This is a genomic window from Amycolatopsis sp. cmx-11-12 (assembly GCF_046269425.1).
Classification (GTDB): domain Bacteria; phylum Actinomycetota; class Actinomycetes; order Mycobacteriales; family Pseudonocardiaceae; genus Amycolatopsis.
The window spans coordinates 1-54798 of the sequence record NZ_JADNQM010000035.1 but is presented as its reverse complement, the minus strand read 5'-3'; the positions used below and the strand labels follow the sequence as shown (position 1 = coordinate 54798).

Below are 54798 nucleotides of genomic sequence, written 5' to 3'. Positions count from 1 at the left end.
TGATCCGCGCCGCCACCCTTGCGAGCCGCGAGATGAGGTGCGAGAAACTCCGGAATCGTCACCCAGTCGGGTACAGAGAAGGTCGGCTCGCGCTTATCCGGGACCAGCGTTCCGTCCGGCTTGCGTACCGCGAGGACACGTTTTCCGTCGAGTTCGACCCATTGCTCGGCGAATCCGCCGTAGCGGACGTAGAGCGGCCCGGCACCGTACCGGAGATCACTCAGAATGTACGCACCGGCTTCCCCGTCGAGCTTCGCGGACAACTCGGCGAGAACGCGCTCGAGCTCGTTGTTGTCAGCTGGATAAAGAGTCAGTAACTTGCCGCTTCCGTCACGCGGAGCGTATTTGGAATTTCGCGCCAGCAGCGTGCTCCGTGAGCGCAGGTGCTTGTAGGACAGATTGTGCTCGATACAATGCTCATGCACCTTCACGAGCACCCGCTCGGCGTTGCCCAAACCTGCCGACACGTGGATTTTCCAGCCCTGTAAAGGAAGGTTTCGAGCAAGAGGGTGCAGCATCCGCCACACTCCGCGCACCCCGGTTCGCCAGCCGGCCTCGGGAGCGGGCAGCAGGGAGGCGAAATCGTCGGCGGCGTCCCCGGTTTCCCGCTGCTCATCGAAGAACAGTGGATCAGCGAAGCAATACGCTTCGTACCGGACATCCATCGAACGACCCCTCCTTCGCACCAATCGGATGAGCCAACTGCACCATCGCGATGAGGAATATTCCACCCGCCGGACAGCGAACGGCCAATCCGCCATACCGGGGGTTCGGATGGGCTGTTCAGGGACGTGAATTCGAAACCTACCGAATGGTAGGGGTACCCAGCGTGAGATCAACTCGGATTTCAACCACCCGGTCGGTGTGTAACGGGACCGTGTTTGCCCCGTAATCCCTGGTCGAGGCGCCGAACACAATAAGGGACGGTCGAATTGACCGAGCGCCAACCAATAGCGCTTCGTGATCTATTCACCCGAGGTCTGGACCACTCGCCGCCCTCCGTGGCCCCCGCCACGCCCCTGCTGGTCGCCCGTCGGCGACGATGCGCCCGGAGGTACGTTGATCGCCGTCGGAGTAGGTAAGGAGGCGTGCGTGATCACAGGTTTCGCGGTGACCGTCGCGATCTGCGCGACCCTGGTCGCGGTGTGGAGTTTCGTGCAGTCCGCACGCAGGAAGTTGCCGGACAACCCACTGCTCGCCGGCCTCGCCGTGGTCGAACTCCTCCTGGTGGCCCAGCTCGTGATCGGCGTCGTCCTGCTGATCGACGGCGGCCGCCCCGGCAGCATGGCCACCTACCTCGCCTATCTGATCGGCAGCCTGGTCGTACTCCCGCTCGGGACGTTCTGGGCGCTGGCCGAGCGCACCCGGTCGAGCACCGCGATCCTCGGGATCGCCTGCCTCGCCATCCCGGTGATGGTGCTCCGGCTGCACGAGGTGTGGGCGGGCGCCAGTGCCTGAAGAAACCGAGGAGAACACGGTGGACACCGCTACCGACACCCACCCGGACAAGACCTCCGGCCCGGGACGGATCCTGGTCGCCGTATACGCGATCTTCGCTCTGGCCGCGACGTCACGCGCCGCCGTGCAGATCAGCACCAAGTTCCACGAGGCCCCGCTGGCCTACGTGCTCTCCGCGTTCGCGGCCGTCGTCTATCTCTTGGCCACCGTCGCCCTGGCCCGCCGCGGCGCGGGATGGTGGCGGATCGCGTTGGTCGCCTGCGGGATCGAACTGCTCGGCGTACTGACCGTCGGCACGTTCAGCCTCTTCGACCGCGAGGCCTTCCCCCACGCGACCGTGTGGTCGGTGTACGGGCAGGGGTACCTCTTCATTCCGCTGGTGCTGCCGGTGATCGGGTTGTTCTGGTTGCGTCGGACGAAGCCGTGGTGAAGGACTCTTTCCCTACTTTCAGGGCAGGGTCCCGGCAAAGTCGCAGAGCTGCTGGTCAGCGCTGGTCTTGGTAATCCGGATTTGACATCGCTGATGCCCGCAAGGCCCGAGTGGGGAGGATTCCGGACGTTCAACGTCCGGAATCCTCCCCACTTGTGCGTGTGCCGGGTTCTGAGGGCATGCCCCTGATCCTCTGTTGATCAAGCTCCATGAAGGAATGCGCCACCTGACCTGCAAGACCTCGACTTTGCCGGGGCCCTACTTTCAGGGTAGGCAAGGAGGCCTTCACGGCCAGGTGAACGCGTGCAGGGGCCTGGCCCCCGCCTCACTTCTCGAAGCAGCCCTTGTCGTTGACCGGCCCGAACGAGGGCAGGACCAGCCCGCACAGGTAGCCGTCGATCCAGCGCCCGTTGCCCGCGACGTTGGTGAGCAGGCGGATCGCCGGGGCGAACGCGGCGATGCCTTTGGCCAGCGAGTCCTGGTTGCGTTGGAGCATCGACGTCAGCCGGTCGAGTTGTTCGAGCACCGGCCCGAGCTGTCCGTCGTTGTCGGCGATGATGCCGTCGAGGGCGGTCGCGAGCCGTTTCGAGCCGTCGAGCAGGTCCTTGATCGCCTGCTGCCGGGTGGAGATCGCGCGCAGCAGCGCGTTGCCGTCCTGGATCAGCCGCTGGACCTCGGCGTCGCGGTCGACGAGGGTCTGCGAGACCTGCCGCGTGTTCGCCACCAGTGTCCGGAGTTGCCGGTCGCGGGAGGCGATGGTGCCGGAGAGCTTCGAAATCCCGTCGAGCGCGGCGCGGACGTCGGCGGGCGTATCGGCGAAGGTCGTAGAAATCGCGTCGAAGCTCTTGGCGAGCTGGTCGACGTCGATGGCGTCGACGGTTTTCGACAAATCCCGAAACGCTTCCAGGACGTCGTAAGGCGCGGTGGTCCGTTGCAGCGGAATCGCGTCGCCCGGATCGAGGACGGCTTCACCGCGCGGGTCGAGCGCCAAGTACTTCTGTCCCAGGACGTTCTTGATCTGGATGGACGCGCTCGTGGCGTCGCCGATCCAGGCGTCCTTCACCCGGAAGGAGACGACCACCCGGTCGCCTTCGAGGTCGATCTCCGACACCTCGCCGACCTTCACCCCGGCGACCCGGACGTCGTTGTCCGCGCGCAGCCCGCCCGCGTCGGAGAATTCCGCGGAATAGGTGGTGCCGCCGCCGATCACCGGCAGGGCGTCCGCGTTGAGCGCCGCCGTCACTCCGAGGGCCATCGTGGTGAGCCCGGCGAGCGCCATCTTGACCGGGTCCACCGCGCCGAAGGACCTCATCGTCTCACCTCGCAGGTCACGAGGGAGAGAGCCTAGGGGCAGCTCCGTCCGGTGGCCAGGCGAAACGTTGCACCGATCGGGTGGCAGTGTCTGTCCACTGTGGACTATGGCTGAGTGTCGAGCCTGACTTCGTAGTGAAGCGTCTTGTACTTCTTCAGCCGGTGCGCGAGCGGGACGAGGAAGCCGTGCAAGAGCCGGTGCTTCCTGGCCAGGAGAGCGGCCGCGTGCCGGGCCTCGGCACCGTCGAGCAGGCGGACCCGCCCGTGCACGGGCTCGCCGGTCGGGGTGCCGCGGAACGTCGAAGGGGCGATTTCGATCCGCGGATCGTTCCGCAGTCGCTTGGCCTTCCACGCCGCGTCATACGTACGGATGTACGCGTGATCCCCTTCGACGGCGATGTTGACCGGCGTCCCGATGGGCGTCCCGTCCCGTTTGAAGGTCTTCAGCAGGATCGTCTTCTGGTCGGTGAACCTGGTGAGCTGCTGCCTTGTCATACCTCTGGGACGAAGCCGCCGCACGAAACGTGACGACTAGCGCCAGAGGGCGTCCGCCGTCCCTCGTGCGACATGCTTCTCGTAGACCTCGACCTTCCGGTCGATCAGCGCCAGGCAATCGGTCAGCTCGGCGATCCGCTCGTGGACGCTGTCCTGATGCTCTCGCAGCAGATCCAGTCGCTTTTCCTCGTTCCCCGGCCCCTGCCGGACGAGTTCGGCGAATTCGCGGATGGTGGCGAGCGGCATCCCGGACGCCCGGAACTTCGTACAGTTCAAGAGCCATTCGACGTCCTGCTCGGTGTACACGCGACGGCCGTTCGCGTCCCGTTTCACCGGCGCCACGAGCAGTCCTTCCTTCTCGTAGAAGCGAAGCGCGTGCACGCTGAGGCCCGTTCTGTCGGTGACCTGGCCGATCGCGAGTTCCGTCACGCCGCCGACGATAGCGGTTGACCTAGAGAGCCCTCTAGCTCCTAGCGTTCGCCGCATGACCACCTCACAGCACAAGATCGGGTCCGGCTTCGACGCGCGCAGCACCGCCGCGGAAGTCCTGCGCGGGATCGACCTCCCGGGGAAACTCGCCCTCGTCACCGGCGGATATTCGGGGCTGGGCCTGGAAACCACGCGTGCTCTGGCGAACGCCGGCGCGCACGTGGTCGTCCCCGCCCGCCGTCCAGCCGAGGCTGAGACCGCCCTCGCCGGGATCCCCGGCACCGAGGTCGGCGAGCTGGACCTCGCCGATCTGGCGAGCGTCGAGACCTTCGCCCGCGGATTCCTCGGCACCGGACGCCCGATCGACCTGCTGATCGCGAACGCCGGGATCATGGCCGGACCGGAACGGCGGGTGGGCCCCGGCTGGGAGTCGCACTTCGCGATCAACCACCTCGGCCACTTCGCGCTGGTGAACCATCTCTGGCCCGCGTTGGCTGCGTCCGGTGATGCCCGTGTCGTCACGGTGTCCTCCGCCGGTCACCACTCGTCGCCGATGCGCTGGGACGACGTCCAGTTCGAGCGCGGCTACGACAAGTGGCTCGCCTACGGCCAGGCCAAGACGGCGAACGTGCTGTTCACGGTGCACCTGGACGCGCTCGGCGCCGAACACGGGATCCGCGCGTTCAGCCTGCATCCGGGCGCGATCCTCACCCCGTTGCAGCGGCATCTCCGGCAGGAGGAGATGGTCGGTTTCGGCTGGATCGACGAGCACGGCGCCCAGGCCGATCCGGATTTCAAGTCGCCGGAGCAGGGCGCGGCCACCCAGGTCTGGGCCGCGACGTCACCCCAACTGGAAGGCATGGGCGGGCTCTACTGCGAGGACTGCGACGTCGCCGAAATCGCGCTCGAAGAGGGCGAGTGGGTCGGCGTGCGGCCCTACGCGATCGACGCTGGTGAGGCCGCGCGGCTCTGGCAGGTCTCCGCCGGCCTCACCGGGGTCAGTTCCAGAACTTGATCTCGGGGTTGCCCGCCACCGGCCCGTCCAGCACCGGCTGACTCCCGCCGCGCAGGTGCTTGTCGAAGAACGCGGCGACGTAAGCCCTGGTCAGCGCCATTCCACGCTCGCCTCCGAGGGTGCCGGGCGGGGTGATGCCGAGCTGCTCGCCGAGCACGCCGACGTCGGTGAAGGACGCATGTCCTGCCGCCGCGACGCTGATCCAGCGCTTCCAGCCGGTGAGGTTCGGCCAGTTGGCCGCCCAGGTCGTGTCCGGGCCGGTCGGCGTGTACTCGCTTTCGCGGCCGAGCAGCAGGAACGGCCGGTCGATCCCGGACTCGGGGATCGGCGACCACAACCTGCCGTCCATGTCGGCGCCGGCACGGATCCGCTGGTCGGCGACCATCGCCGTCGGCGTGCTGTAGCCCCCGATGGAATGCCCGGCCATGCCGATCTTCGTCCGGTCGATCAGCCAGGACCACTTCGACGAAGGCCTGGTCAGCGTGTCGAGGACGAACGAGACGTCCAGTGCGCGGATCGGCGGGAGCAAGGTGGAGTCGGAACCGCACGCGGCGCATTCGGTGACGCGCCCGTCGGGGAAGGCCGTGCCGTGGGATTCGTAGTTGTGGCCGATCAGCGCGACGACGAAACCCTTGCTCGCCAATTCCTCCGCGAGTCCGGTGAGCGTGGTGCGGGGTTTGCCGAACCCTGGTGACAGGACGACCAGCGCGCGCTTTCCTGGCAGCGGCGGGGCGTCGACCCTGGCACTGGTCCGGATCTCCGCGAGCCGCGCGGGGTCGATGTCCGGGACGCCGGATTCGGTCAGGAACGCCTTGGCCTCGGCCAAGGTGAGGTACGGCCGTTTCGGGCCGACGGGCAGCAGGGCCGGGTAGAACATCGACACCATCAGCTCCCGCGGCCCGGTGGGCACCCAGGGGTCCTGGCGCGACCGGTCGGTTAGGTGCAGGTCGGTGGAGCCGACGGGATGCGAGCCTGTCGGCGGTGGCAACGTCAGTCGCGGGGCCGCCGAAGCCGGACTCGCCAGGGACACCATGGCGGCGAGGGCGACCGCTGTGACGAGAAGCCTTCTCATGAGGGTTCCGTTTCTGTCGAGGATCTTCCTCCACCCAGCCTGAGACCCGGCGCCGTATTCGCGCATCTATCGAAGGATGTATTCCGATGTCTGCCTCGCGGTAGATCCGCGCAGGCTGCTCCGGGGTTACGCTCGGCCGGTGTTGGCCCAACTCAGAAGTCACCCGAAGGCCGTGGACATCGGGCTGACCGTACTCATCGGACTGTCCACTGTGGTCACTGCCGACGACCCGGAAGGATTCGAGTGGTGGCTGACCTCCTTGGTATCCTTGACTTCCTTGCTGATCCGGCATCGCAACCCCAAGATCACGTTCGCGGCCGGGGCCACGGTCTCCCTCCTGCATCTGGTCATGGGCAACGATCTCCACCCGGTCGACGTCGTGGCGTTGATCGGCCTGTTCTCCGTCGCGGCCTGGGGGTCACGACGGCTTTCCTTCGCGTTGCTGGCGGCGGGACTGCTCGTCACCGGCGCGTGGTCGTTCTATGCCTCCGAAGCGAACACGCGGACGCCGGTCCCGATGCCGCCGCGGATCATCGTCATCGATCCGCTGGCACCGCCCACCGACCGCGACGACGACCAGGTCCAGGACTGGGGCGGCTTCCCTGCCATGGGGTTGTCGCTCGCGGTGGCGTGGCTGGCCGGGCTGAACACCCGGCAGCGGCGGATCCGGCTGTCGGTGCTGGAACAGCGAGCCGCCGATCTCGAACGCGAGCGGGACACCCAGGCCGCGCTGGCCGTCGCCGCCGAACGCGGGCGGATCAGCCGCGAACTGCACGACGTCGTCGCACACGCGCTTTCGGTGGTGGTGCTGCAAGCCCAAGGCGCCCAGGCGGAACTGGACCGGCGGCCGGAGCGGGCGCGCGAGGCGCTGGACGCCATCGTCGGCACCGGGCGGACCGCGTTGAGCGAGATCCGGCGACTGCTCGGCGCGCTCGGCCAGGACACGCCGGATTGGGAACCCCAGCCGGGCGCGGAACGCCTGCCGCGGCTGGCCGCCGACATCCGTTCCGCGGGCACGCCCGTCGAGTTCGTGGTCGAAGGGGAACCCCGGCCACTTTCGTCCACAGTGGACTTGGCGGTCTACCGGATCGTGCAGGAAGCACTGACGAACGTGCTGAAACACGCCGGCCCGGACGCGTCGGTGACTATCGTGATGCGGTACGAGCCCGACGAGCTGGAGATCGAGGTGACCGACGATGGCATCACGGCGGCCACCCCGCCCGGCACCGGGCACGGCCTCGAAGGGATGCGGGAACGGGTGAACGTCCTGGGTGGCACCTTCGACGCGGGACCGCGCCCCGAACGCGGCTTCGCCGTCCGCGCGACCCTGCCGTCATGACGATCCGGGTGGTCATCGCCGACGACCAGGCGCTCGTGCGCACCGGCCTGCGGATGATCCTGGACAACGCGGAAGACATCGACGTCGTCGGCGAGGCAGGCGACGGCGCGGAGGCCGTCGCACTGGTGGCGGACCTCGATCCCGACGTCGTGCTCATGGACATCCGGATGCCCAGGATGGACGGCGTCGAGGCCACCGCCGCGATCGCCGCCGCCCACCGCGCCCGCGTCCTGGTGCTGACCACCTTCGACCTGGACGAATACGTCTACGCGGCGCTTCAGGCGGGGGCCAGCGGTTTCCTGCTCAAGGACGCGCTCGCGCCGGACCTGCTCGCCGGGGTCCGCGTCGTGGCCTCCGGCGAAGCCACCCTCGCGCCCACCGTCACCCGGCGACTGCTCGACCGCGTCGTCACCGGCCTGCCCACGCCGTCGCCGGACGGCAGGCTCGCCCTGCTCACCGACCGCGAACACGAGGTACTGGAGCACCTGGCCCGCGGGCTGTCCAACGCCGAGATCGCCGGAGTGCTGTTCCTGTCGCCGGGGACGGTGAAGACCCACGTCGGCCGCATCCTCACGAAACTCGGGCTCCGCGACCGCGTCCAGGCCGTCGTCTTCGCCTACGAGTCCGGGATGATCAGCCGCTGACCGCGGCGGGCGCCCGCCAGTGCTTGCCGCGGCGAGGCCGCCGGTGCTGACCGCGCCTGCCGAGGTCGCCGAGGTCGTCCGGGCGGCGGGCGGCGAACTCCTCCGCGGTGATGCCCATCCGCACCAGGTACTTGATCTCGCCGCGTACCACTTCGGTGTCGCGCAGCCTGCTCTCTTCGCGAAAGCCGAGGCCGCCGTGCAGCGAAAGCGACGCCAGGTTGCCGCCGTACACGCTGACCTCGCATTTGCGGAAGCCGCGCTGGTCGAACATATGCGCCAGGAGGACGGTGATCGCGTCCGTGGCGTACCCGCAGCGCTGGTGACGCGGGGCGATCCCGATGCCGTAGCCGAACAGGCCGGTCACCGGGTCGGCGCCGATGGTGCAGACCGAACCGACCAGCATCCGGCCCCGGACCGTCTCGATGCCGAAGTGGATGTCGTCGCCCGCGGAACCCGAACGGTGCGAGGCCCAATGCCGGTGCCCGCCGCCGATCAGCGGCGTCGCCTCGCGGGCCATGTCGCGGTCGAAGCCCATCAGGACCCGGCGGTCCCGGAGGCCGACCTCACGCAACCGCACCTTCCGTCCGACCTGCTCGGGCTCCAGGGCGGAGCGGCTCACCGCGTCCGGCCGCACGGGCGCTCACGAACGATCACAAGCATCCCTAGACGATATCGGTAGCCGGGACGGGGCCTCTACAGCCCATCGTCGGGCCCGCGGATGAGCCTGGCCACACTGATCTAGAACTGGCCGCAGTTCCCCGTCGCGGGCTTTCCGGCGAAGCGTTCGCTCAGCCAGTTCGCCGCGTCACCCTGGGCGGAGGAAATCCCCAGGACGTGGGAAAAGACCGGGCTGAACGACGGAATGTCCTGATAGCGCACGTTCGCCCCCTTGGCGCACCAGTCCTTGCCGAGCTGTTTGCCGATGCTCGACGGGATGACGTCGTCGTTGGGCGTATGCGCGACCAGCACCGGCGCGGCGGGTTCGAGGGTGCCGATCCGGTTCGCCGCGACGATGCCGCGGAACGGCTCCTGCTCCAGGTAGGCCGAGACGGGGCGGCCGTCCTTGGTCAGCTGAGCGGTGTTGCGGTACATGTATTTGAAGACCGCGTCCAGTGTGCAGGTCTTCCGCGCTTCTTCGAAAAGCTGCTTACCGGCGTCGTTGGCGAGATCCAGGATCTTGGCGTCCGGATAGGCCGCGTTGAGCCCGACCAGCGAATACCCGAGGAAACCGACGTACATCCCACCGTCCAGGCTCTTCGCGAGCACTGCCTTGTCAGCGGGCGCCGCTCCCACGTAGGCGCCTTTCAGATCGAGTTCGGGCGCGTACGCCGGCGCCAACTCGGCCGCCGACGCGGAGGCGCCTCCGCCTTCCGAATAGCCCGCAATGCCGACGGGTGACGCGGGCGAGAGTCCGGTTCCTGGCAGACGTTGCGCCGCCCTCAGCACGTCGAGCACCGCGTGTGCTTCCGATTCGCGCACCACGTAGGTGTGCTCCCCCGGTATCCCGAGACCTTCGTAGTCGGTCTGGGCGACCGCGAAACCCTTGTCCAGCAGGGCACTCACGAAGGAGTTCTGGAACGCGGACACGAAGTCGCCGCCTTCGCCCGCCATGGACTTCGACGGCGCGCACTGGTCGCCCATGCCTGCCGTGAACGGCGCGTACGCCACGACCGGACGCTGCCCCGGCCCGCTCCACGCCTTGTCCGGCACCAGAACCGTGCCGGTGATCGGTATGGCGCGGTTCGCGGCGTCCCGGCTCAGGTACATGATCCGGGTCGACTTCGCCCCGCTGAAGGTCGACGGCAGCGTCTTGATCACGTCACCGTTGCCACCGTGCGGAAGCGGTGACGGTGGCTCGTAGAAGCCAGGGTCGGCCTCGGCGGGTACTGCCCCGAAAGCCAGCAAAGCCGCCGTCACCACTCCGGAAAACAGCGCACGCCGCCGAGAGGAACGGAAGAATTTGTGCATGCTGAACCCCGTCCACCGAGTTCGAAGTCGCTCGCGGATCCGCGAGCGAAGCCCACAGTGGCGCCCCTCTTCGGCAGCGTCAACCGGCCCCGGCTCGCATTGTGAACCGAAGGGGAAAGCATGAACGGGTTCTTGTCATGCGCCGCCGAGCAGCTCGTCCCATTCCGGCACCGCCACGAAATGGACGTCGTACCGTTCGTGGATCCGGTCGACCTCGTCCTTCGGCAGCTTCCCGCTCAAGATGTCGGGCAGCGCACGGAAGTAGTCGAAGCGCTCGACGGCCGGAGCCAGCGTGATGAGGACGTCGGCGGCGGTGTCCGGCGACGCGGCGAACGCGTGCCGCACACCGGGCGGGACCACGACGTAACCGCCCCGTTCGAGGGTGATCGGCTCGGTGTCCACCATCATGCGCAGCGCTCCGTCGAGCACGTAGAACGCCTCCGCGGATTTCTCGTGGTAGTGCGGCTTCGTGCCCGGCTCTCCGGCCCGCAGGTACAGCCGGTTCGCGCCGAGTAGCCCGCCCGTGTGCTTGCTGTCGGCCAGCAACCACAACGCGGGCTTCTCGATGGTCTCCGCGTCTCCTGCCCGCACCACCCAAGCGTCGTTCGCCATCGCTCTCCCCATCTGGTTGAAGTCTTCAACCAAAACTAGCCCGAAGTAGTTGAAAGCGTCAACTGCTACCTTGGCGGCGTGACCAACTGGCTCGAAGCGGATCAGCAGCGCGACTGGCGGGCGTTCATCGAAGGATCGGTCCGGTTCGTCGATCTGCTCGACCGGAGGCTGCGGGAGCAGCACGGGCTGTCGCTCGCGGAATACGAACTGCTGGTGAGGCTGTCCGAAGCGGACGGGCACTCGATGCGGATGGCCGACCTCGCCAAGTCGGCGTACTACTCACGCAGCCGGCTGTCCCACCGCGTCAGCGGGCTGGAGACCCGCGGCCTGGTCCGGCGGGAGTCGGCCGCGGAGGACGGGCGGGGGGTCAGCGCCCTGCTCACCGAAGCGGGACACGAGACTTTGCGGCGCGCGGCGCCGGACAACCTGCGCACCGTCCGGGAGCACTTCGTGGACGTGATCGAGCCGGAAGACCTCCGGGCCGTCGGCCGGGCGATGACGGCGGTCACCCGGCGGCTCGATCACTGACCCGCCCCTCAAACGCCCGAAGGCCCCCACCCGGATCGGGCAGGGGCCTTCGGTGTGAAAAAACGTCAGATGGCGACGACGCGCTGGGCCTGGGGGCCCTTCTGGCCTTGGCCGATCTCGAACTCCACGCGCTGCCCTTCGTCCAGGGACTTGAAACCGCTGCCCTGGATTTCCGAGTAGTGCACGAACACGTCCGGTCCGCCGTCGTCCTGAGCGATGAAGCCGAAGCCCTTTTCGCCGTTGAACCACTTAACGCTGCCCTGAGCCATACTTTTACCTGCTCTTCATAGCGAGTCTGAGCCCATTCGATGCCCCGATCTCGGGAACCATTCTGACAGGTGCCGCCGGGCAGCACACGCTGTGGCCCAAAAAAGTACGAGATCCGGGCGGCGGAAATGAAGATTCCGCAGGTCAGCGCGGTGTCAAGGAGTCGAAAATCTCACCCCTGGCGAGTCGGCCGGATGGTCAGATCCCCGATCTCGACGTCCTCGGGCTGGTCGATCGCGAAGGCGATGGCCCTCGCCACCGCCGCCGGGTCGATCCCGAGCTCGGCCATGGTCCCCCTGACCTGCTCACGGACGGCCGGATCGTCGATGGCGTCGTCGACAAGCTCGGTGCGGACGTAGCCGGGGGGAGATCGACGTCGTCCGCGGGACGCCGTCGGCGCTCTCCTGCCGCAGGCAGGGCCGCGGCGATCCCGTGCAGGATCCCCTCGACGTCCAGGTCGGCGACGGGGCCGATCCTGCTGACCCCGGCGTTGCCCACCAGGACGTCCAAACGGCCGAAACGCTCGACTGCGACGTCGACCAGCGCCTTGAGATCACCCGATTCCGTGACGTCCACGCGGAGGGCGGCCGCCTTGCCGCCGTCGGCTTCGATCTCGGCGACCAGCCGGTCCAAACGGTCGGTGCGGCGGGCGCCGAGGACGACGGGCGCGCCGAGCGAGGCGAGGTGGCGAGCTGTCGCTTCACCGATCCCGCTACTGGCGCCGGTGATGGCGACGACCTTGCCGTGCACGGTCATGAACATCCTCCGCCTAGCGGACACGTGTCCGCTTCTGTCGAGAGCGGCGGCTCGCGGCGTGCGGACGCCCAGCGCAACCGCGAACGGATCCTCCAAGCGGCGCGTGTTCTCGTGAGCGAGCCGGGAGAGCTGAAGCTCAACGCGGTCGCGAAGGCCTGCGGCATCGGGCATGGCGCGCTGTACCGGCACTTCCCGACCCGTGAGGACCTCCTCGCCGAGGTCTACCGCCGTGATGTCGAAGAGCTGATCGCCGCGGCCCCGCGGCTGCTGGCGACGCACAAGCCGCTGGACGCGCTGGCGGCGTGGTTCGACCGGGTGGCCGCGTACGCCAGGGTCAAACGCGACGTGTTCGCCGCCGTCGAGGCGGGGACGTGGCGGGACCTCGCCGCCCACAGCCTCGGCCCGATCGGTGAGGCGGTGGAACTGCTGCTGGCCGCCGGCCGCTCGGACGGCAGTGTCCGAGCCGACGCCGAACTCGACGCGCGGGGCCCTCGGTTGCTGTCGATCCTGGGCAACGGGCTCCGCGCCTGAAAGCTTGACCTTGACCCTGCGTCAGGGTTGGAGTCTTGGCGCATGACGAACGACAGCACCTTCGCCCCGCCCGTCGGCGGGTTCCAGGAGATCGACGGCCGCCGCGTTTTCACGCACCGGTCGGGCAGCGGCGGACCGGCCGTCGTGTTCCTGCCCGGCGCGAGCGCGGTCGGTCTGGACTACTTCGGAGTCCAGCAGGAGATTTCGCGGTTCACCACCGCCGTGGCGTACGACCGCGGCGGCACGGGCTACAGCGATCCCCTCCCCCTGCCGCGCACCGCGACCGCGGTCGCGACGGAACTGCGCGATCTGCTGCTCGCCCAGCACATCGCGGGCCCCTACGTGCTGGCGGCGCACTCCCTCGGCGGTCTCTACGCGCATCGGTTCGCCCAGCTGTACCCGCAGGACGTCGCTGGGCTGGTCTTGCTGGACGCCCTCAATCCCGGCTGGGACGACTTCATGCCCGCTGCCGCGAGCCTGGCCGAAGCCGAACGGACGGCACCCGATCCGGACCGGCTCGAAGAGATGCGCCCGGCTCTTCGCGAGATGTACGCCGAGTTGCGCGCGGGCTATCCGGAAGACGTCGGACAGGCCCTTGTCGAGGCCAAAGTGAGCGACGAATGGCTTCGCGTCGGCATCGCCGAACGCGGCGGGCTGGTCGCGCTCGCCGCCGAGGTGAAGGCCGGGCCGGACCTCCCCGACGTCCCGGTGATCGCGCTCACCGTCGTGGGCACCGACCCCACCCACCCGGCACAGGAGATCAACGCCGCCAAAACGAAGATGGACGCGGCCCTGGTGAGCAAATTCACCCACGGGGAGCAGCGCGTCCTCACCGACACCCTTCACCACCGGCTCTGCTTCGACCGCCCCGACGCCGTGGTGCAGGCGATCCGCGACGTCGTCAGCCGCTCCTAGACTCACCCGGTGCTCACAATCGGCCAGCTCGCGGCGACCGCCGGTGTGACCGTGCGCGCGGTCCGCCACTACCACCACGTCGGCCTCCTGCCCGAGCCCGAACGCGATGCCTCCGGCTACCGCCGGTACAGCGCGCAGGCGGCGGTGGATCTCATCCGGATCAGGACCCTCGCCGACGCCGGGGTGCCCTTGGCCAGGATCGACGCGCTGCTGCACGCCCAGCCGGCCGAATTCGCCGCCGCCATCAGCGACATCGACGCCGAACTGCGGCGCAAGATCGACCAGCTCACCGAAAACCGCCTCCGGATCGCGGAACTGGCCGGCGGCGAACGGCTCGTCCTGCCTCCCGACGTGGTCGCCATCCTGGATCGGATGCGCGGCCTCGGCGTCAGCGAACGGCGGATACGGCTCGAGCGCGACGCGTGGATCCTGATGCGGGCGCTGGATCCGCGCGCCATGCCGGAGCGGCTGCGGGACAAGAACGCCGCCTTCGACGACCCCGAGACCCTGCGCGTCTACCTCGCCTGCGATCAAGCGGTCGACTGGGATCCGCGCGATCCACGGCTGGACCGGCTCATCGACGACCTGGACGCCTGGGAGATCGCACACGAAGGAGACAGCGGCGAGCCGGGCTACCTCAAGCTGGTCGTCTCCCGGATCTCCGAGGCGTCACCGGCGTGGCAACGCGTCGTCGCCGAACTCACCCACCGGCGGGCCGGACGCGATAACGCAGGTGGGTAGCGATTCCCGCGGCGGGTTCGCCCTGCGGGATCAGCTCGCCGAGGTGTCCGGCGAACAGGGCGGTCCCCTGCCCCAGCACCACCGGGGCGAGGTGGAGATGGACCTCGTCGAGCAGTCCCGCGTCGAGCAGTTGCCCGGCGACGTCCGCCCCCATCACCAGGACGTCCTTGTCCCCCGCGGCGTCCTTGGCCCGCCGGACGGCGGCCTCCAGCCTGTCGAAGACGAACGTCCCGCCGTTGTCGCCGACGAGGTCCTCCCTGGTCCGGTGCGTGACCACGAAACCGGGGACGCCGGGCCACGGTGTCCCGCCCCACGGACGCAGGCCGAGATCGAAGGTGCGCCGCCCGATGACGGTGGCCCCGACCATCGCGTTGATCCGCTCGAAGGCGTGGGCGTCGGGCCCCTCCCCGGCCATCCAGTCGTGCAGTCGTTCACCGCCGTCGCCCATGGGCTCGTCGTCGCGGACGTTCGGCCCGGCGGTGAAGCCGTCCAGCGACATCGACACATCCAGCACCACCTTGCTCATCGCAAGGCCTCCTCCGCTTCCGAGGCGCCGCTGCCCGGCGCTTTCAGGGAAGGGTCGGAGCCGGTCCGGCCGCATCGACATCGGTGAGGTCGGCTCTTTTCTTGAGGTCTCGCCGCTATCTGCGTTCCCAGTGGATGACGTTGGACTTGATCACGCCGTCCGAGGTCTCCACGTACTCGTAGACGTCGGCGCCGGGGACGTCGTAGCGGACATCGTCACAGGTGGCCGAACCGTTCCCGTCGGTCGTCGCCTCACAAGGTTCGCTGAAAACGCGGCCGTTGCCGACGGGCACCACCTGGTAAGAGGTGTGCGGGCGGAAGCCGGTCAGCCGGGCGTCGATCCAGGAGCAATCCGGCTTCTCGCATTTCGCACTGCTGGTGTCCGCGCCGCGGCTGATGATGATCGTCGGCGACGCGGGGGTGGTCAGGCTCTTGGCCGCGGAGGCTCCGGTGAGCTGTTGACCGGTGGCGGTTCTGGTGATCGCCCGGACGGTGAAAGTGAGGTTCGCGCCGACGGGCACGTCGGTGTAGGTCGTCTCGGTCGTCGTCACGGACCTTTCCGCGAGGCCGGTGCCGCTGACGAGGTAGTGCACCAGCTGACCGCCTGCCAGATCGGGCGCGGTCCAGCTCACCGCGACCTGCCCGCCGTTTCGGGCCACGCCGAGGTTTCCGGGTGCCGCGGCCGGGGTGGCACGAGAGGACGTCGCAGCAGGGGCGGGCGGGGGAAGGTCGACTTTCTCGTCCTTGCGCCACGGAGCCCACACGATCGCGACCACGATCAGCAAGGCGGCCAGTACCGCACTACCGATGACCAGGGCGCGGCGACGGGTACGCGACGGTGCTTCGACCGCGACAGGAGGCGGTGGGTCGGCGTAGTCCTCGATGTCCAGGCCGACGGCGGCGTTACGGGAAAACGGATAGCGCAGCATGGTGTGGGTGCCGCGCTGGTTCGGCCGGGGAAGGCCGTCGGCCATGAGCCTCTGCCATAGCTCCTGATAGATGTCGCTGAAGGTCAGGACTTTCAGGTCGCCGGGCAGTCCTTTGCGGACCACCTCGAGGAACGCCTCCGTGAACAGGGTGCAACGCTTCTCCCCCGCCGGCGGAGTCCGCGCGTGACTGTCCGAAGCCGTGAGCGTATAGGCGCCGCGGATTTCAGCGACGTTGGCGAACTGGTCGTCCTCACCGGCCAAGGCCGGGATCGCCCTGCCGGAGTAGCAGCAGTCGAGGATGACGATCTTGGATTTCGCCGGGCTGTCCAGCACCGCGGACCGGACCCAGTTGAAGGCCAGACCGGTCAGGTCCGGGTGCGCGATCTCGGTCTCGCCGACGACGAGGCAAAGATCCCCGTTTTTCGAAAGTGCGCCGTGCCCGACGAAGTAGACCAGCAGGGTCGCCGTGGTTTCCTCGGCCAACTTGTACAACCGCCGGGCGAGCTTGCTCGCCGTCGGCGGATTCTCGATGACCGTCACCCGGTCCTCCGGCCAACCGCACAGGGCCGGGTCGATCAGCAGCTCTCGCAAGCCCTGAACACTATTGACCGCCGAGGGAACATCGGGAACATCCTCGTCGTCATAGCGGGACATTCCGATGAGGACAGCACGGGAGTTGCCGTAGTCGATCATCCCGTGGCGCCATCGGTCCCGTCGATCAGTTTCTCGATCACCAGGGGAAGGTCCTTGACCTTGCCGGAGTCGATTTCGATGCTCAGGTCACCCCGGGTGATCTTGATCGAGGTCTTCGGCCGGTTTTGCAGCCAAGTCGTCAGTGAACCGGCCAGAACGCTTCCCATCCCGCCGGAGCCGATGGCCACGGCGATCATTTCGAACGCGCCGCCCAGTTCCCCTTCGGCGATCGGACGGCGGAGCTGGCGGATGCGGCCCTGCAACTCGCGTTCCTCGCGCAGCCATTCGGCCAAAGCGACAAGGTCGTCTTCCGTATTCGCGGAACGCACACTCAGCTGGACACTCATGGGAACCCTTCAGGTTTCAGAAACCCCCGCCTCAACCAGAGCGCGATTGTGCCAGAGGCGGGTTCATCCCCTGACGAGGACCCGACTATAAGAAAATGCGCGCATTCCGCAGCCACGGTTCGGGTGAATTCCAGATTCCCACCAACGCACTAATCCGGCTACGAAATCGACACCCAAAGTCGGATGGAGAATCGACCGAGTGGACTTCGCGGATTCCTGTAACAAAGCAGGGCCTAGAGTTCGCCGGCTCGCTCGTACAGCTTCCGCACCGGCTCCGTCAGTGCGGCGCCGCTCAGGTCCGTGGTCACGCCGTCCTCGGTCATCGTTCCCCGGCTCGTGACACTGAACAGGGTTCCCTTGCCACTGACGGGGTCGAAATTCCGCAGCCACGGACCGCCGCTGGAGCCACCGGCCAGGTCGCAATCCGTGTTCCAGGTCGTGTTCACCGAATTCACCTTGAGGGTGGCGGGCCGCACGCAGGAGAACAACGCCTCACCGGCAGCCGCTCGCGACACGGGGTAGCCGAGGATACTCGCGTCCACAGTGGACGGAAGCTCCCCGAACGAGATGTCCTGAGTGCCCGCGACGTCCGCGACATGGTTCCCGCCGACCGGATCGAGGGCGATCACCGCGTCGTCGTCCGAACCGCTCATCGGCCCCGAGTACGTGCTGGACCAGGCGAAGGCCCGGGCGGCGAACACCGCGTGCGGCGCGGCGCCGTGGTCGTAGCCCGGCACGAACACGACGTTGACGATCTTGATCGGGTTGTCGAACCGGTCCAGTCCACCGTTCACGCAGTGTCCGGCGGTGAACGCCACGTCCTTACTGGAACTGGGAACCACCGTCGCCGTGCAGGATCCGTCGACGCCGGGTTCGGCGGTGAAGAACAGCCGTCCGCCCCCCGGCGGCACCGGCCCCTCCCACTCGCGGCCGATCTTCTCGGCGGGCGGCAACTCCTCTTCACCCACCCACTGACGCATCCGCTCCGGCGTCCAATGAGCCAGCGCCGCGGCCCGGTCGGCCTCGCTCACCACGGTCACCACCTGGTCGTCGGCCGCGGACGCCGGCGCGGCCACGGCCACCAGTGCCGCACTGAGAACCGCCGTCAAAGCGACGGCACGATGGACCACACGCTGAATGATCATGCACAGTGGACGCGTCAGGCTTCGGAGAGGTTGTTCGCCGGAGCCCGCGCTCCCGGAAAGACCGAATGCGTGCCCTGCAAGACATCTGTGAGCTTTCGCCGTTAACGGTCCCGCCTTCGAACGCTCACTTCTGCCAAAGCCTGCATCCTTTCAGGTGAAGCTTCCCGGCGATAGCGGCTTCCCAGATGCGCTGAACGCACAGTCGTGTAGGGGCACAAGATCACGTCGACCACGAGGACCCGCGTCGAGATCGCTGCTCGGTCACCAAGGGACCGACGGCTCCAACTAGCCTGAACTGGCCTTATGTGCGCCCGGCGCCGGAACGGACTACTCCTGAGTGTCGCGGCGGAAGGCTGGAGAAGAATACGGAAGCCCGATAAAGTTGATCTTGAACCAGTCAATTCCACCATTTGCGGCGATCAGGTGGCTTCGTGGAGGCTTCGCGACATGAAGGAACGCGACGCCACCGGCGGCAAGTGGGTGCCCGTGGCCGAGGAGGGTGACATCCCGGAAGCCATCCGAAGAGAAGGAGCTTGGGTACCGCGCCCGCTACCTTCCGACGTGGTGCTGGCGACGAGCACCCACCGGGTTCTGGCCCGGGCCGAGCAGGCACTGGGACGTCTCGACGAGGCGGCCGAGCGGTTGCCGGACCGGCAGTACCTCGTGCATTACACGATGCTGCGCGAGGCGCAGAGTTCCGCCGCGCTGGAGGACGCCAGCGTCTCGTTGAAGGACGTCTTGCTGGCCAAGTTGCCGGGCGCGAAGCCCGTGCCCGAGCCCGAAGTCGAGGCGATCACCCGGTACCTGGACGCGAGCCAGCGCGCCTTCGACACGGTCCGCGCCGGCGGCGACATCGATCTGCCACTGCTGGGTGGTATCAGCAGGCAGCTCGACCCGGTGCCGTCGCCGCCCGGAGAGGAGTCCGTGTTCTGGCGCGAACGAACGAGCTGGATCAGCGCCCGCGACGGCTCCGCCGTCGTCGCCCACACCCCGCCAGGACCCCACCTGCAGGCAACGGCGCAACAATGGCAGGAATGGGTTCGCGCCGACCATGACATGCCACTGGTCGCCAAAGTCGCCATCGGGCACCCGCAGCTGGAACTGATCCACCCGTTCGCCGGTGGCAATGGTTACGTCGCGCGCCTTTATGTCAGTTTGGAACTGGTCCGCGCCGGTGTTCTGCGCGACCAGATCCTGCCGCTGTCGCGCTGGCTCGACCGCTACCGCGACGAGTACTACCGCCAGCTTCGTTCCGTCGTCGATACCGGGAGTTTCGAAGAATTCATGGTTTTCTTCGCCGAAGGCGTGCACAAACTGTGCACCGAACAGATCCACCTCATCAAACGCATGGAGAAACTGCGATCGGAGCACCTCGACGCGGTGCCGGGAACGGGCAACGCCCGCCGAGTGGCCAGTGAGCTGATCGGGATGCCGGTGACCAATCACCATCTGATCGCGGATCGGTTCGGCATCTCGATCAAGGGCGCGAACGACGTCGCCACGAAACTCGAGCGCGCGGGGCTGCTGACCGTGAAGGACAACGCCAAATACAACAAGATCTATATCGCCCACGATGTTCTGGAACTGCTGAGCAGTATCGACCCCGTTCCGCCCGCCAGCGACGACGCGGTGTTCGAGTGATCGGCGCACCGGCCTCGGCGGTCGCCCCCTGCCGATATCGACGATCCGGCCGTCATCGCGCACGGGTGTGCCCGTATCACGGACCAGGCTCCTCCGCGGCAGGCCTGCTGGTATCGGCCATCACGGTGGCCGTGGTCGCCACCCGCGTTGCCCGATGGCGTCGGAAGCCCTCAACGGCAACGATCCGTCGTCCGGCGTAGCCAGCAACGACCGCACGTGGTCGGCGCCATCGGCGTCGATGTCCACCAGAAGTGCCAGTGCGCCACTGAAAGCCTCCCGGCCGGCGCGGATCTTGTTGCTCATCCAATGCGCGCGGCCGAGCATGATCAGCAATTCGGCGTGCGCGCCATCCTCGATCGCGTCGTCCTCGGCGGCGAGCGCGACGGCGCGAACGAGGTGCGGAACGGCCGCGGCGACGCGGTCGGCTTCAAGAAGCACCACGGCCAAGTCACGCTGCGCCGTCAGCGCACCGCGTTTGTCGTGGACACGATCACAGGTGGCGACGAGGTCGGAAAGGACGTCCATGGCCCGGTGCAACCGGCCCCACCGATGGTAGAAATCACCCAGCTCGGACAAGGTCGCACAGACGACATCGTGCTTCTTTTGCGCACGGGCGAGGCTGAGCACCCGAACCCACCGGGCCTCGGCCATCAGCCAGTCACCGGCCCAGTCCGCCGACTTCGCCGCCGCCGTCAGCAGTTCGATCAGAGCGGCCGGATCGCGGAGCTCGATCGCCGCGCGCTCACCCACGTCGGCGAGCTCCTTCATCCATACTGGGTCGCCCACCGCTCCGGCCACCGGCCACCAGGCGCGGGCCAGCTTCACCGCGTCCTCGGCCAGCCCGTGCCCGAGTTCCCAGCGCATCACCCCCACGACGGACCAGCGCACCGACCGCAGCACGTCGTCGCGCCGTCCGGTCGACGCGGTCGAATCCCGGAGATGCCGTCCGATGCGCAACGCCAGGGACTCCTCCTGCGCGGAAGGAGATTCGACCGGGCGATGCCGGATGCCGACCATGTCGTCCCCGGCCGTCGGCTCCGTCACCAATCCTCGTTCGGCCAGCCGGCGAAGTCGTGCCCGCAGGGTCGCGCCGTGGGCTCCGCTCGCCGCGGCGAGCACGTCGAGAGGCAACTGATCGACCCCGCACACGACGAAAGCGCACAACAGAAGGCCGTCGTCAGGATCTCCGCCCAACGACGACCGGACGCCATCGCTCACCAGCCAGCAACCTTCCCCAGCGAGCCCGCACTCGCCGACATGCCGTTGCTTGCCTAGCGCACCCTCCCCGGACACCAGCCCGCGGTCCTCAGCACACTGCCCTCGAAGGACTAGCTAACCACTTTCCCAGCAGCAAACGCGACCGCTCACGAGGTGAGGTTCGGTAATCTGACTCACCCGTTCGGGCAAAGCTCACCGAGGCCACGCGCAGTTTCTTCCACAAGTTGATCTTGATTGTCAACCACGGCCGGAGCCGGTGAACGTCCTCGGTCACGCACGGTAGCGCCGACCGGCCGCGACGAGCCGGGTAAGCGGCCGGCGTACTGGTGGTGCCTCTGATGGTTCGCCATCGAGAGCGCACGGGGCGTGGCGGCCTCGGTTCCCGGCTCGCCGGGCGCGAACTCGAACCGCTCACTGGGGCTGATCCGGAACCTTTGCACGGCAACAGTTTCGGCGAGGAGACCGGCGTCATTGGCGACGACGTGGAACACACGGTCGTCCGCGAACCCGATGTTGTAGACATGACCAGGACCACTTCGTTGTGCCGAAAGGGGCCACCATGCCGGGCCAGGAACCTGCGCCCACGCCGCACAACCGGTCCACGACACGCCGTGTGGTGACGGTGTCAATCGTTGTGCTGGTCGTTCTCGGCGCACTGTGTGGAGCCTCGTTCATCCCCAAGGTGGCGAACCACTTCGGCTACGCCCTGCCGGGAGAGGAAGGCCTTCCATACCGGGTCCACTACAACGGCAGGGACTACCGCAACAACCTGACGTGCGCCGGCGCGCAGTGGTGCGCGGGCGAAAGAACCCCTGAGCCATACTGCACGCCTCGTGCTGGACTGGACCTGGGAGAAGGCAACCGCGAAACAGGGCTGGTGAAAGTCGACGACGTCTTCACCATGTTCGGACCCTCGCACCCTGTTTTCACCGCAGGCGTCCCGCAAGGTGAGGTAGTAACGAGGGTCATCGTCGAGGCATTCAATGATTGTTACCTGATATACGGCCTGATGGGCGGTCCTTAGGTCGAGTGGTCTGACGACCACGACCGGACGACGCCGCCGAAGGCCTTGTCCGACTCAAGACCGGAGATGATCTTGCCCTTGGGTGGCCCACGAGCGTGGACCAGGCTAAAAAGTGGGCCGCCTGGGGCTCGAACCCAGAACCTACGGAATCTTGGGCGAGGTCTCCGGACGTCTGCCGTTAGCTGCCGACAACCGCTCTCACCTGCGTGAACCTCGATCGCGAACGATCATGGTCTGTGATCGTTTGGCGTCGCCTGCGGTCGTTTCCCGGGGATAAACCGGGGAGATGATCATGCTTCTCGACCTGCTCCCACGCGCGTTCGCGCGACGCCATTCTACTGCCCACACCTTCCCCTTCATCCCGATACGAAGCCAGCACGCGGCCGGTAGCGTCGGGTCAAGGCACGCTTTCCAGCCTTGACCCGACGCTACCGGCCGTTGTCACGATCAAGCGTCGGGGTGGAGGAGATCGACGACTGTGCGTAACAGCTGGCGATACACGGACGACCGGTATGTCACGACGCTCGTTGAGGAGGGCCGACCTTGGCTATGGGGACATGTGCGCCGCCGCTGGGTGGCGCTGCGCAAGGTGACCCGCTGGCGGCCGCGTCGCCCGGCCGGTGGGCGGAGCGGAGCGGCAGCCCACCGTGTCGGGAACCGGCGCGGCCGCCCAAGCAAGGGGCTACCCACGCGCCCGGCGCGCCGCCCGGCGGCGGCGCGCCCTTGATCCCATAGAGCCAAGTTCGGCAACGACCGCGATCATGCTGGACCATCATCAGATACCGAAACTCACCCGAAAGCATGGCAACTGAATGAATACATGGCGAGATCTCAACTTGCCTGATCAGGCAACCCTATGGCGGAAGCTGCGCGGCCTCAGAGTCTCTCCACCGGGGGCAGCCGCAAAGGACAACGGCCGGGTGGCAACTTTTCAAGCAGCACTCGAACAAGCACAGCAGTTTATGCTTGCCGCAGAAGGTGCTGACTATGCAACCCGTCCGCTACAGCTTTTTTATGCCCTTTCTCAAGGAGGACGAGCGATCACAGCAGCATCGAACCGACTTCCAAGATCAATTGAAATACCAGATAGAGATAGCCCAGGAAAAATGAAACCGCATGTTGTCTCCTGGAACTCAAGCGGCCACGGGATAACCGCGCCGGGAATTTCCGTCAAGAAGGCAGCCAAGATCGCTATAAAAGCGAATTGGACTGGACTCATGCCAGAAGTCGCGCTCGCCATGGGGGTAGATTGCCTACGACCAGAAGAGAAGATCAGCCTATCGGAGGTATGGCCCCTCATCCCGGAGGCTTATTCGGCACCACTACCGAAACAGGGACTTGGACGAGCACTAAGCATCGGGAGTGCCACCATTCTCCCCGAGAACGGCAAGCAATTATGCCGCGTAAACGTTGGAAACGTACCCTCCGAAGTTAAAGAAGCCTTCTTGAGCGACTCGAACGCGTTCAATGATTTCTTGTCAAAGTACCCGACACTCTCAAACGTGAGATGGCCACCAGGACCGCACTATGAGCCACTGTTTCGCACCGGCAGCTTTAGCGGAATGTCAACCGAAGTTGTCTGGGAAAAGGAAGAAGGCCCGATAGTAGACGCCACCCAAGAGACGCACGACAGACTTGGAACACGCTACAGAACAGCTAGTGACTTTTGGGCTTTTCCCAGAGTTGGCAGCATGGACGGACCACTACATCCAATATTTGCTTGGTGGTCAACGTTGTTCGCCTTGTCTATGATGGCTCGCTACGCGCCCGCAGGTTGGTATCACATGACGCGCATAGACTTATCAGACGAAGCTAACGCAATTGAGCATATCCTCGACGAGGCACTTACAGTTGTCCCGAATCTCCTGCTCGAAGCAATTGAATTGGCCTCTAGATAAAGGAGCCGTCATCAGGTGTCCAGAGCGTAGTCCGTTGAACACTTGGAAGAACGAACTGTCGCGCCCTCTTTTCGAGTTCTTGCTCGATTAGGACGCGCAGCGCATCCCTGAGTGCCGCAATGGGGAGTCGCTTCGCCTTCTCTGGCCTAGCAATAATAGTCATTTCGTCCGCAAGGTTAATGTGCCTCTTTCCCGCGTGAACGTATTCACTCCTAGTCAAGTAGGCTCCGCTCAGAACCTTGTCGACAAATGAGACAGAAGGTGATTCAATCAACCTGGGCCGCGGCCCAGCCCAGTCTCCCCCTGAACATTCCCCGCTTGCCGTATCAAATTGGTGAAACCAGTCACGCACAGGAGAGCTCCAGAAATCGAGAGGGATCCGTTCCTGAACGTACGCTACAAATGATCTCTTCAAGTTTCGATGTTTGTTCTCAGACAACAACTCCTTTCGCATTCCCTTTCGCTGATCCTCATTGAGCTTTAGTTTGCGAAATCTAGCATCCCACTTTGCAGCTTCCGACCACGCCTCCCAAGAATTGTCCATCTCCCCATATCGCTGCGCCAGGAGCTCGATCGCACCCACAAGCAAGGAATAGGCGGCATTTGTCTCCCTCACGGAAAGAAGGGCAGCACTATAGTGCATTTGAATGGCTGCCGAGATTATGTCGTAGTCACTATCTGGGAGCGAGAGCAACTTCTCCAGTGCACCACTAAAACGTCTTGTCGAATCTTGCCCATTTTCTATGGGAGCCATTAGATTCGAGTCGATACGGTCACTAAGCGGAAGCAGAAGGCCGTACATTGAACCCTCCACTCCCAAGGCCATCTCTTCAAGCGCTTCAATTCTCCTATTGAAGGCAAAGGTCAGCAAGCCCGCCCATTCCTGCGGCTCGCCACTAACCGCATTGATGGCCTGCTTCGTTTCCGAACTCGAAGGCCACTCGAACCGCGCAAGAAGTTCCGGGGGCTGACCTACCCGATGGACCGGCCGTTCAGTACTTAACGTAGTGTAGTCGGCAAAGTTCAGCGAGTTTCCGCCAGGTATCACAATGCGTGCCGAAGAAGTGGAGACCTGCCGTACTTCAACCGCCTTGTTCAAGTTACGCACCCAGTTCCAAAGAGCCCGCATACGCCGCCTTCCACTGTGAATTGCCGTCGAGAAATACACGGAAATCGTAATCGTCCATAGCTGTACTCTTTAGACTAAAAGTCTCGATCGGGATTCGATGTGTTACACACACCCCCTCCTGGACAGCTAATGAACGCAGCAGTGCGATCTTTGAGGCGTTCGCTGTTAGCCTGGAGGCATGCGTGGTGCGGGTGATCAGCTCAGCATTGGGGAGCGTATTGCCTTCTACCGGCGGCGGCGTGGCCTGTCGCAGGTGGTTCTTGCTGACCTGGTCGGCCGTACCGAGGACTGGCTGAGCAAGATCGAGCGCGGCGAACGTGAGATCCGGCGCTTGGACGTGCTGGCCGACGTCGCGCGGGGTCTGCGGGTGACGTTGGGGGACCTCCTCGGCGAACCAGTGCTCATGGAGGACGAGGACAAGAACGACGACGTCCCGGCCATCCGAGACGCCTTGATGGCGCCGAGGCGCCTGTCCCGCACCTTGTTCTCTTCGTCTATGTCGCCGGAGTACATCGACCCGGCCCCGGTGGCTCAGCTAGTCGAGGGTGCCTGGTCCAGCTACCAGAAGGGCGACCTCGGCCGTGTCGTCGCAGCGCTGCCGGGCCTGATCAAGACCAGTCAGGGCATGGAGTCCGCCTCGGCCGATGACGCGGCCTACCGACGGGCCTGCGCAGCGGTGTCGGCCCGCGTTCACCATCTGGCCGCCACCACGCTGAGCAAGATCGGTGAAGCCGACCTCGCGTGGATCGCGGCGGAACGCGCCATGCAGGCAGCCGACGAGGCAGACGACCCGCTCGTCCTGGCCTCTGCTGCCCGTTCCGGCACTCATGCGCTGCTGGCGGTCGGCCGGTTCGATGACGCGCTTGAGCTAGGCGACGTGGCCGCGAAGTGGCTGGTCCCGAGGATGCGCGATGGTGATCCAGCGGCGCTGAGTCTCTACGGGATGCTTTACCTACGGACTGCCGTCGCCGCTGCGCGGCAACAGGACCGGTCGACGGCGAACGAGCTGCTGTCTCACGCAGGACGGGCGGCCGATCAGCTCGGCGTGGACGCGAACCACTGGCAGACCGGGTTCGGTCCGGCCAACGTCGAGCTGCACCGTCTGTCGGCGGCGCTGGATCTGGGCGACATTTCGCAGGTGATCGAGTCGGCTCCGAGGATCAGCGTCGATCATCTGCCTGTGGAGCGGCAGGTCACCCATCTGATCGACTTCGCGCGGGCGTTGAGCCTGGTCGCGAAGGATGACGAGGCGTTGTCGGCGCTGCTGACGGCTGAGCAGAAGGCGCCGGGGATCGTCCGGCACAGTACGGCGGTGCGGGAGGTCGTGCGGTCGATGTATCGCCGCGCCCCGGCGACGGCTGGTAAGAAGTCCTCGCCCTTGTTGGCGTTGGCTGAGCGCTGCGGCGCGGTGAGGTAGGTCGGGTGTCGTCGCGTGTTCTGGGCCTGGTGGGCTCGGGTGCTGGTGGTGTTGAGGACCTTCTTCCGCGCGTGATCCTCCCCGCGCAAGCGGACGGCTGGACGGTCGCGGTGACCTTGACCCCGACGGCGGGGCGCTGGCTGGACGAGAACGGCGGCCGCGCCGAGATCGAGGAAGCCACCGGATTCCCGGTCCGGGTCGAGCCCCGCACGCCGGCCGAAACCAGCCCCCATCCGGCCCCGGACTGCTACCTGGTCGCGCCCGCCTCGGCGAACATGGTCGCCAAGCTCGCGATGGGCATCGCCGACAATCAAGCCCTTACGCAGGTCAACGAGGCCATCGGCACGCTCAACCTGCCGGTCATCGTCTTCCCGCGCGTGAACGCTGCGCACGCTCGTCACCCGTCCTGGGAAACCCACCTCGACGCGCTGCGGCGTGCTGGTGTGCGTCTCGTGTACGGGGACGACGTGTGGCCGCTGCATGAACCGCGGAGCGCTCCGGGCCGTGAGCTGCCCTGGTCAGCGGTGCTTTCCGCGGTGAACGAGGCCGTTCCTCTCCCCCGCTAGTCCCTACCCGGACAGTTTGTCCGGGGTGAGGCTCCTCACTGGGTGTCTCCTGTGTCCAGCGCGCCCGACCGGGCTCGCCGAGACCGAGACACCGGGAGAGCACACATGGGCATTCACGTGGTGATTCAGCCCCTCGTCGGCTACGGCGCGGCGGTGGTCTCACCATCTCCTGGCGTTCGTCAGCTCGTCGCCGGAAGCGAAGAAACCTCCTTCATCGTCCAGGTGCCCGCCCGTATCGGCGGCCTGATGGACACCGCACGGTTCGCGCAGAGTCTCGCGACCGCTGCCAGCGAGTTCAGCGAATGGTGCGAAACCCAGCACCGCACGCGCTCGCATTCCTCTTCCTTCCATGACCAATGGTCCGACGCTGCCGACGACGCCGTCACGCGCAAGAACGACTGATCACACGCATCGAGGAGCAGCAAATGGCTATCTACAAGGGTTTTCGGTTCCCCATCGAGTTCGACGAGGCGTTCGGCCAGGGTTTGGTGATGGTTGGTGAGGTGTCGCCGGACAACGAGTACCAGTCGCGGGAAGACCGGTCGGCGGGTCGTCCGGCGCGTCAGCGGGTCGACGAGGTGACGGGCAAGCGTCAGTGGAAGGTCACGGTGACCGACCCGGACGAGGTCAAGGCGAAGCGGGCGTCGTTCGAGATCACGTTGCTGGCCGATGTGCAGCCGGTGCCGTCAACGTCGGAGGTGCTGCCAGGTATGCGGCCGATCGAACTGGAGGGCCTGACGGCTGAGCCCAAGGTGGCTGGTCAAGGCGAGTTCAAATACCAGTCCTACATGTTCCGCGCGACTGGCTTCAAGGCTGCGGCCTCGGGTGGGGCGTCGAAGTCGTCGCGGACCTCGGGCGCTGCCGAGTCAACGCCCAAGGCTGCGTGATGCCAGGCGGGGTGCCGGGGAGCCACGGTGTGGCTGTGGTTTCTCCGCATCTGGTCCAGGCGTGGGAGATGGCTTACCGCCACTACAGCGCTTTGAGGGCACAGACCACGCAGGTCGTCGACCCCTTGGCGGCGCACGAGGTGGGTGTTGCTTCGCGCGCGGTGGCGTCGGCCTGGCGGGATCTTCTGGCGGAAGGCCGTTTGCCGTGGTGGGTGCTCGCGGCCGTGACAGCGGCGGCTGAGGGGTTTGAGGAGAACGCGCGGTCGTGGGAGATCCGTGCTTACAGCGAGGAGGAGCAGGGCCGTGGCGTTCAACGCGATGTGGAAGCCGGGGCGGCAGGCGGTCGCGGGGATGCAGGGCAATGGTTCGGCGAACCCGGCCCTGGTGATCTATCTCGACCCGGACAGCCTGGCGATCCTGCCTCCGTCCGATCCGGCCGAGTGGCCGGAGTTCATCCGGCTCCTTCGCCAAATCCGCGACAGCGCGGACGAACTGGCCGTGTTCCTCGGCAAGCACGCGGCGGTGCGCAATGACGACACCGGGCCGGAATGAGCCACAGACCCTCAAGGACGCGCACCTGGTCGCATCCGCTCGTCGGCCGAAGCCCGGTTCAAACCGGTCGACGTGGCTGAAGTTTCACAAGGAGAACGCGCGCATGTATCAGGCCGTGTCCGATGTGGACCGCGCGCACCACCACGAACTCAAGTACTGGGTCAGCTATGAGGAGCGGAAAGCCAAGGAGGTGGCCGCGAAGATCCAGAAGGAGAAGTCGCAAGCCAGCTAGAAACTGAACAACAGAGCGAAAAACGCACGCGGGGACGTGCGGCGTACAAACACGTCCTCAAGCGTTCTTCCTGTCCTGTAAGGCGCAGAAGCGGAATCCGGCTACCAACCTTGCCGCTCCTGCGCTGTCCACAACCTCTGGAAGTGAACAATGACAACGCTAAACGATGGCAACAAGCGTGCGCTAGACGGGGTCACCCGAACGCGCTGCACGGTCTGTAAGCGGTTCGCGAAGCTGCTGCCCGGCGAGACGGAATGCGCTCCCTGTCAGGGAATGCTGCCACTGGATCTGACCGGCGGTGGTCGTCGATGAACACGAACGGGATCGGTTTCCTTCTCATCGGCGGCGGAGTGCTCGGCGTGGTGGTGTGGCTGCTGCACAAGATCGGTCGCGCGCTCGCCACGATCTTGGAAGTCCTGGCAGCGGCCGCACTGGTGTTCATCGCCCTCTGGTGGCTGCTCAAATCGTTGCTGTGGCTGGGAAAACAAGTCATCACGCGCTGGCGGACCAGTCTTACCGTGGTGGCGTTCATGGCGTGGTGGCAGTACCTCGGGTGGCTGTCCCTGGCGATCGTGACCGGATCGGTTGTCGCCGTGCTCGCGTCGTGGCGTCTGATCGCCGTGGTGTCCTATGACCACCACTGCGGCCGGTTCCTGCGGTCCTGGTGGATGCGCTGGGCCGTCTATGCGCGCAAACTCCCAGCCTGGCTGCACGCCTGCGGGCTGAGCATCCGGGACGAGACGCTGCCGGTGGAAGTGACGGTGAACCTGGTCGGCCGTCGACGTTTGCTGTCCCGCAAGGCCGCTTCGTCGTCTCGGGCTGTGCAGGTGCCGAAGGTCCTCAAGGTTCGGTCGGGGCCGTCGTGGGATGAGGTGCGGGTGCAGCTCGTTCCGGGGCAGAAGCCCGAGGACTTCGACGAGGCCGCGCGGGCGCTGGCGGTGGCGCGCAAGGTCAAGCGGTGTCAGGTGCGGGAGCTGGAGCCCAATGTGGTTTCCATCGACTTCCAGCGCCGTGACCTACTCAAATCCGCGGTGACCTCGCTGCCGGTTCCCGACCTCGTGTCTCCCGATGGGCTCGGCGTGGATCTGCGACATGTGTGGTCCGGGACCACGGAGTACGGCTCGGACTGGCGGGTTCCGCTGGTCGGCTCAGGTGCGCACTGCTTAACCGCTGGCGCGACCGGTTCGGGGAAGAACTCGGTGATGTGGTGCCCGCTGGTGTCTGCCGCGCCCGCGATTCGGTCGGGTGTGGTCCGGGTGTCCGGCATCGATCCAAAGGGGATGGAACTCGCCTACGGGCGCGGGATTTTCGCCCGGTATGCGGTGACCGGCAAGCAGGCGCTCGAACTCCTCGACGGCCTGCTTGAGGAGATGGAAGCTCGCAAGCACGAGTTCGCCGGACGCGTGCGGATGATCCCGATCAGCGTCGAGCATCCGCTAGAGGTTCTGGAGTTCGACGAGATCGGCGCGCTGACCAAGTACACCGACCGCAAGACCCGCGACGCGATCGTGGAGAAGGTCGCGCTCCTCACCACACAAGGCCGGGCCTTGGGGATCACGGTGCGCGGCTACGTCCAGGAACCCACAAAGGACACCGTCCCGGTTCGAGAGCTGTTCCCGCGCCGCGTGTGTCTGCGGGTGACCTCCAAGACCCACGTCGGGATGGTCCTCGGCGACGGCGCGTACGAACGGGGCGCGTGGGCGAACCGGATCGGCGATTCCGAAGCCGGTGTCGGCTACGTCTGGGGCGAAGGCGTCCGCGAACCCCTGCGCGTCCGGGCCGGGTGGGTCGCCGATGAGGAGATCAAGGCCCTGGAGGCCTACGTGACCAACGGCGGCGCTCACGTCGTCGACCTGTCCGAAGGGAGGGCGGCATGAACCGGCTCATGGTGTTCCTCGACGCGATCCGCGATCACCTCGACTCGTTCGCGCTTCCTCCGGCCGCATCCCTGCGGGTTGGGGTGGGTCCTGACCCGATCACGGTGCAGCTCGACTCTCACCGGCTGGAGGACGTAGCTCGCGGCCTGCTCGCCTGGGCGGCCTCGCTCGACGACGTAACGGCGTCTCTCTGGCGCCCTGAGCGCGGCGAGTCGGTGCACCTGGAACTCAGCGGCCGGACTCCATGCGGCATCCCGGTGCTGGTGTACGGCGGCGTCTGGTTCGACGAAGCGACCTTCCCGGACCTGCCTGCGGGGATGCGGCAGGAGATGCCCGTGTTCGTGCTGCGGCAGTGGAACACGCCTGGGGAGGTGGCAGCGTGACGAGCACCAAGGAATCCGCGGTGGCCAACTCTCGGGCCGCCCGGATGCGAGAACCCCTCGCGTCGGACGTGGTGAAGGCGACAGCGGAGAAGCACGGCGTCTGTGTTCGGCCGTTCACGATGGAGGTCGGCGACACCGCTACCGGAGAACTCCGCTACGTCCCCGTCCCGTGCGGCTCGACCGTCGAATCGGTGTGTCTGCCGTGCGCTCGGAAGGCGAAGGCACTTCGACAGGTCCAGTGCCGCGAAGGCTGGCACATCGACACCGAACCGGACTTCACCCCAGAGCCACCGTCCGAGACTCAGACAGAGCTGTTGGCGTTCCGGGCTGACCTCGTCGCCGCCTACCGGCAAGAGACCAACCAAGCCGAGATCGAGGAGCTGCGGGAGGAGATCCAAGGAGTCGACGACGAACTTCGGCAACTCGGGATGCGCGGCCGCCTCCCCTCGATCGACCTGCCCACGAAGAAGGCGGTGAAACGCTCGACGAAGCGGCGGCAGGACGCTCCGAACCTGCCGCGTCGGAAGGTCGCCAAGACCACGCTCGGCCGTGAGTACGCGGGACGGTTTCGACCGTCGATGTTCGTCACGCTCACCTGCGACACCTACGGCCCGGTCTGCTCGGACGGTGCACCGGTCAACCCTGCGACCTATAACTACCGGCGGGCGGCTCGCGACGCGGTCCACTTCTCGGCGCTGGTGGATCGGTGGTGGCAGAACCTGCGGCGCGTGGTCGGCTGGGACGCGCAGTACTTCGCGACCGTGGAACCGCAGCGGCGGGCGGCTCCGCATCTCCATGCGGCGGTCCGGGGATCGGTGCCGCATGACGTGATCCGCCAAGTCACCGAAGCGACCTATCACCAGGTCTGGTGGCCTGCGCATGACCAGGTGGTCTACGTCGACCGGATGCCCCTGTGGGACGGCGACCGCAGGGTGTTCGTCGACCCGGACACACGAGAGCCGCTCACCTCATGGGACGACGCGATAGAAGCCGTGGAAGACCCGGCGCACGTGGTCACCTTCGGCCGTCAGGTCCACTCCAAGGGCATCCTTGGCGGCTCCGAAGAGGCGGGGCGGCACATCGGCTATCTCACGAAGTACCTCACCAAGTCCACGGGTGAGGTGGTCGAAGCCGACACCGTGCGGCAACGCGATCACCACGACCGGCTGCACGCGGAACTCTCAGTGACACCCTGCTCGCCTCGCTGCGCGGTGTGGTTGCTGTACGGCATAAATCCCAAGGGCGCCAACGGAAAGACGACTCCGGGACACTGCAAAGGGCGGGCGCATCGGCGGACCACGCTCGGTTTGCCAGGACGGCGGGTACTGGTGTCCCGGAAGTGGTCCGGGAAGACGCTCGTCGACCACAAAGCGGACCGGAAGGCGTTCGTTCTAGAGGCACTGGCGGCGGTCGGGATCGAGAAACCTGCACCCGATCCGGCCCGGCTGGTCTGGCGCAAGGTCGACTCCGGCGACCCCTCCGTGCCACCTCGGGACCACCTGGTGATGCACGCCATCTCCGAACGCATCACCTGGAAAGCCGAGTACGACAAAGCACTACTAGCCGCACAGAGTCCACCAAATCTTTCGGCAACTCCACTCGCGGCCTAAGGGGATCACATGAACGTGCACAACATCGATCCACTCTGGACAGTGGAAGACGTCTCGGCCTACCTCGGTGTGCCCGTCGGGACGCTGTACCAGTGGCGCAGCAAGGGTTACGGCCCCGCTGGCCGTCGCATGGGGCGATACGTGCGGTACCGCCCTGAGGACGTCCGGGCGTGGGTGGATCAGCTGGCCGGAGAGGTGGCCTGATGCCTCGGCCTCAACTGGAGATCGGAACGTACGGGGAGATCCGGTATTCGCCTGTTCCGGGCGGGTACCGGGCTCGTGCGTTGTTTCGCGACTTCGACGGCAAGACGCGTGAGGTGGAGCGGACCGGGAAGACGAAGGGCAAGGCTGCGCAGCGACTCAAGGACGTGTTTCGCGAATGGACCGGGTCGACGACTGGTGAGATCACGCGGGAGACGCACCTGAAGGTGCTGGCCGAGGTCTGGATGGACCAGGTGCGGCAGGACGTAGAGGACGGCAAGAAGTCGCCGACCACCGAGACCGCGTACGAATCGGTCTTGAACGCTCACGTTGTGCCCGGCCTCGGGGAGCTGCGGGTACGAGAAGCCACCGTGATGCGGCTCGATCGCTTCCTAGGGGCTCTTCAGCTCAACGTCGGAGCATCGACGGCGAAGACGGCGCGGACCGTCCTTTCGGGAATGCTCGGGATGGCGGCTCGGTACGACGCGATCGATGGCAACCCGACACGGGACACTCGGCGCATCCCGACGGCGAAGAAGAAGCCTCGCGCGCTGGACGCGGACGAACGCGCTGGGTGGCTGGCGCGACTGGAGGCGAACGAGAAGTCGGTTCGCTGGGACCTGCCCGACTTGTCCCGGTTCATGATGGCGACCGGTGTCCGGGTCGGTGAAGCGCTCGCGACGTACTGGGAGGACGTCGACCTGGTGGCGGGCACGGTCGACATCACGCACACCGTGGTCCGGATCAAGGGTCAAGGGCTGCTCCGCAAGCCGCGTCCGAAGAGCGAGTCGAGCAAACGCGCGCTGCCGCTCCCCTCGTGGGCGGTGGAGCTGCTGGCGAAGAGGGCGGCGGCATCTGGCCCCATCTTCCCCAGCTCGACCGGCGGGATGCGGGACCCGAACAACGTCCTGCGGGTCATCCGGGAAATCCGCGGTGGTGACCACTTCCTCTGGGTCACTTCGCACACCTTCCGGAAGACGACCGCGACCGCGCTGGACGACGCGGGGGTGCCGACGAGGCTGATCGCGGACCAGCTCGGACACTCGCGGGTGTCGATGACGCAGGACAACTACCTGGAGCGGAAGACGGTCGACCCGTCTACGGCGAAGGCCCTGGAAGGGCTCTTGGATAAACCCGTCCGACCCCAAAACCGGGGATAAACCGGGGAGATGATCTTGGTCTTGGATGGCCACAACGCGTGGACCAGGTGAAAGAGTGGGCCGCCTGGGGCTCGAACCCAGAACCTACGGATTAAAAGTCCGCAGCTCTACCAATTGAGCTAACGGCCCGTGCCGACGAGTCTAGTAGATCGCCGCCGACCACCAGGATGGCGGGGCCGCCGCCGGAGCGCCACGGAATTGTCGGGGGTCTCTGCCATGGTCGGAGCATGGACACGATCCCCGAGGGGAACTACTCGCCCAAGTGGTCCGGTGACCGGCCGGAGCCGCCGCGGGTGGGGAGCGAGCGCGAGATCCTGACGTCCACGCTCGATTGGCATCGTCGCACCTTCGAGCTGAAGTGCCAGGGTCTGACGCCGGAGCAGATGGCGCTGCGGGCGGTCGATCCGTCGACCCTGTCGTTGCACGGGCTGCTCAGGCACCTCACCGGTACCGAGCGCTGGTGGTTCCGCGTCCAGTTCGCGGGTGAGGACGTCCCGATGCTCTATTACTCCGACGAGTGGCCTGAGCAGGACTTCGACGACACGGGCGGCGACGTCGAGGCCGCGTGGGTCGCGTGGCGTGAGGAGTGTGCGCGGTCGAGGGAGATCGTGGCGGCAGCCTCGCTCGACGACTCGGGCCGGACCCACGGCAACGGTGAGCCCTTCTCACTTCGGTGGTTGCTGACCCACCACATCGCCGAGTACGCGCGCCACGACGGCCACGCCGACCTGCTGCGCGAGCGCATCGACGGGAGGACAGGCCACTGAAACCTTGAAATGCGATGCTGGGCCGATGAACGCCGATCCCGATTCCGGCCTCCTCTCCCCGGTCCGCGCGGGTACGCCCGCCGAGGCGGCGACGGGTGATCTCGCGTGGGTACGGGCCCTGCTCGACACGGAGGCCGCGCTGGCCAGGGCGCAGGCCCGCACCGGGCTGATCCCGCGGGCCGCCGCCGAAGCGATCACCGAGGCCGCCGCGACGGCCGAGATCGACGTGGTCGCGTTGGCGAGGGCGGCGCGGGAGACTGCGAACCCGGTCGTGGGGCTGATCAAGGAACTGACCGAGGCGGCGGGCACGGAGTACGTCCATCGCGGCTCCACCAGCCAGGACGTCTTCGACACCGCGATGATGCTGGTCGCCGCGCGGACACGGGGCCTTCTCACGGCCGACCTCGAAGCGACGGCGGAGGCGCTGCGGGAACTCGCCCGCGCGCACCGCGACACGGTCATGCCGGGCCGCACCCTCACCGCCCACGCCGTCCCGACCACGTTCGGACTCAAGGCGGCGGGCTGGCGACAGCTGACGCTCGACGCGCTCGACAGGGTGAACCGTGTCGTCCTGCCGGTCTCGCTCGGTGGCGCGGCCGGCACGCGAGCCGCGTACGCCGAGTACGCGCGCCTCGCCGAGCTGCCCGACGGCTATCCCCAGCGGTTGCAGTCGGCTTTCGCCGAAGAGACCGGTCTCGCCGAGACCACGCTCCCCTGGCACACCCTCCGTACCCCGACCGCCGACCTCGCGGCCGCCCTCGCCTTCACCGCCGCCGCCCTCGGCAAGATCGCGGTCGACGTGCAGTTCCTGACGCGTACCGAGGTCGGCGAGGTCACCGAACCCGCGGGCGAGGGCCGTGGCGGTTCCTCGGCGATGCCGCACAAACGCAATCCGGTGCTGGCGACGCTGATCCGTTCGGCCGCGCTCCAGGTCCCGGTGCTGGCCACCGGCGTCACCCAGGCCATGGTCTCCGAGGACGAGCGTTCGGCGGGCGCGTGGCACGCCGAGTGGCAGTTGCTGCGCGAATGCCTGCGCCTGACCGGCGGCGCCGCGCATACGGCGGCCGAACTCGCCCGCGGCCTCGTCGTCAACGACTGCCGTATGCGCGAGAACCTCGGCCTCACGCACGGCCAGATCGTCTCCGAGCGGCTCTCGACCGTGCTCGCCCCGCTGCTGGGCAAAGCGCGGGCCAAGGAGGTCCTCGGACGCGCGTCTCAGCTCGCCGTGGAGCAGGACCGGGCCCTCGGTGAGGTTCTCTCCGACTTTCCTGAGATAACCGGAGTCCTCCCCGCGGAATCCCTCGCCGACCTGCTGGATCCGGCGAACTACACCGGCTCGGCCGGGGTACTCACCGACGCCGCGCTGGAAGCCCGGGAAGAAAATCCGAACTTTCCTTGAACCGGTCCCGTGAGGGGCCCGTGTAGGGGGTACAAGCTCACCGCGCCAAGCCGCGGAACCCCTACGAACAAGGAGAAATCCCATGCTTCGCAAGCGTTTCGTCGTCGCAACGGCGTCTGCGGCAGCGGGCCTGGCGCTGCTGTCGGCCTGCTCGGGTGGCACCGAGACCGCCGCGCCCGCCGTCGCTCCGGCTGCCGCGGTCGCCGGAGCCGGCGGGAACGCCCCCGCCGCCAAGGGTGAGACCAAGGTCGCCGTGGCCGAAGCCGGGGATCTCGGTCAGGTGCTCGTCGACAAGGACGGGTTCACCTTGTACCGCTTCGACAAGGACAGCGCGAAGCCCCCGAAGTCCAATTGCGACGGTGACTGCGCGAAGGCCTGGCCGCCGGTGCTCGCGGACGGCGAAGTACAGATCGAAGGTGTGGCCCAGGCCGTGGTCGGCGAGCTGACCCGCGCCGACGGCCGCAAGCAGGTCACCGTCGGCGGCTGGGCGCTTTACCGCTACGCCAAGGACGCCAAGGCGGGCGAGACGAAGGGACAGGGCGTCGGCAGCACCTGGTACGCCGCGAACGCCAAGGGCGGCAAGGCGGGCCAGGCCGCCAAGGAGGCTCCGGCCGAGCAGAAGGACGGCGCGACGAAGCTGGTCGCGAGCGACGTCGACGGCATCGGACCGGCCATTGTGGACAAGGAGGGCTTCACCCTCTACATGTTCACCAAGGACAAGAAGAACAAGCAGCCGACCTGCAACGGTGACTGCGCCAAGACCTGGCCCGCGGTGCTCGCCGAGGGCGACGTCCAGCTCGAAGGCATCGAGCAGAAGCTGCTCGGCACCGTGAAGCGCGCGGACGGCACCACGCAGGTCACCGTCGGCGGCTGGCCCGTCTACCGCTACGCCAAGGACGCTAACGCAGGTGAGGCGAACGGGCACGGCGTCGGCGGCACCTGGTTCGTCATCGAGCCCGCGGGCTGCAAGAGCACCGCGCCGGTGAAGGACAAGGCGGCCCAGAGCGGGAACGCCGCCCCCAAGAAGGAGAGCGGCGCTCCCGCCGAGTCCGGCGGAACCGAATACGGCTACTGAGCCGCTGATCTAGTGGGCGAGGCCCGGCGGTCGCTCTTCACGAGCGACGGCCGGGTTTTTCTCATGCTTCGGGCGTCGCGGATCGTCCGGAACGGGTTCGACGACCGTGGCGCTGTCGGCCCGGTCCGCCACCACGGTTTCCTCTTCGTCCTCCGGCAGCAGCACCTTGTGCCGCGCGGGCAGGAACGCGATCACCAAGCCGAGCGCGGCGAGGCCGAGATGCAGCCAGTTGTCCGGCCCGTTGAGGTTGAACGGGTTACCCGCCTCTGATACCGGGTTCGTCGAAACGGTCCCGGCGATCATGAGACCCCAGACGAACAGCGCCCCGAAGGCGGCGAACGTCAAGAGACCGAACACCCGGGACCGGCCCGAGCCGAAGATCAGCAGCAGACCGATCGCGCCCAGCAGGACGAAACCGAGGTTGTAGAGAGGGTTCACGGAGAACCCGAGAACGGTCGCGTCGTTCCGGCCGACGAAATTGGCGAACCCGGTCCTGGTGAATCCCACGATCCCGAACACCAGGAAGGCCAGGCTCGCCAGCCCGGCGAGGACTTGCGCGGGCTGGAGCCCCGCCGTCCGGATACGAGCGCGTTGTACACGTGCCATTGCTCCGCCTTCCAGAGTTGGCCACTTAAAGTCACGCTGGGAGTCACATACCCCCGGGACCTCCCGGGCAAACCGGAAAGACGATCCACGGCGACACCGCGCGGTCAAGTCGTCACTGAACTCGCTGTCAAACGAGACCTGCGCCACACGAATGGCCCAGCCGCGAACACGAACGAGTGATGCGGCCAATAAGTCGTGTGGGCAAGGTGAGCGGAGTCTTCCTCCTGGTGGGGCTGTGCCTGGGAGCCATCGTCGCGATGCTGCTGGTTCCGCCGTCGCGGTCCGACACGACCGTCGTCGCCGACGCGGCGTCGGGGGCCGTGGCGATGACCGTCGAATCGGAGCAGGCCGAACCCTCGGTCGTGTCGGAACCGTCGAAGCCTCCCGAGCCCGGCAAGCCGTCGACGGAACTCGACCCGAAGACCCTCGCCGAGCTCGTCCCCGACGGTCAGGTGAGCGTGGTCGTCTACGACCGTGTCGCCAAGAAGAACACGATTTCCCTTAAAGCAGAACGTTCTTACACTTCGGCGTCACTCGTGAAGCTCCTCATCGCGCTCGAAACCCTTCAAGCGGGCGGATCTCCGGGCACCGTGCAGCGGATGCTCTCGGTCAGCGACGACGGCATCGCCAGCAGGCTGTGGTCCGACCACGGCGGACCGGGCATCGTCACCCGCTGGGCGACCAGGATCGGCCTCAGCGATACCCGCCCGCCCGAGGATCCCGGCCGCTGGGGTGACACCCGGATCACCGCCGCGGACATCGCGAAGATCTACCGTTACGTGCTGGACCAGGCCAGCGCGGGAACGCGGACGACGATCATGCGGGCGTTGAGCGGCGCGACGGAGAGCGGCTCCGACGGGATTCGCCAGTATTTCGGCATTCCCGATGCCGTCGGCACTCTCCCCTGGTCGATCAAGCAAGGCTGGGCGTGCTGCCGCGGCGTCCGGATCCTGCACAGCTCCGGCGTCGTCGGCGATCGCCACATCGTCGTCGTGCTGACCTCGCAACCGACCTCGACTACCTACGCCAGCGGCGGAAAACGGGTGACCGAGGTGGTGAAAGCACTGGTCCCGGCGCTGGAGCCAGGCGGCTGAGCCCTATTGACGACCCGTAAACAAGGTGGGACAGTGGCCGTACGCCACTCTCCCGGGAGGTCGTCATGAGCACCGAAGCCCGCCTGCCCGCCGTGACCCCGCTCGGCCCGGATTCCGTTGCCTGGCAAGTGGTCGGCGACCGGAGACTGCTGCTCGGCGCGGGCACCGCATTGCTGTTGCAGGTCGCGCATCCGGTGGTCGGCGCCGGCGTCCACGATCATTCGAACTACACCGAAGACCCGTGGGGCCGCCTCGACCGGACCATCGATTCGTTGCTGTGCCAGGTTTTCGGCGGCCGCGCGGCGATCGCGGAGGCGGAACGGCTCCGCGAGATGCACAAGGCCTTCAAGGGCGTCGACCACCACGGCGAGCGCTATCACGCACTGAACCCAGAGGCCTACCGGTGGGTGCACGGCTCGACGTTCTGGACGATCGTCCGCATGCGGGAAGTCTTCGTACATCCTTTGTCCCGCACGGAAAAACGCCGCTTCTACACCGAATGGCGACGCCTCGGGCTGCTGCTCGGCCTCCGCGAGCACCACATGCCCGCCGACCTCGAAGGGTTCGAGGCGTACTTCGACGAAGTCGTCACGAACCGGCTCGAAGACAATCACACGGTACGAGAACTGCTCGCCTCGATCACCATGCGCGACACTCCTCCGCCGCCGTGGTGGTTCTTGCCGGAAGTCTTGTGGCGCCCGGTCCGACCGGCGGGCGGGAACGTGATGACGCTCTGCGCGATCGGCCTGCTGCCCCAGGCATTACGCGAGCGATTGAGTCTCAAGTGGACAGACGAGGACGAGCGCCGCCTCCAGCGATTGGGAGCGGTCACGAGGGTGGCCGGGAAACGGGTACCCGACCGTCTTCGCTTGTATCCCAAGGCGTACCGCGCCAAACGCGGCTAGCTCACTCGACGACGTCGACCAGCGCGCCCTTCGCCCCGGTGTTGGGCAGCGGCCACGGGGCGACACCGCCGTTGGAGACGATCTTCTTGTCCTGCGGCGCGCTCGGCGGCACGGTCCGCGCGCCGATCCACGCCAGCACGTCGGGAACCTGCGCCTTGAAGGTGTTCATGTTGTGCCCGGCGTCCGGGATCCGCCACGACGAAAGCGTCGCGGGCGCGCGGACGGCGGCCTGGAGCTGGTCGATCGAGAAGCTCTCGAAACTTTCCTTGTCACCGGCGATCGCGAGGATGTCGACCGGCGACGGATGTTTCTGCATGTTCACCGTGATCGTGTTCGCGTCGACGATGTCCTGCCTGCCCTTGAACAGGTTCTCCGTCTCCGCGTCCACCGAAGCCTTGTAGTACCCGCTGACGCTCGCCGCCTGGCCGTACCACTGCGGATGCCGGGTCACCAGGTTCATCGCGCAGTACCCGCCCGAGGACCAGCCCGCCATCGTCCACGCCTTCCGTTGCGGATTGGCGCCGAGCCGCTCGATCGCCCAGTCGCGGATGTCGGCGCTCAGGTAGGTGTCGTTGGCGGTCCCGTTGACCTGGTCGATGCATTCGGTGTCGTGGCCGACCTTCGGCTTCCCGGTCGGATCCGGGATGATCACCAGGGTCGGCGGGAGCACGTGCTTCGCGATGGCCGCGTCGAGCCTGGCGGGCAGTTCGTACGGGCCGGTGACCACTTCCGGACCGGACGGGTAGTTCGGGATCCATTCGATGACCGGGAACTTGAGCGCCCGGTACGCGGGATCGTAGTACTGGGGCGGGAAGTAGACCGAGACGTCGCGAGTGAGCCCGGTGCGCTTGCCGGTCACCGTCATGTGCACGACGGAGCCCTTGCCCTCCTTGGCGCGCATCGCCCCGGCGTCACGCAGTTTGTCGAGGTCCGAGCCGTTCTGGCTCGCGACGGCGTCGACGCTTTCCCCCGAGTACACGCCGGTGCCGAACAGGGCGCCGACGGTCGGGAAGAACCCGCCGATCATGTTCCCGCCCATGGCGGTGCTGACCACGATCAGCACCACCGCGACGAGGATCGTGGTGCTGCGGCCGACCACCTTGCGGCGCCAGCGTTCCCAGAGGAACGGCACGGCGATGATCGCGAGCAGCGTCAGCACCACGACGATGACGAGGTTCAGCGTGGAATCGAGCCGGATGGCACTCAGTCCCAGTCCCATGGCGATCGTTTCCTCCCCGGCCGGGGCCGTGCACCCCACGTCCCACATCTGGATCAAGAGACGTGCGACCACCTGGAAGTGTTGTCCAGGGTGACGCGTGTCACCCTGGACAAACCGTGCCCCGGACTATCAGCCTGCGAGAGCGGTGCGCAGTACCCCGATCGCCTGATTGATCGCCGCTTCCGCGGCATGCGTTTCACGCAGCGTGTTCAGCATGACGAAGTCGTGGACGATGCCCTGGTACCGCACGGCCGTCACCGGCACGCCGGCCTGACGCAGCTTCGCGGCGTACGCCTCGCCTTCGTCGCGCAGGACGTCGGCTTCCCCGGTGATCACCAGGGCGGGCGGCAAACCGGCCAGCTCGTCGAGGCTCGCCCGCAGCGGTGACGCGGTGATCTCCGCGCGCTGCGCCGGGTCGGTCGTGTACTGGTCCCAGAACCACTTCATGCCGTCGAGGGCGAGGAAGTAACCGTCGGCGAACTGCCGGTAGGACTCGGTGTCGAAGTTCGCGTCGGTGACCGGATAGAAGAGGACTTGCTGGCGGAAGGTGACGTCACCGCGCTGCTTCGCCATGAGGGTGAGCGCCGCGGTCATGTTCCCCCCGACGGAGTCACCCGCGATGGCGATCTTCGTGCTGTCGAACCCGTTCTCGGCGCCGTGTTCGGCGACCCACTTCGCCACGGCGTAGTTCTGCTCGATGGCGACCGGGTAGCGCGCCTCCGGCGAGCGGTCGTATTCGGGGAACACGACGGCCGCGCCGGTGCCGACGGCGAGTTCGCGGACCAGGCGCTCGTGCGTGTGGAAGTTCCCGAAAACCCAGCCGGCGCCGTGGATGTAGACGATCACGGGCAGCGGGCCAGTGGCGCCCGGCGGGCGGACGACGCGGACCTCGACACCGTCGACGTGCGTGGTCTCGACGTCAGCGGCGGGCAGTTCGACGTCGCCACCCTGGACCTCGTCGACGGCCTTGCGACCTTCCGCGGGCGGCAACTCGAAGAGGAACGGCGGGTTCGCGGTGGCCTCGACGAAGGCCTGCGCGGCCGGTTCGAGGGCCAGCTTGTGCGGGTTGGCGGTCATTTCTGCCTCCTGGAGTCCGAAGTGATGACTTGAAGGTAGCTCGCAACTTAGTTGTGCACAACTAAACTGCCCTCAAGGAGATCTAGCCCACTCAAGTGGCGTGGTGCGGCATGATCGGCGCACCATGAGGAAAAGGAGGACCGATGCCGACGGACAACACCGGATCGCTGCGCCTGGACGATCAGCTGTGCTTCGGGCTCTACGCGGCTTCGCGCGCGGTGACCGCGCTTTACCGCGTGGTGCTCGACGATCTGGGCCTCACCTATCCCCAGTACCTGGTGATGCTCGCGCTCTGGGAGGAGGACGAGCGGCTGGTCAAGGAACTCGGCACCCGGCTGAACCTCGACTCCGGCACGCTGTCGCCGCTGCTCAAGCGCCTGGAGAAGGCCGGACTGGTCCGGCGTGACCGGCGGGCCGACGACGAACGGTCCGTTCGCATCAGCCTGACCGAGGACGGCGCCCGGCTCAAGGACCGCGCGAGCGGGATCCCGGCGATCATCGGCGACGCGATGGGCCTCGACGCGGCGGGGCTGGCCCGCACCCGCGCGGAACTCGATCGCCTGACCGAATCCGTGAACGCCTACCGCGAGGCGTACGTCCCGGCCGGTTAGCATGAGATTTCCGGCGCGGACAAAGGGATGACGATGATCGATCACGACGCGGCGCTCAAGGCCGTCGAGAACAGCTTGGACCGGCCGTCCGCGGCCCGGGTCTACGACTACTTCATCGGCGGCGACACCCACTACGCCATCGACCGCCTTTTCGCCGAGAAGGTGCGCGAGCGCCTGCCGCTCATGGGTGACTACTGCAAGACCAGCAGGCAGTTCCTCGGCAGGGCCGTGCGGCACTGCGCGGAACTGGGCATCCGGCAGTTCGTCGACATCGGCTCCGGCCTGCCGACCGCGGGCAACGTGCACGAGGTCGCCGACGAGGCGCGGCCGGAGGAGGACACGCACGTCCTCTACATCGACAACGAGCCGATCGCGCTCGCGCACTCGACGCTGCTGCTCGCCGACACCGCCGACCCGGACCGCCACCACGCGATCGCCGCGGACCTGTTCGACCCCGAGGACCTCTGGGAACGGGTGATGGACTCCGGCATCATCGACGTCCGGCAGCCCGTCGCGCTGGTGATCAACGCGGTCATGCACTTCATCAAGGACGAGCAGGACCCGGACGGGCTGCTGGCCTTCTACCGCGACCGGCTCGCGCCCGGCTCACTGCTGGTGCTCTCGCAGATGACCAACGAGAACCCGGCCAACGACGAGGAACGGCAGGCGCTGCTCGACATCCTCGAGTACTACGAGACCACGACGAACCCCGGTTTCCTGCGCACGATGGCCGAGTTCCGGCGGTTCTTCGGCGGCTGGCCGCTGCTGGAGCCGGGCCTGGTCTACGCGCCGGCGTGGCACCCGGACGAGAAGACGGTCTTCGCCGCGGCCCCCTCGGAATCCCGCGTCATCGGCGGTATCGCCCGCAAGCCGTAGCGTTTTCCGCGTGAAGGCCCCCTTCCCTCGGCCATGGTTTTGAGTGACCAGCCGCGCGAAGGGGGCCTTCACGCGCTTGTGACGCGTGTCGCATTGCAGTGCAACTAGGTGCATATGAAACTAGGTGCATGGCATTGGAGCACGCGATCCTGGTTTCGCTGTCCGAGCGGTCCGGCTCGGGCTACGAGCTGACGCGCCGCTTCGAGAAGTCCATCGGGCTGTGGTGGAACGCCACCCACCAGCAGATCTACCGCGTCCTCAAGCGCATGGAGGACGCCGGTTGGGTCGCCGTCGACCACGTCGCGCAGTCCGGGAAGCCCGACAAGAAGGTCTACACCGTCGGCGACGAGGGCCGGGCCGAACTGGCCCGCTGGCTCGCCGAACCCGATCCCGCCGCCTCGGCGCGGGAACTCGCCGTCAAGATCCGCGGCGCGACGCTCGGCGATCCCGGCGCCGTCGCCGCCGAGATCACCCGGCATCGCGACGCGCACGCGGCAAGGCTCGACGCCTACCTGCTGATCGAGAAGCACGACTTCCCCGACCCCGGTGTCCTCAGTGGACAGTCGTTGCACCAGTTCCTCGTGCTGCGCGGAGGAATCCGAACCGAACAGGGCCACGTCGAGTGGCTCGAGGAAGTCCTCCAGGCATTCCACCACGATGCGTAAGGACCAGCGATGAGCCAGTACCCGAACCTGCTGTCCCCTCTCGATCTCGGCTTCACCACCCTGCGCAACCGGGTGATCATGGGCTCGATGCACACCGGCCTCGAAGACAAGGAAGCGCATTTCCCGCAGCTGGCCGAATATTACGCCGAACGCGCCCGCGGCGGTGTCGGGCTGATCGTCACCGGCGGGTTCGCGCCGAACCGGACCGGCTGGCTCCTGCCGCTGGCGTCGAAGCTCTCGACGCGCGCGGAAGCCAAGGCGCACAAGCAACTCACCGATCCGGTGCATGAAGCGGGCGGCAAGATCGCGTTGCAGATCCTGCACGCCGGCCGGTATTCCTACCATCCGCTGAGCGTTTCCGCGTCGGGTATCAAGGCGCCGATCAACCCCTTCAAGCCACGGACCCTTTCCGGGCACGGCGTGCTGAGGCAGATCCGCGCGTTCGCCGATTGTGCCTTCCTCGCCAAGGAAGCGGGCTACGACGGCGTCGAGATCATGGGGTCCGAGGGCTACTTCATCAATCAGTTCCTCGCCGAACGGACCAACAAGCGCACCGACAAATGGGGCGGCAGCGCGGAAAACCGGCGGAGGATCGCCGTCGAGATCGTGCGCCGCACCCGTGAAGCGGTCGGCGAGGACTTCATCATCATCTATCGACTGTCCATGTTGGACCTCGTCGAAGGCGGCCAGAGCTGGGAAGACGTCGTCGCGCTCGCCAAAGAGGTCGAGGAGGCGGGCGCGACGATCATCAACACCGGCATCGGCTGGCACGAGGCGAGGGTGCCGACGATCGTGACGTCCGTGCCGCGCGCGGCCTTCACCTGGGTGACCGGGAAACTCAAACCGCACGTCGGGATCCCGGTCGTCACGTCCAACCGCATCAACATGCCCGAGGTCGCCGAAGAGGCGCTGGCCGGTGGTGACGCGGACCTGGTGTCGATGGCGCGGCCGTTCCTCGCCGACCCCGAATGGATCCGCAAGGCCGAGACCGGGCGCGAGGACGAGATCAACACCTGCATCGCCTGCAACCAGGCCTGCCTCGACCACGCGTTCAAGCGGAAACTGGTTTCCTGCATGGTGAATCCGCGCGCGGGCCACGAGACCACGCTGACCTTGTCGCCCACGCGCAAGACCAAACGCGTCGCCGTCGTCGGCGCGGGTCCCGCCGGGCTCGCGGCCGCGACCAGCCTCGCCGAACGCGGGCACGCCGTCGAACTGTTCGAGGCCGACGACGAGATCGGCGGCCAGTTCGGCATCGCGCGGAAGATCCCCGGCAAGGAGGAGTTCGCGGAGACGATCCGCTACTACACGCGACGACTGGAGGTCACCGGCGTCAAGGTGCACCTCGGCATCCGGGTGACCGCCGCCGACGTCGTGGACGCCGGGTTCGACGAGGTCGTGCTGGCCACCGGCGTGGCGCCGCGGGTGCCGTCGCTGCCCGGGATCGACCACCCCAAGGTGCTGTCCTATGTGGACGTCGTGAAGCACGGGAAACCGGTGGGCGGGAAGGTCGCGGTGATCGGCGCGGGCGGGATCGGCGTGGACGTCAGCGAGTTCCTGACGCACACCACCTCCCCCGCGCTCGATCTGGACGCGTGGATGGCCGAATGGGGCGTCACCGATCCCGAGCACGCGGCCGGCGGGCTGACCGAGCGGAAGGTCGAGCCGTCACCGCGGCAGGTCTTCCTGCTGCAACGCAAGAAGTCCGGGATCGGCGCGGGGCTGGGCAAGACCAGCGGCTGGGTGCACCGGGCGGCGCTGAAGGCCAAACGCGTCGAGCAGCTCACCGGGGTCACCTACGACCGGATCGACGACGACGGCCTGCACATCACCGTGGGTGACAAGCCGCGTGTGCTCGAGGTGGACAACGTCGTCGTCTGCGCCGGACAGGAGCCGGTGCGCGACCTCGCCGACGGCCTGCGGGCGGCCGGGGTGCCGGTGCATCTGATCGGCGGCGCCGACGTCGCGGCGGAACTGGACGCCAAACGGGCCATCGATCAGGGAACGCGCCTGGCCGCTGTTCTCTGACGAGTGGGCTCGCAGATGGCAGGATGAACACTTGTGCGAGACGTATGCGTGATCGGGCTCGGGTTGATCGGCGGTTCGCTGCTGCGCGCGGCGAACTCGATCGGCCGCACCACGTTCGGGGCGGCGACCTCCGAAGCTGACGCGGACGCGGCCAGCAGAGCGGGTTTCGACGTCACCACGCAGGTCGAAGCGGCGCTGAGCAAGGCCGCCGAGCGGGACGCGATGATCGTGCTCGCGGTGCCACTGCCCGCGGTCGAAGACGTGCTTCGGACCGTTTCGCGGGTCGCCGGGCACTGCGTGCTCACCGACGTCACCAGCGTGAAGGGCCCGGTGCTCGACGCTGTCCGGCGCCGCGCGCCGTACGCGAAGTTCGTCGGCGGGCATCCGATGGCCGGGACCGCGGCGTCGGGCTGGAAGGCGAGCAACCCGGCACTGTTCGGCGGTGCCGCGTGGGTGCTGGGCGTCGAGCACGACACCGATCTGACCGCTTGGGCCGAGGTCGCGCAGCTGGTGCTGGACGTCGGCGCGCACGTCGTGCCGCTGCCCGCGGACTCGCATGACGAGACGGTCGCGCGGATCTCGCATCTGCCGCATATCTTCGCGGCCATCCTGGCCACGATCGGCGCGCAGGGCGGGCCGCTGGCGATGTCACTGGCCGCCGGGTCCTACACGGACGGCACGCGCGTCGCCGGGTCGAGCCCGGCGCTGGTGCGGGCGATGACCGAAGGCAACCGGGACGCGTTGCTCCCGATCGTCGACGAGGCGCTCGGACGGCTGGGTGCCGCACGGGGTTCGCTGGCGTCGACGGGCGGGCTCGCGGTGACGGTCAACGCCGGCCACGAGGGCGCGCAAGCGTTTGCGACCGCCAAGGACGCGGAGCGCGCGGGGGTGCGCGTCAGTCTGACCGCCCCCGACGCGCGGGATGGCCTGATCGCTCTCGGCGAGCGCGGTGGCCGGATCACGGCGATCGACGGCGACACCGCGATCGGCGAGGTCTCCTGACGCGATTCGGCACCTACTTGCGATCGTTGCGCGCGCAAGGATCGCAAGTAGGTGCCGAATCGCGAGGGTTTACTGGCCCTGCGGCGGCTGCGGCTTCGGCGGCTGCTGGTTCGGCGGCTGCGGTTTCGGCGGCTGCTGGTCCTGGGGCGGGTTGTCCGGGGTGTCGTCGAATTTGTTGATGAACCCCTTCGCCTTGTCGACCCCGGAGTCGATCTGGGAGCCGTGGCCGAACTTCGACTTGGCGAATTCCGCCGCCTTGTCCAGGCCGCCCTCGATCTTGTCGTTGTGCTCACGGAGAGCGTCGGTGGCCTTGTTCTTCAATTCATCGAAGTTGATGCCCATGGCCTCATCGTCACACAGGTACCGGGCAACCCGCGCCGACGATCACCCGTCGTGGGGACCGCTCAGAACGGCCGGTCCCCCACGATGGCGACGCGCTCGGCCACTCGCGCGTACGGGTGGTAGTCGTTGACGGCGTAGTGCTGCGTGGCGCGGTTGTCCCAGAAGGCCACCGAACCGGGCCGCCAATTGAAGCGCACCTGGAACTCCGGGACGTGCGCGCGGCTGAAGAGGTACCGCAGCAGCCTGTCGCTCTCTTCGCGGTCGAGCCCGACGATGTGGGTCGTGAAGGCCTGGTTCACGAACAGGGTGCGCCGCCCGGTTTCCGGATGCGTGCGGACGACCGGGTGCTCGACCGGCGGGAAGGCGTCCTGGTGGCGCAGGAGCAGGTCCGGATCGGAGAAGCGGGCGAAGCCGGGGATGAAGTCGTGCACCGCGGTCAGCCCGTCGATGCGGGCACGGACGTCTTCCGGCAGGTTGTCGTAGGCGGCGGCCATGTCGGCCCACATCGTGTCGCCGCCGACCGGCGGGACCTCGATCAGCCGCAGCACCGAGCCGAGCGCCGGCGCGGGCCGGAACGTGACGTCGACGTGCCAGATGTTCTCGAACGCGGGCATGGTCGCGGACCGGGTGAACCGGGTGGTGTCCTCGGTTTCCCCCTTCGGGATGAACGGGTTCGTCTCCAGCTCGCCCCAGTGGGCGGCGAACGCGCGCTGGTGCGCCGAGGTGATGCGCTGGTCGCGGAAGAACAGCACCTTCCACTCCAGCAACGCGCGGTTCAGCTCGGCCTGGAGCGCGGGTGTCAGGGGTTCGGCGAGGTCGACGCCGCCGATCTCGGCACCGATCACGCGTCCGAACGGACGCAGCGCGAACAGCTCGTAAGGACGTTCTTCGACGCCCTCCGGCAGGCGCCGCAGCACGCGCGGCCCTTCGAGGATTCCGCCGTCGGGGACGGTCGCCGGGCGGACGCGGACACGGTCGGGCAGCTCTACGGACATGCTCGGCTCCAGGGTTTCCGATTTCCGGGGATGACGAAGAAGGCCACCTGTGCGGATGGCCTTCGCGGGAAATGCGGTTACGCGGGCGGCGAGCCCAGCCGTCCACGGCGTAGGAGCAGTGCGGCGACGCCTTCACCCACCGTGCGGTGGGGCGCGAACTCCCAGGTGACGGACACCCCGCCATAGTGTCCGCGTTCTGGCACTCGGTCAACACCGTCCATGAGACGGGACGAGGGCATCGACACGTTAGTGTCGCGCGTCAGAAATTCGCGCCGTGAATTGATGCTGGAATCCGGACGGCCGCTGAATCGTTGCTCCTGACCTGATGTGTCGCGAAAGCCACTTTCGGGACGTCAGATGTCGCGAAAGTGGCTTTCGCGACACGTGCTGGGCGGCTGGGCGCCGAACAGCGTGACACAACACCGGAACCTGAGCACGAACTTAAGTCGCCAACTAACGAATCGCCACGTTAGCCCTACCTGCGTCGCTCGGATGGGAAGCTGCCCGACCAAGCGTTCCGCTGTTCGCGTGGCCGGAGCGCCTCGGCGAGCACCCATTGCGAATGCGTGGTCCCGCCCCGGCCGACCGGGCCGAGCTGGAAGGTCACCCAGCCGACCCAGTGCCCCGTCGTCGTCGCCCGCCACATCCCCAGCAGTCCGGGGACGATGGCGGTCAGGTCGAGGCCGTCGGGCAGCCGGGTCTTCGCCGGGCCGACCGCGTACACCAGCTTGAGGTCGACCCAAACAGGCTGGTTGGGCCGGACCATGTGCAGGTGACGCGGCCCCGGCGGCGACGTGTCACCAGTGTCGAGCATGGCCCGATTATGCGTCACTTTCTCGAACATTCGTTCGAGACGATGCTCACCCTCCCCCGTCCGGGTGGTACCCCTCGTCAGTGACGCGGCCCGCCACTACCAGCGCGTTTGACCTCAACTTCAGTTGAGGTGTTGAGCTGCTCGCCGACTTCTTCGGTACTAGAGAAAGCGAACAGCCATGGCAGGCAGCACGACCGAAAATCCCTCCCCGGAGCAGGCTTCGGTGGATCGACCGTCTCCGTTGACCCTTCCGGTGGTCCTGGTCGGCGTCGTCCTGGTGGCGATGTCCATCTCGGGGACCGCGGTGGCGCTGCCGAGTATCGGCCGTGATCTCGATACCTCCGGCTCCCCGTTGAACTGGGTCGTGGCCGGTTACAACCTGGCCTTCGCCGCCATGACTCTCATCACGGGATCGGCAGCCGACCGGATCGGCAGGCGACGGGTGTTCGTCGGCTCGGCGCTGGTCTTCGCGGCCGGATTTCTCGGGACGGCGCTGAGCCCGGCGATCGTCGTCACCGACGTCGCTCGCGTCGTCTCCGGTGTCGGCGGCGCCGGGATCATGGCGGCCGGCGGCGCCATCCTCGCCTCCAGCTACGACGGGGCGGCCCGCAATCGCGCCTTCGCCCTGATGGGCACCATGGCCGGGGTCGGCATCGCCATCGGCCCCACCCTGTCGGGCCTGCTGATCAGTGCCACCGGATGGAGGGGGAGCTTCGCGGTCTTCACGGTCGTCGGCCTGCTGGTCGCCTTGGGCGGGACCCGTGCCCGCGAGTCCCGCGCGACCGACACCGGCCGGGCGGACTGGGCGGGCAGTGTCCTGTTCGTCGCCGCGCTGGCACTGCTGATGTTCGCGCTCCTGGAGGCGCCGTCGCTCGGCTGGTCCCATCCGGTCATCCTGCTCACCGGGGTCGCCGGCGTGGTCGTACTGGTCGTCTTCGGCGTCGTCCAGCGGCGCAGCGCCGCTCCGGTACTGGCACCCGAACTGGTCGCCAATCGCGGTTTCCTCGGCTGGAGCCTGGCGACCCTGACCACGTCCGTCGGGTTCCTCGGCGTCCTGGTCTTCCTGCCCACCTACTTGCAGGCGGCGGCAGGGCTCTCTCCCGCCGCCTCGGGGGTGACGATGCTGTTGCTGACGGCCCCGGTGCTGATCATGCCCATGGTCGCGGTGGCGCTGGTGAACAAGGGCGTTCCGGCCCGGCCGCTGATCGTGATCGCCCTGGTGCTGGTCGTGGCCGGGAATCTGTGGCTGGTGACGTTGAACGCCGAGGACGCGGTCGTGGCCGTCGCGGCGCCGCTGGTGATGATCGGGGTGGGCATGGGTGCTTCCTTCGGCATCACCGACGGCCAGGCCATGGCCCTCGTCCCGGCCGACGCCGTCGGCATGGCGGCAGGCTTCCTCAACACCCTGCGGGGAGCGGCCGAGGCTCTCGTGATCGCCGCGTACAGTGCCTCCATCGTCGGCCTCCTCACGGCGAGGCTCGACGACCCGGCCCACGCCGCCAAGGTCGGCGCCGGACGCCTCACCGAGGGAGCCGAGGCTGTGGAACTGGACGCCTTCACCTGGTCATGGCAACTGACCCAGCTCGGCGTCGGCCTGCTCTGCCTGGTCCTGTCGATCGTCGTGACCGTCCTGATTCACCGCCGCGCCGCGACGTCCCGTCGCGGCACCTGACCACTGGCGGCCCGAACGAGCGAGGAGCGGACAAGTGCGCGCCAGTCCCGAGGACCATCTCACGATCGGTGAGGTCGTCCACCGGACCGGCGTGCCCGCCTCCGCCTTGCACTTCTACGAACGCAAGGGCCTGATCTTCAGCGAACGCACCGGCAGCAATCAGCGGATCTTCTCGCGGCACATGCTCCGCCGGATCTCCTTGATCCTGGTGGCGAAGCGCCTCCACATTCCGCTGACGGACGTCGCCGAGGTCTTCGTCGGCCTCCCCGCCGATCGCGCCCCCACCCACCAGGACTGGCAGCGTGTCTCCCGGCGCTGGAAGAGACAACTGGAGGAACGCCGCCGCGCCCTCGAGTCCCTCGAACACGAACTCACCGGCTGCATCGGCTGCGGCTGCCTGTCGATGAAGGCGTGCCTGCTCCTCAACCCCGACGACGCCCTCCAGGGTCGTGGCCCCGGACCGGTGCGGCTCCAGCAGCGGGCACCTTAGGGTCGGGGGCATGCTTGTCTGGATCAACGGCCCGTTCGGCGGTGGCAAGACGCAGACCGCGCACGAGGTGCGCCGTCGCCTTCCCGGCAGTGTTCTCAGTGATCCCGAAGTCGCGGGATTCGGCCTGCACCGGATGCTGCCGCGGGGGCTGCGTGGCGACTTCCAGGATCTGCCCGCGTGGCGCCAGGGCGTGTTCGAGATGCTCGACCTGCTGCTCCGCGAGCAGGACGGCGTGGTGGTCGTGCCGATGACGCTGGTCGAGCCGAAGTACTTCGAGGAGATCGTCGGCGAACTGCGGGACCGCGGGCACGATGTCCGTCACTTCGCGCTGCTGGCCGAACGCGAGACCGTGCTGCGGCGGCTGAGCGAACGCGGCGTCGTCCACTCCGTGCGCGGTGTGCCACCGAAACGCGAGAGTTTCGCGGTGTCGAAACTCGACCTCTGCCTGGATCGGCTGCGCGGCGCGGAGTTCGGCGAGCACATCCAGACCGACCGGCTCACCGTCGCCAAGGTCGCCGATCGGATCGCCGAGTCGGCGGGACTGTCGCTCGAACCGAACACGGACAGCGCGCTGCGGGGCTTCGTCCGTCGCAAGTGGACGAGCGTGAAGCACATCCGGTTCGGCTGACGTTCAGGCGCGGCGGTGATACGGCAGGAACCGCCGGACCAGGCGCAGCGGCGCGCGTTCGACGAGGTCGGGGCCTCGCACGGCGTCGAAGGCGGCGCCGATCTGGTCGACGACACCGGACAGTTGCTCGTTGTCGGGCATCGGCATTTCCGCCGGGTCCCGTTCTTCGCGGACGGCGGCACCGAGTTCGGCGAGCGCGGCCGTCAGGAGGGCGATGTCGGCGTCGGACGGTGCGGGGGCGCCGCCGCCGAGGGTGACGCCGACCTCGGTGACGGCGTCGGCGACGCGTTCGAGTCCGGCGATCACCGGCCACCAGGCGACGGCCTGCCGTCCGGCGGCGGAGGGTTCGACGACGACCTGCTGGAACGCGGTCCGCAGGTCGGCCAGTGCGCGGTAAGCGCGACGGCGGGCACGTGAGCGTTCCAGGCGTGCTTCGCCCGACGGCGCGAGCACGAGTCCTTTGTCGACGTACTTCACCAGGCTGTCGAGGCTTTCGGCGAGCCGTCCGCCGATCTGCGGGCGGCGGCTGCCCGGCCAGAGCAGGTAGCCGAAGAGCAGGACGATCGCGCAGCCCAGCACGGTGTCGACGAGCCGCGCGAGCACGACGTCCCAGCTTCCGGTGCTGGCGAGGTCCATCTGCAGGATGATCAGTGGTGTCACGAAGGCGCTGAGAATGCCGTAGTTGCGGACCTTGCCGACCGCGACGCCGCCCGCGAACACGGCGATAAGCAGGACCAGCAGCCAGCCCTCGCCACCCGCGGCGAGCACGGCCGCGCCGATGCCCACGCCGATCACCGTGCCGATCCCGCGCAGCACCGCGCGGCCGAACACCGAGCCGAAGTCCGGTTTGAGGACGATGCCGACGGTGAGCGTGATCCAGTAGGAGCGTTCGAACGGGACGAACAGCGCGACGACTTCGGCGATCGCGACGCACAGCGTGAGGCGGAGCGCGGCGAACCAGGTGAGCGGGCCGGAGATGAGCGAACCCGCCCAGCTTCGGAGGCGCTTGTGCCACGGCTGGACCTCGCGCCGTTTCCGGTTGTCGCCCTTGCCTATCCGGGTGAGCCCGGCGTAGAGCGCGGCCAGGACGGCGTCGACGTCCTCCTCGGGCGGTGACGGTGGTTCCGGCAACGGCTGGTTCGCGAGCACGGCGGCCGATGTCGCGATGAAGTGGTCGATCACGTCGTCCGGGGCGCGGCGGCCCGCGTTGACCATCGCGACCGACGCCTCGACGGCCGGGGTGCTGGCCGACAGCAGGTTGAGCAGTTGCCGGTAGGTGGCGTCGCGGCCGGACAGCCAGGACCGGGCGGTGAGCAGCCGGTCGTACGCGGTGTTCATGGCGGTCGTGAGCTGGTGACGCGCGACGCGGGAGGTGGCTTCGTCGGTCGCGGACAGCATCGCGGCGAGTTCGACGTAGACGTGGGCGACGGCGCCGCGTTCCGGGCTGGTGGCGCGGAAGGTCCAGCTGGAGAGCGCGATGAGCAGGCTCCAGGCGGCGCCGACGCAGAAGTAGCCGAGCAGGATTTCGACGCGCAGGCCGGTGACGTGCTGGCCGGTGCCGAGTACGCAGAAGACGAACATCTGGAGCCCGGCGACCGACGCGTTGCTGCCTGCCGCGCTGATCAGCGCGGACACCGCCGCGACGCCGACGACGGCCGGGATGGAGGCGGCGGGGATGCCGCCGGTGATCAGTCCGGCGAAGTAGCCGAGGGCGGCGGCCGCGGTGGCGCCGCCGAGCCGTCGGGCGCGGTAGCGGTACGGGCCGGCGGATTCGGACAGGACGGTGGGCAGGGCGCCGGTGGAGATGAGCGCGCCGACGCCGATGTCGCCGAGCGCGTAACCGACGGCCAGCGGGACGGCGAGCGCGAGGACCGCACGGGCGACCATGTTCCACGGGATGGGAACCGGCGTGCTGCGGAGCAGCTGCACCAGCCAATGTGGTGCGGCGATCTCGCGGCGCGTCGTGCTCACGCCCCTATCTTGACTTATCTGCGGCGGCTGAAGCGGTTATCGTCGCCACATGGGCAAGACCTACTCCTTCGAGATCAACCGGACGAGCAGCGCCTCGCCCGCTTCCCTCTTCGCGCTGGAGGCCGACGGTTCCCGGTGGTCGGAATGGGCGAAGCCGGTGGTGTTCCACTCGCGCTGGGCGCGGGAACCGGGCGAGGACGGGGTGGGCGCCGTCCGGGCCGTCGGCCTGTGGCCGGTGTATCTCCACGAAGAGACGCTGGAGTACGAACAGGACAGAAAGCACGTCTACGGCTTCGCGGGCCTCAAACTGCTGAAGGACTACCGTGCCGAGGTCTTGTTCACGCCGACCGCTTCCGGCGGCACAGAGCTGCGCTGGACCGGCCGGTTCACCGAACCGCTGCCCGGCACCGGCGTCGCCGTCCGCGCCGCACTGCGCTCGGTCATCTCGATTCTGTCCGCTCGCCTGGTGAAACACGCCGAACGCGCCTGACCCCCACCCGTCCCAGGGCAATGCCACTTACTTAGCAGCTGCCGGTCTGACTGTGATGGTGGTGTTGCTGATTGTAACGGGGTGTGGGGTAGCGTTCCGTTGTGGGTGTGACGCGTGATTTGCGGTC

59 protein-coding genes, 1 tRNA gene and 1 pseudogene (1 of these 61 only partly in view) are annotated in these 54798 nt (G+C 67.2%); 37 read left to right on the top strand and 24 right to left on the bottom strand.

Going from position 1 to position 54798, the window contains the following annotated elements; translation table 11 throughout:
- A protein-coding gene (gene lanKC, locus ACLARN_RS34835; RefSeq protein ID WP_409495724.1) for a class III lanthionine synthetase LanKC crosses the window boundary here: on the bottom strand, nt 1-665 show its 5' portion. Its footprint begins 1888 nt before the window's first position; only the first 665 of its 2553 coding nucleotides appear in the window; it begins with the start codon at nt 663-665; the stop codon falls past the left edge of the window.
- Between the two features lie 427 nt (nt 666-1092).
- Here lanKC and ACLARN_RS34830 point away from each other — a divergent pair, with 427 nt between their 5' ends.
- Nucleotides 1093-1458 carry a hypothetical protein gene (locus ACLARN_RS34830; RefSeq protein ID WP_101611918.1) on the top strand — a complete coding sequence of 122 codons (366 nt, stop codon included), beginning with the start codon at nt 1093-1095 and terminating at the stop codon, nt 1456-1458.
- Between the two features lie 19 nt (nt 1459-1477).
- Complete coding sequence (locus ACLARN_RS34825; protein WP_409495723.1) at nt 1478-1888, top strand: hypothetical protein; 411 nt, start codon at nt 1478-1480, stop codon at nt 1886-1888.
- 325 nt (nt 1889-2213) lie between these two features.
- Here the strand turns inward: ACLARN_RS34825 and ACLARN_RS34820 are convergent, their stop codons facing one another.
- The 3 genes from ACLARN_RS34820 to ACLARN_RS34810 form a co-directional block, all read right to left on the bottom strand.
- Entirely contained in the window at nt 2214-3200 is a 987-nt protein-coding gene (locus tag ACLARN_RS34820) for an MCE family protein (RefSeq protein WP_409495722.1), read from the bottom strand.
- A gap of 104 nt (nt 3201-3304) precedes the next feature.
- Entirely contained in the window at nt 3305-3694 is a 390-nt protein-coding gene (locus tag ACLARN_RS34815) for a PPOX class F420-dependent oxidoreductase (protein ID WP_409495721.1), read from the bottom strand.
- A 36-nt stretch (nt 3695-3730) separates the two neighbouring features.
- A complete protein-coding gene (locus ACLARN_RS34810) occupies nt 3731-4123 on the bottom strand; it encodes a MerR family transcriptional regulator (protein WP_409495720.1) in 393 nt (130 codons plus the stop codon).
- A gap of 55 nt (nt 4124-4178) precedes the next feature.
- Between ACLARN_RS34810 and ACLARN_RS34805 the strand changes: the two genes are divergently transcribed.
- Entirely contained in the window at nt 4179-5138 is a 960-nt protein-coding gene (locus ACLARN_RS34805; RefSeq protein ID WP_409495719.1) for an SDR family NAD(P)-dependent oxidoreductase, read from the top strand.
- On the opposite strand, the gene ACLARN_RS34800 is transcribed toward ACLARN_RS34805, so the two are convergent.
- The gene (locus ACLARN_RS34800) at nt 5122-6210 is read right to left on the bottom strand and encodes an alpha/beta hydrolase family protein (protein ID WP_409495718.1); all 1089 of its coding nucleotides are present in this window, start codon (nt 6208-6210) and stop codon (nt 5122-5124) included. The two genes, ACLARN_RS34805 and ACLARN_RS34800, sit on opposite strands and share 17 nt — an antisense overlap.
- 139 nt (nt 6211-6349) lie before the next feature.
- Between ACLARN_RS34800 and ACLARN_RS34795 the strand changes: the two genes are divergently transcribed.
- Nucleotides 6350-7549 (top strand): sensor histidine kinase, encoded by a 1200-nt coding sequence (locus ACLARN_RS34795; protein ID WP_409495717.1) that lies wholly within the window; start codon nt 6350-6352, stop codon nt 7547-7549.
- Entirely contained in the window at nt 7546-8193 is a 648-nt protein-coding gene (locus tag ACLARN_RS34790; RefSeq protein WP_409495716.1) for a response regulator, read from the top strand. The genes ACLARN_RS34795 and ACLARN_RS34790 overlap by 4 nt, the downstream gene beginning before the upstream one ends.
- On the opposite strand, the gene ACLARN_RS34785 is transcribed toward ACLARN_RS34790, so the two are convergent.
- The 3 genes from ACLARN_RS34785 to ACLARN_RS34775 all read right to left on the bottom strand — a co-directional run bounded on the left by ACLARN_RS34785 (nt 8183) and on the right by ACLARN_RS34775 (nt 10773).
- Nucleotides 8183-8827 carry a GNAT family N-acetyltransferase gene (locus ACLARN_RS34785; protein WP_409495715.1) on the bottom strand — a complete coding sequence of 215 codons (645 nt, stop codon included), beginning with the start codon at nt 8825-8827 and terminating at the stop codon, nt 8183-8185. The two genes, ACLARN_RS34790 and ACLARN_RS34785, sit on opposite strands and share 11 nt — an antisense overlap.
- A 104-nt stretch (nt 8828-8931) precedes the next feature.
- Entirely contained in the window at nt 8932-10161 is a 1230-nt protein-coding gene (locus ACLARN_RS34780) for a lipase family protein (RefSeq protein WP_409495714.1), read from the bottom strand.
- Between the two features lie 135 nt (nt 10162-10296).
- The gene (locus ACLARN_RS34775) at nt 10297-10773 is read right to left on the bottom strand and encodes a cupin domain-containing protein (protein WP_409495713.1); all 477 of its coding nucleotides are present in this window, start codon (nt 10771-10773) and stop codon (nt 10297-10299) included.
- Nucleotides 10774-10851: 78 nt separating this feature from the next.
- On the opposite strand from ACLARN_RS34775, the gene ACLARN_RS34770 reads away from it, so the two are divergent.
- Nucleotides 10852-11301, top strand: a complete 450-nt coding sequence (locus ACLARN_RS34770) for a MarR family winged helix-turn-helix transcriptional regulator (RefSeq protein WP_409495712.1) — start codon at nt 10852-10854, stop codon at nt 11299-11301.
- A gap of 65 nt (nt 11302-11366) precedes the next feature.
- Here the strand turns inward: ACLARN_RS34770 and ACLARN_RS34765 are convergent, their stop codons facing one another.
- Complete coding sequence (locus ACLARN_RS34765; protein WP_005149851.1) at nt 11367-11570, bottom strand: cold-shock protein; 204 nt, start codon at nt 11568-11570, stop codon at nt 11367-11369.
- A gap of 170 nt (nt 11571-11740) precedes the next feature.
- Nucleotides 11741-12324, bottom strand: a pseudogene (locus tag ACLARN_RS34760) (SDR family oxidoreductase).
- Nucleotides 12325-12348: 24 nt separating this feature from the next.
- On the opposite strand from ACLARN_RS34760, the gene ACLARN_RS34755 reads away from it, so the two are divergent.
- The 3 genes from ACLARN_RS34755 to ACLARN_RS34745 are packed head-to-tail and all read left to right on the top strand — an operon-like array spanning nt 12349 to nt 14511.
- Nucleotides 12349-12855 carry a TetR/AcrR family transcriptional regulator gene (locus ACLARN_RS34755; protein WP_409495711.1) on the top strand — a complete coding sequence of 169 codons (507 nt, stop codon included), beginning with the start codon at nt 12349-12351 and terminating at the stop codon, nt 12853-12855.
- Nucleotides 12856-12897: 42 nt separating this feature from the next.
- Nucleotides 12898-13770: an alpha/beta fold hydrolase gene (locus ACLARN_RS34750; RefSeq protein ID WP_409495710.1), complete on the top strand. Its 873-nt coding sequence runs from the start codon at nt 12898-12900 to the stop codon at nt 13768-13770.
- A 9-nt stretch (nt 13771-13779) separates the two neighbouring features.
- Complete coding sequence (locus ACLARN_RS34745; protein ID WP_409495709.1) at nt 13780-14511, top strand: MerR family transcriptional regulator; 732 nt, start codon at nt 13780-13782, stop codon at nt 14509-14511.
- Here ACLARN_RS34745 and ACLARN_RS34740 read toward each other — a convergent pair.
- The 4 genes from ACLARN_RS34740 to ACLARN_RS34725 all read right to left on the bottom strand — a co-directional run bounded on the left by ACLARN_RS34740 (nt 14471) and on the right by ACLARN_RS34725 (nt 18150).
- Nucleotides 14471-15037: a dihydrofolate reductase family protein gene (locus ACLARN_RS34740; protein ID WP_409495708.1), complete on the bottom strand. Its 567-nt coding sequence runs from the start codon at nt 15035-15037 to the stop codon at nt 14471-14473. The genes ACLARN_RS34745 and ACLARN_RS34740 overlap by 41 nt on opposite strands.
- 115 nt (nt 15038-15152) lie before the next feature.
- The gene (locus ACLARN_RS34735; protein ID WP_409495707.1) at nt 15153-16658 is read right to left on the bottom strand and encodes a caspase domain-containing protein; all 1506 of its coding nucleotides are present in this window, start codon (nt 16656-16658) and stop codon (nt 15153-15155) included.
- The gene (locus tag ACLARN_RS34730) at nt 16655-17005 is read right to left on the bottom strand and encodes an effector-associated constant component EACC1 (protein ID WP_409495706.1); all 351 of its coding nucleotides are present in this window, start codon (nt 17003-17005) and stop codon (nt 16655-16657) included. Before ACLARN_RS34730 ends, ACLARN_RS34735 begins: the two co-directional genes overlap by 4 nt.
- Before the next feature lie 233 nt (nt 17006-17238).
- Nucleotides 17239-18150 (bottom strand): trypsin-like serine peptidase, encoded by a 912-nt coding sequence (locus ACLARN_RS34725; protein WP_409495705.1) that lies wholly within the window; start codon nt 18148-18150, stop codon nt 17239-17241.
- 447 nt (nt 18151-18597) lie between these two features.
- Here ACLARN_RS34725 and ACLARN_RS34720 point away from each other — a divergent pair, with 447 nt between their 5' ends.
- Nucleotides 18598-19791: a Fic family protein gene (locus ACLARN_RS34720; protein ID WP_409495704.1), complete on the top strand. Its 1194-nt coding sequence runs from the start codon at nt 18598-18600 to the stop codon at nt 19789-19791.
- A gap of 120 nt (nt 19792-19911) precedes the next feature.
- On the opposite strand, the gene ACLARN_RS34715 is transcribed toward ACLARN_RS34720, so the two are convergent.
- Entirely contained in the window at nt 19912-21009 is a 1098-nt protein-coding gene (locus ACLARN_RS34715; RefSeq protein WP_409495703.1) for a hypothetical protein, read from the bottom strand.
- Between the two features lie 559 nt (nt 21010-21568).
- Here ACLARN_RS34715 and ACLARN_RS34710 point away from each other — a divergent pair.
- Both ACLARN_RS34710 and ACLARN_RS34705 read left to right on the top strand, forming a co-directional pair.
- Nucleotides 21569-22033, top strand: coding sequence for a hypothetical protein (locus ACLARN_RS34710; RefSeq protein ID WP_409495702.1), 465 nt, complete (start codon nt 21569-21571; stop codon nt 22031-22033).
- A gap of 812 nt (nt 22034-22845) precedes the next feature.
- Nucleotides 22846-23931 (top strand): YaaC family protein, encoded by a 1086-nt coding sequence (locus tag ACLARN_RS34705; protein WP_409495701.1) that lies wholly within the window; start codon nt 22846-22848, stop codon nt 23929-23931.
- Here ACLARN_RS34705 and ACLARN_RS34700 read toward each other — a convergent pair.
- Entirely contained in the window at nt 23924-25030 is a 1107-nt protein-coding gene (locus ACLARN_RS34700) for a hypothetical protein (protein WP_409495700.1), read from the bottom strand. The genes ACLARN_RS34705 and ACLARN_RS34700 overlap by 8 nt on opposite strands.
- 208 nt (nt 25031-25238) lie before the next feature.
- Here ACLARN_RS34700 and ACLARN_RS34695 point away from each other — a divergent pair, with 208 nt between their 5' ends.
- From ACLARN_RS34695 to ACLARN_RS34645, 11 genes are all read left to right on the top strand, one after another.
- Nucleotides 25239-26477 carry a helix-turn-helix domain-containing protein gene (locus ACLARN_RS34695; protein WP_409495699.1) on the top strand — a complete coding sequence of 413 codons (1239 nt, stop codon included), beginning with the start codon at nt 25239-25241 and terminating at the stop codon, nt 26475-26477.
- Nucleotides 26478-26482: 5 nt separating this feature from the next.
- The gene (locus ACLARN_RS34690) at nt 26483-27043 is read left to right on the top strand and encodes a flavoprotein (RefSeq protein WP_409495698.1); all 561 of its coding nucleotides are present in this window, start codon (nt 26483-26485) and stop codon (nt 27041-27043) included.
- Between the two features lie 105 nt (nt 27044-27148).
- Complete coding sequence (locus tag ACLARN_RS34685; RefSeq protein ID WP_125798323.1) at nt 27149-27445, top strand: hypothetical protein; 297 nt, start codon at nt 27149-27151, stop codon at nt 27443-27445.
- Between the two features lie 23 nt (nt 27446-27468).
- Nucleotides 27469-27930, top strand: coding sequence for a hypothetical protein (locus ACLARN_RS34680; RefSeq protein WP_409495697.1), 462 nt, complete (start codon nt 27469-27471; stop codon nt 27928-27930).
- A gap of 303 nt (nt 27931-28233) precedes the next feature.
- The gene (locus tag ACLARN_RS34675) at nt 28234-28482 is read left to right on the top strand and encodes a hypothetical protein (protein ID WP_409495696.1); all 249 of its coding nucleotides are present in this window, start codon (nt 28234-28236) and stop codon (nt 28480-28482) included.
- Nucleotides 28460-28714 carry an AMED_5909 family protein gene (locus ACLARN_RS34670; protein ID WP_409495695.1) on the top strand — a complete coding sequence of 85 codons (255 nt, stop codon included), beginning with the start codon at nt 28460-28462 and terminating at the stop codon, nt 28712-28714. The genes ACLARN_RS34675 and ACLARN_RS34670 overlap by 23 nt, the downstream gene beginning before the upstream one ends.
- Nucleotides 28715-29022: 308 nt before the next feature.
- Entirely contained in the window at nt 29023-30591 is a 1569-nt protein-coding gene (locus ACLARN_RS34665; protein ID WP_409495694.1) for an FtsK/SpoIIIE domain-containing protein, read from the top strand.
- Nucleotides 30588-30974, top strand: a complete 387-nt coding sequence (locus ACLARN_RS34660; RefSeq protein WP_409495693.1) for a hypothetical protein — start codon at nt 30588-30590, stop codon at nt 30972-30974. The genes ACLARN_RS34665 and ACLARN_RS34660 overlap by 4 nt, the downstream gene beginning before the upstream one ends.
- Before the next feature lie 44 nt (nt 30975-31018).
- On the top strand, nt 31019-32584 hold the full coding sequence (locus ACLARN_RS34655; RefSeq protein WP_409495761.1) for a replication initiator: 1566 nt from the start codon (nt 31019-31021) through the stop codon (nt 32582-32584).
- Between the two features lie 9 nt (nt 32585-32593).
- Nucleotides 32594-32788, top strand: a complete 195-nt coding sequence (locus ACLARN_RS34650) for a helix-turn-helix transcriptional regulator (RefSeq protein WP_409495692.1) — start codon at nt 32594-32596, stop codon at nt 32786-32788.
- Nucleotides 32788-33945: a tyrosine-type recombinase/integrase gene (locus ACLARN_RS34645; protein WP_409495691.1), complete on the top strand. Its 1158-nt coding sequence runs from the start codon at nt 32788-32790 to the stop codon at nt 33943-33945. The genes ACLARN_RS34650 and ACLARN_RS34645 overlap by 1 nt, the downstream gene beginning before the upstream one ends.
- Before the next feature lie 56 nt (nt 33946-34001).
- Here ACLARN_RS34645 and ACLARN_RS34640 read toward each other — a convergent pair.
- Nucleotides 34002-34074, bottom strand: a tRNA-Lys gene (locus ACLARN_RS34640).
- 98 nt (nt 34075-34172) lie between these two features.
- On the opposite strand from ACLARN_RS34640, the gene ACLARN_RS34635 reads away from it, so the two are divergent.
- From ACLARN_RS34635 to ACLARN_RS34625, 3 genes are all read left to right on the top strand, one after another.
- Entirely contained in the window at nt 34173-34712 is a 540-nt protein-coding gene (locus tag ACLARN_RS34635; protein WP_409495690.1) for a DinB family protein, read from the top strand.
- A gap of 25 nt (nt 34713-34737) precedes the next feature.
- Entirely contained in the window at nt 34738-36111 is a 1374-nt protein-coding gene (pcaB, locus tag ACLARN_RS34630; protein ID WP_409495689.1) for a 3-carboxy-cis,cis-muconate cycloisomerase, read from the top strand.
- An 82-nt stretch (nt 36112-36193) separates the two neighbouring features.
- On the top strand, nt 36194-37186 hold the full coding sequence (locus ACLARN_RS34625) for an SCO0930 family lipoprotein (protein ID WP_409495688.1): 993 nt from the start codon (nt 36194-36196) through the stop codon (nt 37184-37186).
- Nucleotides 37187-37195: 9 nt separating this feature from the next.
- On the opposite strand, the gene ACLARN_RS34620 is transcribed toward ACLARN_RS34625, so the two are convergent.
- On the bottom strand, nt 37196-37792 hold the full coding sequence (locus ACLARN_RS34620; protein WP_409495687.1) for a DUF4383 domain-containing protein: 597 nt from the start codon (nt 37790-37792) through the stop codon (nt 37196-37198).
- 197 nt (nt 37793-37989) lie between these two features.
- Here ACLARN_RS34620 and ACLARN_RS34615 point away from each other — a divergent pair, with 197 nt between their 5' ends.
- Nucleotides 37990-38886, top strand: a complete 897-nt coding sequence (locus tag ACLARN_RS34615; protein WP_409495686.1) for a hypothetical protein — start codon at nt 37990-37992, stop codon at nt 38884-38886.
- A 65-nt stretch (nt 38887-38951) separates the two neighbouring features.
- Nucleotides 38952-39791 carry an oxygenase MpaB family protein gene (locus ACLARN_RS34610; RefSeq protein ID WP_409495685.1) on the top strand — a complete coding sequence of 280 codons (840 nt, stop codon included), beginning with the start codon at nt 38952-38954 and terminating at the stop codon, nt 39789-39791.
- Nucleotide 39792: 1 nt separating this feature from the next.
- Here the strand turns inward: ACLARN_RS34610 and ACLARN_RS34605 are convergent, their stop codons facing one another.
- Both ACLARN_RS34605 and ACLARN_RS34600 read right to left on the bottom strand, forming a co-directional pair.
- Complete coding sequence (locus tag ACLARN_RS34605) at nt 39793-41010, bottom strand: alpha/beta hydrolase (protein ID WP_409495684.1); 1218 nt, start codon at nt 41008-41010, stop codon at nt 39793-39795.
- A gap of 129 nt (nt 41011-41139) precedes the next feature.
- Nucleotides 41140-42087, bottom strand: a complete 948-nt coding sequence (locus tag ACLARN_RS34600; protein ID WP_409495683.1) for an alpha/beta hydrolase — start codon at nt 42085-42087, stop codon at nt 41140-41142.
- 143 nt (nt 42088-42230) lie between these two features.
- Here ACLARN_RS34600 and ACLARN_RS34595 point away from each other — a divergent pair, with 143 nt between their 5' ends.
- From ACLARN_RS34595 to ACLARN_RS34575, 5 genes are all read left to right on the top strand, one after another.
- Nucleotides 42231-42698: a MarR family winged helix-turn-helix transcriptional regulator gene (locus tag ACLARN_RS34595; RefSeq protein WP_409495682.1), complete on the top strand. Its 468-nt coding sequence runs from the start codon at nt 42231-42233 to the stop codon at nt 42696-42698.
- A 27-nt stretch (nt 42699-42725) separates the two neighbouring features.
- Nucleotides 42726-43574, top strand: coding sequence for an SAM-dependent methyltransferase (locus ACLARN_RS34590; RefSeq protein WP_409495681.1), 849 nt, complete (start codon nt 42726-42728; stop codon nt 43572-43574).
- A 128-nt stretch (nt 43575-43702) separates the two neighbouring features.
- Nucleotides 43703-44239, top strand: coding sequence for a PadR family transcriptional regulator (locus tag ACLARN_RS34585; RefSeq protein WP_409495680.1), 537 nt, complete (start codon nt 43703-43705; stop codon nt 44237-44239).
- A gap of 9 nt (nt 44240-44248) precedes the next feature.
- Nucleotides 44249-46267: an FAD-dependent oxidoreductase gene (locus ACLARN_RS34580; RefSeq protein ID WP_409495679.1), complete on the top strand. Its 2019-nt coding sequence runs from the start codon at nt 44249-44251 to the stop codon at nt 46265-46267.
- A 48-nt stretch (nt 46268-46315) separates the two neighbouring features.
- Nucleotides 46316-47269, top strand: coding sequence for a prephenate dehydrogenase (locus ACLARN_RS34575; protein ID WP_409495760.1), 954 nt, complete (start codon nt 46316-46318; stop codon nt 47267-47269).
- A gap of 69 nt (nt 47270-47338) precedes the next feature.
- Here ACLARN_RS34575 and ACLARN_RS34570 read toward each other — a convergent pair whose 3' ends face one another.
- The 3 genes from ACLARN_RS34570 to ACLARN_RS34560 form a co-directional block, all read right to left on the bottom strand.
- Nucleotides 47339-47611 carry an antitoxin gene (locus ACLARN_RS34570; RefSeq protein ID WP_409495678.1) on the bottom strand — a complete coding sequence of 91 codons (273 nt, stop codon included), beginning with the start codon at nt 47609-47611 and terminating at the stop codon, nt 47339-47341.
- Nucleotides 47612-47673: 62 nt separating this feature from the next.
- Nucleotides 47674-48606 (bottom strand): TauD/TfdA dioxygenase family protein, encoded by a 933-nt coding sequence (locus ACLARN_RS34565; protein ID WP_409495677.1) that lies wholly within the window; start codon nt 48604-48606, stop codon nt 47674-47676.
- A gap of 475 nt (nt 48607-49081) precedes the next feature.
- Nucleotides 49082-49420 carry a hypothetical protein gene (locus ACLARN_RS34560; RefSeq protein WP_409495676.1) on the bottom strand — a complete coding sequence of 113 codons (339 nt, stop codon included), beginning with the start codon at nt 49418-49420 and terminating at the stop codon, nt 49082-49084.
- A gap of 223 nt (nt 49421-49643) precedes the next feature.
- Between ACLARN_RS34560 and ACLARN_RS34555 the strand changes: the two genes are divergently transcribed.
- The 3 genes from ACLARN_RS34555 to ACLARN_RS34545 are packed head-to-tail and all read left to right on the top strand — an operon-like array spanning nt 49644 to nt 52210.
- A complete protein-coding gene (locus ACLARN_RS34555) occupies nt 49644-51092 on the top strand; it encodes an MFS transporter (protein ID WP_409495675.1) in 1449 nt (482 codons plus the stop codon).
- A gap of 34 nt (nt 51093-51126) precedes the next feature.
- Nucleotides 51127-51582 carry a redox-sensitive transcriptional activator SoxR gene (soxR, locus tag ACLARN_RS34550; RefSeq protein WP_409495674.1) on the top strand — a complete coding sequence of 152 codons (456 nt, stop codon included), beginning with the start codon at nt 51127-51129 and terminating at the stop codon, nt 51580-51582.
- Between the two features lie 10 nt (nt 51583-51592).
- Nucleotides 51593-52210, top strand: a complete 618-nt coding sequence (locus ACLARN_RS34545) for an AAA family ATPase (protein WP_409495673.1) — start codon at nt 51593-51595, stop codon at nt 52208-52210.
- Nucleotides 52211-52213: 3 nt separating this feature from the next.
- Here ACLARN_RS34545 and ACLARN_RS34540 read toward each other — a convergent pair whose 3' ends face one another.
- A complete protein-coding gene (locus ACLARN_RS34540; protein ID WP_409495672.1) occupies nt 52214-54181 on the bottom strand; it encodes an FUSC family protein in 1968 nt (655 codons plus the stop codon).
- Between the two features lie 49 nt (nt 54182-54230).
- On the opposite strand from ACLARN_RS34540, the gene ACLARN_RS34535 reads away from it, so the two are divergent.
- A complete protein-coding gene (locus ACLARN_RS34535; protein WP_409495671.1) occupies nt 54231-54671 on the top strand; it encodes an SRPBCC family protein in 441 nt (146 codons plus the stop codon).
- The last annotated feature ends 127 nt before the right edge of the window (nt 54672-54798 follow it).

Bases quoted from the DNA above. Each gene is read 5' to 3' on its own strand.
- ACLARN_RS34565 (WP_409495677.1), bottom strand. From the start codon at position 48,606: ATGTCCGTAGAGCTGCCCGACCGTGTCCGCGTCCGCCCGGCGACCGTC.
- ACLARN_RS34545 (WP_409495673.1), top strand. From the start codon at position 51,593: ATGCTTGTCTGGATCAACGGCCCGTTCGGCGGTGGCAAGACGCAGACC.
- ACLARN_RS34710 (WP_409495702.1), top strand. From the start codon at position 21,569: ATGCCGGGCCAGGAACCTGCGCCCACGCCGCACAACCGGTCCACGACA.
- ACLARN_RS34655 (WP_409495761.1), top strand. From the start codon at position 31,019: ATGCGAGAACCCCTCGCGTCGGACGTGGTGAAGGCGACAGCGGAGAAG.
- ACLARN_RS34610 (WP_409495685.1), top strand. From the start codon at position 38,952: ATGAGCACCGAAGCCCGCCTGCCCGCCGTGACCCCGCTCGGCCCGGAT.
- ACLARN_RS34620 (WP_409495687.1), bottom strand. From the start codon at position 37,792: ATGGCACGTGTACAACGCGCTCGTATCCGGACGGCGGGGCTCCAGCCC.
- ACLARN_RS34790 (WP_409495716.1), top strand. From the start codon at position 7,546: ATGACGATCCGGGTGGTCATCGCCGACGACCAGGCGCTCGTGCGCACC.
- ACLARN_RS34625 (WP_409495688.1), top strand. From the start codon at position 36,194: ATGCTTCGCAAGCGTTTCGTCGTCGCAACGGCGTCTGCGGCAGCGGGC.
- ACLARN_RS34725 (WP_409495705.1), bottom strand. From the start codon at position 18,150: ATGATCATTCAGCGTGTGGTCCATCGTGCCGTCGCTTTGACGGCGGTT.
- ACLARN_RS34665 (WP_409495694.1), top strand. From the start codon at position 29,023: ATGAACACGAACGGGATCGGTTTCCTTCTCATCGGCGGCGGAGTGCTC.
- ACLARN_RS34560 (WP_409495676.1), bottom strand. From the start codon at position 49,420: ATGCTCGACACTGGTGACACGTCGCCGCCGGGGCCGCGTCACCTGCAC.
- ACLARN_RS34740 (WP_409495708.1), bottom strand. From the start codon at position 15,037: ATGAGCAAGGTGGTGCTGGATGTGTCGATGTCGCTGGACGGCTTCACC.
- ACLARN_RS34705 (WP_409495701.1), top strand. From the start codon at position 22,846: ATGAATACATGGCGAGATCTCAACTTGCCTGATCAGGCAACCCTATGG.
- ACLARN_RS34605 (WP_409495684.1), bottom strand. From the start codon at position 41,010: ATGGGACTGGGACTGAGTGCCATCCGGCTCGATTCCACGCTGAACCTC.
- ACLARN_RS34535 (WP_409495671.1), top strand. From the start codon at position 54,231: ATGGGCAAGACCTACTCCTTCGAGATCAACCGGACGAGCAGCGCCTCG.
- ACLARN_RS34780 (WP_409495714.1), bottom strand. From the start codon at position 10,161: ATGCACAAATTCTTCCGTTCCTCTCGGCGGCGTGCGCTGTTTTCCGGA.
- ACLARN_RS34800 (WP_409495718.1), bottom strand. From the start codon at position 6,210: ATGAGAAGGCTTCTCGTCACAGCGGTCGCCCTCGCCGCCATGGTGTCC.
- ACLARN_RS34730 (WP_409495706.1), bottom strand. From the start codon at position 17,005: ATGAGTGTCCAGCTGAGTGTGCGTTCCGCGAATACGGAAGACGACCTT.
- ACLARN_RS34735 (WP_409495707.1), bottom strand. From the start codon at position 16,658: ATGATCGACTACGGCAACTCCCGTGCTGTCCTCATCGGAATGTCCCGC.
- ACLARN_RS34680 (WP_409495697.1), top strand. From the start codon at position 27,469: ATGGCTATCTACAAGGGTTTTCGGTTCCCCATCGAGTTCGACGAGGCG.
- ACLARN_RS34570 (WP_409495678.1), bottom strand. From the start codon at position 47,611: ATGGGCATCAACTTCGATGAATTGAAGAACAAGGCCACCGACGCTCTC.
- ACLARN_RS34765 (WP_005149851.1), bottom strand. From the start codon at position 11,570: ATGGCTCAGGGCAGCGTTAAGTGGTTCAACGGCGAAAAGGGCTTCGGC.
- ACLARN_RS34580 (WP_409495679.1), top strand. From the start codon at position 44,249: ATGAGCCAGTACCCGAACCTGCTGTCCCCTCTCGATCTCGGCTTCACC.
- ACLARN_RS34635 (WP_409495690.1), top strand. From the start codon at position 34,173: ATGGACACGATCCCCGAGGGGAACTACTCGCCCAAGTGGTCCGGTGAC.
- ACLARN_RS34650 (WP_409495692.1), top strand. From the start codon at position 32,594: ATGAACGTGCACAACATCGATCCACTCTGGACAGTGGAAGACGTCTCG.
- ACLARN_RS34645 (WP_409495691.1), top strand. From the start codon at position 32,788: ATGCCTCGGCCTCAACTGGAGATCGGAACGTACGGGGAGATCCGGTAT.
- ACLARN_RS34670 (WP_409495695.1), top strand. From the start codon at position 28,460: ATGACGACACCGGGCCGGAATGAGCCACAGACCCTCAAGGACGCGCAC.
- ACLARN_RS34775 (WP_409495713.1), bottom strand. From the start codon at position 10,773: ATGGCGAACGACGCTTGGGTGGTGCGGGCAGGAGACGCGGAGACCATC.
- ACLARN_RS34600 (WP_409495683.1), bottom strand. From the start codon at position 42,087: ATGACCGCCAACCCGCACAAGCTGGCCCTCGAACCGGCCGCGCAGGCC.
- pcaB (WP_409495689.1), top strand. From the start codon at position 34,738: ATGAACGCCGATCCCGATTCCGGCCTCCTCTCCCCGGTCCGCGCGGGT.
- ACLARN_RS34820 (WP_409495722.1), bottom strand. From the start codon at position 3,200: ATGAGGTCCTTCGGCGCGGTGGACCCGGTCAAGATGGCGCTCGCCGGG.
- ACLARN_RS34695 (WP_409495699.1), top strand. From the start codon at position 25,239: ATGCGTGGTGCGGGTGATCAGCTCAGCATTGGGGAGCGTATTGCCTTC.
- ACLARN_RS34720 (WP_409495704.1), top strand. From the start codon at position 18,598: ATGAAGGAACGCGACGCCACCGGCGGCAAGTGGGTGCCCGTGGCCGAG.
- ACLARN_RS34685 (WP_125798323.1), top strand. From the start codon at position 27,149: ATGGGCATTCACGTGGTGATTCAGCCCCTCGTCGGCTACGGCGCGGCG.
- ACLARN_RS34805 (WP_409495719.1), top strand. From the start codon at position 4,179: ATGACCACCTCACAGCACAAGATCGGGTCCGGCTTCGACGCGCGCAGC.
- ACLARN_RS34585 (WP_409495680.1), top strand. From the start codon at position 43,703: ATGGCATTGGAGCACGCGATCCTGGTTTCGCTGTCCGAGCGGTCCGGC.
- ACLARN_RS34590 (WP_409495681.1), top strand. From the start codon at position 42,726: ATGACGATGATCGATCACGACGCGGCGCTCAAGGCCGTCGAGAACAGC.
- ACLARN_RS34595 (WP_409495682.1), top strand. From the start codon at position 42,231: ATGCCGACGGACAACACCGGATCGCTGCGCCTGGACGATCAGCTGTGC.
- ACLARN_RS34660 (WP_409495693.1), top strand. From the start codon at position 30,588: ATGAACCGGCTCATGGTGTTCCTCGACGCGATCCGCGATCACCTCGAC.
- ACLARN_RS34750 (WP_409495710.1), top strand. From the start codon at position 12,898: ATGACGAACGACAGCACCTTCGCCCCGCCCGTCGGCGGGTTCCAGGAG.
- ACLARN_RS34815 (WP_409495721.1), bottom strand. From the start codon at position 3,694: ATGACAAGGCAGCAGCTCACCAGGTTCACCGACCAGAAGACGATCCTG.